Here is a 55,598-nt window from a genome sequence, read left to right as displayed (position 1 = left end):
GGGACCGCACGATCGCCGCCGCGTACTCGCCCCGGCCCCTGCCGCACGCGCCGGTCTCGACCCCGCTGACCTGGGACGAGCTGGCCGACGCCGACCCGCGCGACTTCACGGTGCGGACCGTCCCGGCGCTCCTGGCCAGCCGGAAATGCCCCTGGACGGACATCGACCGCACCGCGGGCGACGTCGGCGGGGCACTGGCGCTGTGGGAGCGGGACCTCGAGCGCGGGCTCGGCGAGCTGAACTTCCCGCCCGACTACCCCAAGATGCCCGGCGAACCGCCGCGCGTGCCGCCCAGCAAGCGCAAGGCCGACCGCTTGGACGCCGACTACCTGGCGCCCAAGGCGGAGCGGGACGCCGAGTGGGGCACCGCCATCGCACCTCCGTACGGGCCGATGCTCGCCAAGCCGGTCAAGAAGCTGCCGGAAGGGGACTTCCTCTACGAGCCCAAATGGGATGGCTTCCGCGCAATCGTCTGGCGCTCGGGCGACAGGGTCGAGATCGGCTCGCGCAATGCCCTGCCCATGACCCGCTACTTCCCGGAGCTCGTCGCCGCCTTCGTGGAGAACCTCCCCGACCACTCGGTCATCGACGGCGAGATCATCCTGGTGGACCCCGAGTCCGGGGACCGCCTGAACTTCGACGCGCTGCAGCAGCGGATCCATCCGGCGGCGTCACGCATCGCCAAACTCAGCGCCGCCATGCCGGCCAGCTTCGTCGCGTTCGACCTGCTGGCGCTGGGGCAGGCCAACTACGTCGAGCGCCCGTTCGCGGAGCGGCGGGCGGCGCTCGAGGAGGCCATGGAGGGCGCGGAGCCGCCGGTCTACCTCACCGACGCGACCCGGGACCCGGCCCTAGCGCTGGAGTGGTTCACCGCCTTCGAGGGGGCAGGCCTGGACGGCATCGTGGCCAAGCCGCTCGGTGAGCCCTACGCCGAGGACAAGCGGATCATGTCTAAGCTGAAGCACGAGCGGACGGCGGACTGCGTCGTCGCCGGATACCGGCTGTACAAGGACGAGACCGACGCCGTCGGCTCCCTGCTCCTGGGACTGCACGACGACAAGGGCCAGCTCCACTCGGTGGGGGTCGTCGGGGCATTCCCGATGGCTCGCCGGCGTGAGCTGTTCACCGAGCTGCAGCCCCTCGTCACGACCTTCGACGACCATCCGTGGGCGTGGGCCCAGCCCGCGAAGGAGGCACCGGACAACCGGGACCAGTCGACCCCGCGCACCCCGACCGCCGCGGCCCACTCGCGCTGGAACGCGAACAAGGACCTGTCCTTCATCCCGCTGCGGCCGGAACGCGTCGCCGAGGTGCGCTACGACCACACCGAGGGGGACCGCTTCCGGCACACCGCCCAGTGGGTGCGGTGGCGGGAGGACCGGGCTCCCTCGTCCTGCACCTACGACCAGCTGGAGGAACCGGTCAGCTACGACCTGTCCTCGGTGCTGAGCGGGGACCGGTAGGCCTGCCGCGGCGGCAGCCGGCGCGCAGGCGAGTCAGCCGTTGGGCCGGTTCGGGAGGTACTGGATCGCCCAGCGGTTGCCGTCCGGGTCCTCGAAGTTCACGAAGTGGCCCCAGTCGAGGACCTGGACGTCGCTGACCTCGACCCCGCGGGCGGCCAGCTCGTCGTGCGCCGCGGTGATGTCCGCGACCACGATCTGCAGGGCCGCGGTGCCGGGCGGCTTCTCGGACAGGCCCTCGCCGAACGCGATCGAGCACGCGGACCCCGGCGGGGTGATCTGCACGAAGCGCAGGTCCTCGCTGACCCGCTGGTCGTAGTCGAGGTGGAAGCCGACCTTGTTGACGTAGAAGTCGATGGATCGGTCGACGTCGCTCACGGGGATGAAGGCCAGTTCGATTTTCCAGTCCATGCGCCCACGCTAGACGCGGGCGGACGGCCTCGGAAGGGACCGGCGGACGGCTGCGGACGGGGACGGTCCGCAGCGATCTGGAAACATCTCAGAAAAAATTCTCGGGAGCGAGTGACCTTTCCACGGCACCGGTCGGTTCAAGGGGTGTAGGGCGCGTGCTTGGCGTCCTGTCCACTGACTTCGATCCTTAGGAGCCGATCCATGTCGATCCTCACCGTCATCACCTCTGGCCTCACGTCGGGCAAGATCGCCGCCAGCGCCGCCGCGCTCGGTGTCCTCACGGTCGGCGGCGTGGGAACCGCCGCGTACACCGGCGCCCTTCCGGCCGAGGCCCAGGGCGTGGCCCACCAGATCCTCGGCGCCCCGGCGCCCCAGACCGCCGTGGACGCGGCGAAGGGCGATGCCACCGCCGCGGGCCAGAAGGTCCAGGACGTCGCGGCCAAGGGTGCCGCCCAGGCCAAGGACGCCGCCACTAAGGCGGCTTCCCAGGCCCAGGGCGCGGCCGCCGACGCCCAGAAGACTGCCGGCAGCGCCGGCTCCTCCGCCGAGGGCAGCTCCACCGGTGCCGCGGACCTCGACCTCGTCGGCCTGTGCCACGCGGACGCCAACGGCTCGCTCAACGCCTCCTCGGCCGGCTTCAAGAGCCTCGAGGTCGCGGCCAAGGGCCAGGCCAACATCGCCGCCTACTGCCAGGGCCTCGACGCCCAGGCCGCCGCCGGCTCCGTGAAGCAGGCCGTCGGCAGCGCCGCATCCGCCGCCAAGGGTGCGGTCCCCGGCACGCCCGCCCTCCCGAGCGTCCCCGCTGTCCCGGCCCAGGGCTCGCTGCCCAGCGTCCCGGCCGCCCCGAGCGTCCCTGCCGTGCCCTCCGACCTCGGCAGCACCCTCCACCAGTAACCTGCGGTAGGGTGTTTGACCGTGCCGGAGCCGCCCCTGCGGCGGCTCCGGCACGAACCGGCACAGTGCCCGTCCCCCACGGGCGCCATGCGCCGTGGCCGATGGACAGGATGGAGTGGTTGCACACGAGCGAGGACCCCGGAGTCGTGATCGCCGCGGACGATCAGGACAGCCCGGAAGCACTCTTCACCGCCGCCTACCGCGAGTACTCCGGCCCCGTCAGGGGCTACCTGCGCGCGCGGGGCATTGACGACCCCGACGCCGTGACGCACGACGTCTTCCTGGCCCTCTACACACGGCTGACCCAGGGCGGCACCGATGAGGGGCCCGGCTTCATCGGCGGCCTCGCGGGAACGAAGGCCCTGGCCTTCACCATCGCCCACGGGCGCGCCGTCGACCATCACCGGCGCAGGGCGAGGACCCCCTACCTGGTGCCCCACGAGGCAGAGACAGATCCCCGCCGCGCGGCCACCACCCCCGAGGATGCCGTCGTCGCCGACAGCGGCGCGCTCGCCCTCCTCAGCAGGCTCTCCGAGGACTACCGCGAAGTCCTCCTCCTGCGCATCGTCGCCGACCTCTCGATCGAGGAGACCGCCGCGGTCATGGGCCGGACCACGGGCGCCGTCAAGCAGCTCCAGCGCCGGGCCCTGAACGAACTCCGCACGCACGTGCCGACCACAGAACTGAGCAGGCCATGACTTCCGCCTTTGACCCGGACGACCTCGACGTCGTCGACGAGCTCCTCGAGGGACTGGACTCCGAGGACGCCGAGTCCCTCCGTCCGGTCCTCGCCGAGCTCCGCGGGCTCGCAGAGTCCGAACCTGTGCTCCCCAACCGCCGGCTCAGCAGCCTCCTCGCCGCCGGCGCCGCCGCGGCCGCCCCGGCCGCCGTCACCGCCCTCCAGCCCGCCGCCCCCGAACAGCTCCCGGCCGCCGTCACCGCCCTCCAGCCTGCCGCCCCCGAGCAGCTCCCGGAGACCGAGCACGAGCCCGCGCCGGCCACGGTGGTGGACCTCGAGGCGGCCCGCAGCACCCGCTCGCGGTCCCGCCGGCGGCGCGGCCGCCCGGCCACGACAGCGCTCATCATCGCGATCACCGCCGGTGCGGCCTCCGCCGGCGCGGCCGCCGTGGCCCAGGACGGCTTCCACCTCTGGCCGGGCAGCGGCACCAGTGCTGTGGACACCGCGCCCAGCCAGGCACCGTCCCCGGATGGGACCGGCCAGGCGCCGCTGCCGGCCCGGGTGGCGCCCGCCGTACCGGGACCGACGAGCACGTCGGCGCCCGAGGGCACCCAGGGCCCGGCAGGCGTCTCCCCCAAGTCGACCCGGCCGGCGTCGCCCGTCACACCGTCCGTTCCCGCTCCGGCGGCGAGCGTCCCCGGGGTGCCGCTCCCGCAGCTGCCGCTCAGCCCGCCCTCGCTGGCTCCCAGCGCGGTGCCCACCATGCCGCACCTGCCGCCTGCGCCCACGTCGCCGTCGCTGCTCTCCGGCCTGCTGCCGAAGCTGCCGTAGGACGGCAGGCCCTTCGGCGCGGGGGCCCGCTACTTGGCCAGGCCGTAGAGGCGGTCGCCCGCGTCCCCGAGCCCGGGAACGATGTAGGCCTTCTCGTTGAGCCGCTCGTCGATCGAGGCGAGGACGATCTTCACGTTCGCATCCCCTAGGCCCTTCTCGAGGCGCTCGAGCCCCTCGGGCGCGGCCAGCAGGCAGATGCAGGTGACATCGCTGGCCCCGCGGCGGAAGAGGAACTTCACGGCCTCGCTCAGGGTCCCCCCGGTGGCGAGCATGGGATCGAGCACGAAGACCTGGCGGCCCGTGAGGTCCTCCGGCAGCCGCTCCGCGTAGGTGACGATGTCGAGCGTCTCCTCGTCCCGGGCCATCCCGAGGAAGCCGACCTCCGCCGTCGGCACGAGCTTGACCATGCCCTCGAGCATGCCCAGGCCTGCCCGCAGGATCGGCACGACCAGCGGGGTGGGCTTGGTGAAGGCCGTCCCCACGGTGGTGGTGACTGGGGTCTCGATCGTCACGGGCTCGGTGCGCACCTCACGGGTGGCTTCGTAGGCCAGGAGGGTCACGAGCTCCTCAGCCAGCTGCCGGAACACCGGGCTGGAGGTGTTCTTGTCCCGCAGCACGGTCAGCTTGTGCGCGACGAGGGGGTGGTCGACGACGAGAGTTCGCATGGCAGAGAACCTACCAGCCCCGCCTGCCGGGCTCACCCCGTCCTGCCCTCGCCTTCTCGTCAGAGCGAGGACGACGGCGGCACCCGCCCGCCGCCGTCGGGCGCGGCCTCGCCGGTGGCGTGCTCCGCCCGTGAGCGGCGCACGAGGTGGAAGACCTGGTGGGCGATGATCACCACCGTCAGCCACGCGCATCCCAGGAACCAGGCGGCCACGACGTCGGTGAGCCAGTGGTGGCCGAGGAAGACCCGGGAGAGGCCGATCCCGAGGGCGTAGACCGCGCCGAGGCAGATCACCGCGGTCCGGGTCCACGCGCTGCGGACCCGGAGGCAGACGAGGTAGACCACGATCCCGGCGATGACCGTCGCGTTGAGGGTGTGCCCGCTCGGGAAGGACGCGGAGTACTCGTACGGGGGGACCGCGAGCTCGTGCGGCGGCCGGGCCCGTCCGGTGAGCTGCTTGCCGAAGACGGTCGCGGACAGCGAGCCGAGGGCCGCCGCCGGCACGAGGACGAGGGGCCGCCAGTGGCGCATCCACACGGCCAGGAGCACCATCGCCACGGCCGCCACGATCGGCGCGATCACCCCGCCCCCGATGTCGGTGACGACGGTGACCGCCGCGTCGAGGGTCGGGGTCCGGGCGGAGACCGCCCAATCGAGCACCGGCTGGTCCAGCGCCGCGAGCTCGTCCCGCTTCACCACCGACTCGTACACCTCGCCGCCGGCCCAGGAGAACCCGAGGGTCAGTGCAGCCCCCACGGCGAGCACCATCCACATCGTGGCGTTGGGGCCGAGCCGGCGGCCGATCTCGGCAGCCCAGCGGCCCAGCGTGCCTCCCTCGTCCACGCGCGCCTCCTCTCCCCCGGCGTTCCGGCCGGGTGCGACGGGGTGCGGCCGGCTGAGGCCGGGCCGCGCCGTCTGCGCCCGAACCTATCATTGGAGCCATGCCCGCCCCCGGACCGCACACGCAGGACCGCGCCCACGTCTCGTGGATGCGGCGCGCCCTCGAGGAGGCGCGGGCCGCCGAGACGACCGGGGACGTGCCGATCGGGGCCGTCGTCGTGGGGCCCGACGGCGCGGTGGTCGCGGCCGGGCGCAACGAACGCGAGGCACTGGGCGATCCGACGGCGCACGCGGAGATCCAGGCGATCCGCGCGGCGGCGGCTGCGCTCGCGCACCAGGGCGACGGCGACGGCTGGCGGCTGGCCGACTGCACGCTCGTGGTCACCCTCGAGCCCTGCGCGATGTGCGCGGGCGCGATCGTCCTGGCGAGGATCCCACGCGTGGTCTTCGGCGCCTGGGACGAGAAGGCCGGCGCGGCCGGAAGCGTGTTCGACATCCTCCGCGAGCGGCGCCTCAACCACTGGGTCGAGGTCTACCCGGGTGTGCTCGACGAGGAGTGCGGGGCGCTCCTGCGCGGGTTCTTCGCCCAGCACCGCTGAGGCCATGGGTGGAATGATGGCCATGACCTCGGCCGGCGACCTCACATTTCCGGCCTCCCCGGCGTCTTCATGGTGATGGACACGAAACAGCCCTTCGAAAAGCTCGTCGAGCTCCACGGAGCCTCGGTGCTGCGGGTGTGCCGCGCGGTCGTCGGCCCGCTGGATGCCGAGGACGTCTGGCAGGAGACCTTCCTGTCGGCCCTCCGCGCCTACACCGACCTCCCGCCCGATGCCAACGTCGAGGCCTGGCTCGTGACCATCGCCCACCGCCGCTCCCTCGACGCCGTCCGGGCAGCGGGGCGCCGCGCCGTCCCGATCGAGTCGGTGCCGGAGGGACGCTCGCCCCTCGGGAACCCCGCCCCGCCGGACAGCGGCGTGTGGGGCCAGGTTGCACGCCTGCCCGACAAGCAGCGGCGCGTCATCGCCTACCGTTACCTCGGCGACCTGCCCTTCGGGGAGATCGCCGCGATCGTCGGCGGCACTCCCGCCGCTGCCCGCCGCTCCGCCGCGGACGGGCTCAGGAAGCTGCGCGCCCTCGTCTCGGCAGACCTGCTGCCGGAAGGAGACCCCTCATGAACCGCCCCCACACCGACCCGACCTCGACAGGCGCAGATCCTGCCGAACTGGCCGCCCTCGGCACCGTGGACCTTGCCGTCGCACCCCACCTGACGGCCATCGAGCCCGGCACCCTCGAGCGGCTGCGCGGAACACTGGCGGCCGAGGCCGGCCGGGAGGGACTGCTCGACGTTGCCTACCGGGTGGTCGACTCGCCGCTGGGCCAGCTCCTCGTCGCCGCGACCGAACGCGGTCTGGTCCGGGTGGCCTTCGAACGCGAGGGCCTCGACGCCGTCCTGCAGACACTCGCCGACCGGCTCAGCCCGCGCATCCTCGAGGCCCCCGGCCGCCTGGGCTCCGCCGCCCGGGAGATCGAGGAGTACTTCGCCGGACGGCGCACGCGCTTCGACCTGCCCCTGGACCTGAGCCTCTCCGCCGGGTTCCGCCGCACCGTCCTCGCCCACCTCGGCGAGATCCCCTTCGGCGCCACTGAGAGCTACACCGAGGTCGCCCGGGCCGTGGGGAACCCGAAGGCCGTCCGCGCCGTCGGCACTGCGTGCGCGACCAATCCCCTACCGCTCGTGATCCCGTGCCACCGGGTGCTGCGCTCCGACGGGAGCCTCGGCGGCTACATCGGCGGCCTGGAGGCGAAGACGGCACTGCTCTCCCTGGAGGCGGCCGCGTGAGCGGCACGCTCTTCGGCGACGACCTGCTCGAGCGGCCCCGCCACGAGCTCGCACCGGGCGCCGTGCATGTGCCCGGGTGGCTCACCCTCGAGCAGCAGGCATGGATCACCGGGCAGTTCCGCCAGTGGTCCGCGGGACCGGTACCACCTCGGGCCGCGGCCGTGCGGGGACACGAGATGTCCGTGAAGACCGTGTGCCTGGGCTGGCACTGGCAGCCCTACCGTTATTCCCGCGAGGCCACCGACGTCAACGGGGCCCGCGTGCTGCCGCTGCCCGACTGGCTCGCGCGCGTGGGCCGGCTCGCCGTCGCCGAGGCCTATGGCCCCGGCGAGGCGGCCCGCCAGTACGCCCCCGACACGGCCCTGGTGAACTACTACGACGACGCCGCCCGGATGGGCATGCACCAGGACAAGGATGAGGTCTCCCGCGAGCCGGTCGTGTCCTTGTCCGTCGGCGACAGCTGCCTCTTCCGCTTCGGCAACTCCGAGTCGCGGGGCCGGCCGTACGAGGACCTCGTGCTGGCCTCCGGCGACCTCTTCGTGTTCGGCGGTCCGGCGCGGCTCGCCTTCCACGGCGTCATGAAGACCTACCCGGGCACCGCGCCCTCCGGGTGCGGCCTCGAGGCCGGGCGCATCAACATCACCCTCCGCGTGACCGGACTGGACTGAAGGAGCACCCCCGTGGCCGAGGCAGCACTGATCACCGGCGAGGACGGCCTGTCCCGGCCTGTATGGGCCAGCGCGGATGCGCTCATGCGCGAGTACTACGACACCGAGTGGGGCATGCCCGTCCGCGACGAGCAGGGCGTCCACGAGCGGATCTGCCTCGAGGGCTTCCAGGCGGGCCTCTCGTGGGCCACGATCCTGCGTAAGCGGCCCGCGTTCCGCGCGGCCTTTGCCGGCTTCGACCCCGAGGCGGTCGCGCGGTTCACGCCGGAGGACGTCGAGCGGCTCATGCTCGACGGGGGAATCGTCCGCAACCGGGCCAAGATCAAGGCCGCCGTCACCAACGCCGCGGCCACGCTCGCGCTGCGCGAGGAGGGCGGCCTGGCGGAGTTCGTGTGGTCGTTCCAGCCCGCCGAGACTCCAGCGCCCGCCTCCTTCGCCGAGATCCCGTCCACGTCGCCGGAATCCATCGCGCTCTCGAAGGCGCTGCGCAAGAAGGGCTTCGCGTTCGTGGGCCCGACCACGATGTTCGCGCTCATGGAGGCCATCGGCATCATCGACACCCACCTCGTGGGCAGCCATCGCCGCGGCAGCTCGGGCGTGTGGGCGTAGCCCCGGTGGTCGCGCACAGCGCGGGGTCGACAGTGCCTGAGCACGGCGGAATGGCGTCGGAGCCCCGCCATCCAGAGGCCGCCGCTGCTCCCCTCCGGCTGGAGGCCCCGGGCGGCCTCGCTCCCGCCGCGATGCTCGCGGGCCTCGCCGCCCACACCGTGCCTGGCGCCGAGCGCACCGACCTCGCCGCGGGCACCCACGAGCGGCTCGTCCACACCGCGGGCGGACCCGTCGCCGTCTCGGTGCGGCTCGATGCCGACGGCGTGGACCTCGCCGTCCGCGCGGCCCACGAGGTCGTCACGCCCGTGGTCCCGGCGGTCCGGGCGTGGCTGGACCTCGCGACCGATCTGGGGCCCGTCCGCGCGGCCCTGCGGGCAGACCCGCTCCTCCGGCCCCTCGTGGACGCCCGGCCCGCGCTGAGGGTCACCGGAACGACGGACGCCTTCCAGACGGCCGTGACGACCGTGCTGGGCCAGCAGGTCTCGCTCGCGGCGGGCCGCACGTTCGCGGGCCGGCTCGTCGCCGCCTACGGCGAACCCGGCCCCCACCTGCTGGCCCAGTTCCCCACCGCCGCTGCCCTCGCCGGGGTCCGCGCCGAGGACCTCCAGTCCGCCGTCGGCCTGACGTCCTCCCGCGCCCGCACGGTCCGCGCCCTCGCACAGGCCTTCGCGGACCGGAGCCACTCCCCCGGGGACACCGGCCTGCGGCTCACGCGTGAGGAGCTCCTCGCGGTCCCCGGCGTGGGCCCCTGGACCGCAGACTACCTCGAGGTCCGCACCGGCAAACCGGATGCCTTTGCCCCCGGCGACCTCGTGCTGCGCCGCGCCCTCGGCGGCATCAGCGCGGCCGAGGCGGCCCGCCGCGCCGAGGCGTGGCGGCCGTTCCGGGCCTATGCACTCGTGCACCTGTGGACCGCCACGGCCTACACGCGCTGAGCACCCGGCGGCCGAGGCAGGGCACAGCGGAGGCCGGGGCCGGGCCCGGCGCATCGCCCCAGTTTGGACTCGGCGGCCCGACTCGGTAGAGTAGATGCCTGCTGGTGGTGTGTCCGAGCGGCCGAAGGTGCATCACTCGAAATGATGTTTGGGGCAACCCAACGGGGGTTCAAATCCCTCCACCACCGCCCAGCACGAAGGCCTCGCCTTCCCCGGAATCCCGGGGATCGCGAGGCCTTTGTCATTCCCTGCGCCGACCGAGCCCGGCTGGGGGCGGGCAGATCGCCGGCTGCACCTGCTCGTTCCACTGCCCACAGCGTAGGATGCCGCCCACAGCGTTGAAACGAGAGGGACCCCATGGCCGCGACATGGCTCGACGAGGCCAACGCCCACGTCCGCTCCGACCTCATCCCCGTCAGGATCGCGGACTTCCCGCCCCGGAGCGGGTGAGGGCACGAGAGGTGTCCTTCGTCGAGCTGTCCCTCATCTGCATCGTCGCGCTCCTCGGTCCGGCACTCGCGGCCAGGAAGTCCTGGCACCTGCCGCTCGTGCTCGGCGAGCTCATCGCCGGCGTCGTGGTCGGCAAGTCGCTGCTCGGCTGGGTCGACTCCGGCAACGAGACGCTGGCCTTCCTCGCCGACCTCGGCTTCGCCCTGATGATGTTCGTCGCGGGAACCCATGTGCCGGTGCGGGACCGGACCATCCGGGAGGCCGTCGGCAAGGGTGCCCTCCGGACGGTCGTGACATCGGCCGTCGCCGCCGCGCTCGGCATCGGGATCGCCCTCCTGATCGGCTCGGCCCATGCTCCCCTGTATGTGGTCCTCATGGCCTCGTCCTCCGCAGCCCTCGTGCTGCCGATCGTCGACTCGCTCAAACTCACCGGCCGCAGCGTCCTCGAGCTCACGGCCCAGGTCGCGCTCGCCGACGTTGCAGCGATCGTGGCGCTGCCGCTCGCCATCGACCCGGCCAACGCCAGGCCCAAGGCGATCGGGGCGTTGGCAGTGGCCGTCTGCGCCGTCGTGCTCTGGTGGGCACTGCGGCACTTCGAAAGGGACGGCTCGCGGCAGCGGCTCCACAGCTTCTCCGAGGAGCGCAAGTTCGCCCTGGAGCTGCGCATCCAGCTCTCGATCCTGTTCGCGCTGGCAGGGCTGGCCGTGTTCACGCACGTGTCGGTCATGCTCTCGGGCTTCGCCTTCGGCCTCGCGGTCTCCGCCGTGGGCGAGCCTCGGAGGCTGGCACGTCAGCTGTTCGCCCTCAACGACGGCTTCCTGGGCCCCGTGTTCTTCGTGTGGCTCGGCGCCTCGATCGACCTGCGCCAGCTCGGCGGCCACCCGCAGATGATCGTGCTCGGCCTGCTGCTCGGCGTCGGCGCGGTGGTCGCCCATGCCGTGGGCCGCATGACCGGCCTCCCCCTGCCGTTCGCGATCGGCTCGGCTGCCCAGCTCGGGGTCCCGGTCGCCGCCGCGACGATCGGACGCAGCCTCGGAGTCCTCGCCCCTGGCGAGGACTCCGCGCTCCTCCTCGGCGCCCTCCTCACCATCGGGAGCACGACGGCGGCAGCCTCCTGGGCCGCCCAGCGCGCCGCGGGGGCGCCCCCGGCGCCGGGGCCGGCTGCCCCCGCCGACGGGGGCGCCCGACCGGCCCAGTAGGACCGCGCCCACCCCGGGGACGCGGCTCTGGACACCGTCCACGTCCGAGCCCACACTGGCCGCATGCGAGCCAAGATCAGCACTCCGCACCGGCCGCACCACCACGAAACGGCCCAGGCCGCGACGGTCCAGGACGCCGCCCGGGCCGGCGCCGGCACGCCAGAAGCCGGCCGCTCCGCCGGGGCGGCTCCCGCCCCGCCGCGGCCGCCCCTCACAGGGCCGGTCACCGGCGAAGAGCTCGAGCTGGCCCGCCGCAACCACTCGGCTCCGCTCGAGGCCCTCCGCTGGCACCTGACCCCGCCCGGCCTGCACTACACCGTGGTCCACTTCGACATCCCAGACCTGCACCCTGAGGACTGGCGCCTGAGGATCCACGGGTCACTCGGACATCCCCTCAACCTCACCCTCAGCGAGATCCGGCGGCGCCCCCGCCGCACGGCGGCAGTCACCCTCGAGTGCGCCGGCAACGGACGCGGCCGCCTCGAGCCCCGCCCCCAGAGCATCCCGTGGGACACGGGCGCCGTGGGCACTGCGGAGTGGACCGGGACTCCGCTCGCCCCGCTCCTGGCCGAGGCCGGCATCGGTGCCGAGGCCGTCGACGTCGTCTTCACCGGCGCCGACCGCGGCGTCCAGGGCGGCCTCGAGCAGGACTACGCCCGCTCGCTGCGGGTGGACGAGGCGATGGCCCCCGAGGTGCTCCTCGCCTACGAGATGGGCGGCCAGCCCCTCCCGCCCCAGCACGGATACCCGCTGCGGCTCCTCGTGCCGGGGTGGTACGGGATGGCGAGCGTGAAGTGGCTCGCCTCGATCGAGGTGCTCGACAGGCCCGCGCACGTGTTCCAGAACGAGAGCACCTACCGCTACTCGCGGGACGCGGACGATCCGGGCGAGCCGGTGGGCCGCATGAGGGTCCGCTCGCTGATGGTCCCGCCCGGCATGCCCGACTTCTTCACGCGGCGCCGGACCCTCGGAGCCGGGCCTACCACGCTCCGTGGCAGGGCCTGGTCGGGCGACGGGCCGGTGGTGAGGGTCGAGGTCGCGATCGACGGGGCCTGGGCGGAGGCACAGGTGGAGCCTCCGGGCGCAGCGCACGCGTGGCAGGAGTTCACGCTGCCCTGGATCGCTGCTCCGGGCACCCACACGCTCGCCAGCCGCGCCACTGACGCCGGCGGCCACGTCCAGCCCCTCGAGCAGGCCTGGACGTTCCAGGGAATGGGCAACAACGCCGTCCAGGAGACCACGGTCGACGTGCGCGCCTGAGGCAGCCCCGTCCCGCCCCCGCCCCCGGGGCCACGGGGGCCACAGAACGCCGTGGCCGGACTGTGGCCGTGTCGTGCCTTGACGCCAGTGTGACGGGAGTGAATTGTGGGAATATGAACCGCGTCCAGCGCAGCCTTGCTCTCTTCTCACCGCTCGCCCTCGCAGCGGTGCTGGCCGGGTGCGGCACGGGGGGCGCCCAGCCGGCCGCGTCGCCCTCGTCCGCCTCGCCCAGCCCCGCGTCCTCGAGCGCGAGCCCCTCCCCCAGCGGAACCCCGACGGGATCCGACAGCGCGACGCCGGGCACGGGCAGCGCGGCCGCTTCCACCCCCGCTGCCGGCGGAGTGGCCCGATGCGTCGCGAACCAGCTCCAGGGCAGCCTGCAGCCTGGCGCGGGCGGTGCCGCCGGGACCGTGTACCAGAAGATCGCCCTCAAGAACGTCTCCCAGTCGCCCTGCCTCCTCGAGGGCTTTGCCGGCGTCTCACTGACCGACGGACCCACCGGCGCCCCCATCGGTGCACCGGCCGACCGGGACACCACAGTGCCCGTCGTGCCGATCGTGCTCCAGCCCGGCCAGAGCGGCGCGGCGGACTTCGGACTGCACCAGGCGAGGAACTACACGGGGTGCACGGCGGTGACCGCCGCGGGCTACCGGGTGTACCCGCCGGAGGACTACGGGTCGCTGTTCATTCCCGCCCAGGTCACGGCTTGCTCGAATGGCGACATCCATCTGCTGACGCTGCGCGCCTTCCAGCCTTCCTGATTTCCGCGCGGGGATAATCTGCGCATCCGGGGCCGGGGAATTTCCTAGGACAATTGTTCAGGGAATTCGCCGGCCTCGGCTTTTCCCCGCGCAGCCCAGGTGCCCCGCAAGAGGGACGGCCGGAGGCTCAGAGCACTCCGGCCGTCCGCGCCGGCACCCGTGGACTGCTCAACGCGGCGACGCCGCGGAGCCGGGCTGCCGGCGGACCCCCTGGGGAGCCCGGCACCGGGCCGGGCCCTCGCTCAGAGGGGGCCCTTGCGCCGCCGCGGCAGGAACTGCTCCGTGGCGGCCTTCGCCTTCTTGTCGGCCCGCTTTTCCTTGATGGACCGCCCCTGCTTGAGGTTCTTCGAACTTCGTGGCGACTTTCCCGACATTTCAGCTCCCTGATATGTGGATTCGAAAACTGGAATACCTGTGCCAACGACCATACCGGAGAAATAAATAAAAGCCAGCCGTGCATGGCGGCCCCAGCAGCAGGGCCGCGCGGCCCAGGAATGTCGGGGGCATGGAGGATGATGGTCGGGTGAGACAGGGTGTTCAGGAGGGCCCGGCCGTGGCAGCCGGAGACGTGGCGGTGCTGGACCGCTTCGGCGCTGCCACCCGCGAGTGGTTCCTGGGCGCCTTCCGCCGCCCGACGCCCGCCCAGGCCGGTGCCTGGGAGGCCATCTCCTCGGGACGGCACGCGCTCGTCGTGGCACCCACCGGCTCCGGCAAGACGCTCGCGGCCTTCCTCTTCTCGCTCGACCGCCTCCTGGCGCACGGCGGCGCCGCCCCGCCCGGGCCGTCCGGGGCGCCTGCCGTCCCGTCCCGGCCCGAGGAGGCGGCACTTCCCGGTCTGGGCGCCGCGGATCTGGAGCCGGCCCCCACGCCCGGAGCGGCGACCGCGCGCGGCGGGGGCCGGCGTCGTGCGCCGAAGAACCACACGAAGGTTCTCTACATCTCGCCGCTGAAGGCCCTGGGCGTCGACGTCGAACGGAACCTGCGCGCGCCGCTGATCGGCATCTCCCAGACGGCCCGGCGCCTCGGCGTCGAGGTGCCCGAGGTGAGCGTGGGCGTGCGCAGCGGGGACACCTCGGCCTCGGACCGGCGCGCCCTGCTCTCGAATCCGCCGGACATCCTCATCACCACCCCCGAATCGCTGTACCTGATGCTGACCTCGCAGGCCCGCGAGACGCTCTCCGAGGTCGAGACCGTGATCGTGGACGAGGTGCACGCGGTCGCCGGGACCAAGCGCGGCGCGCACCTTGCGGTGACCCTCGAGCGCCTCGACGCGATCCTGCCCAGGCCGGCGCAGCGCATCGGGCTCTCGGCGACCGTCGAGCCCAAGGAGCTCGTGGCCCAGTTCCTCGCCGGCCGTGCCCCGTGCGAGGTCGTGGCGCCCCCGGCCGCGAAGACCTGGGAGCTCACGGTCACCGTCCCGGTCGAGGACATGAGCGACCTGCAGGGCGCGGCCGCAGCGCACGATGCGGGGCCCGCCTCGGGCCTGCAGCCGCAGGCCTCGATCTGGCCGCACGTCGAGGAGAAGATCGTCGACCTGATCCTCGCCAACCGGTCCACGATCGTGTTCTCCAACTCGCGCCGACTCGCCGAGCGGCTCACGGGCCGCCTGAACGAGATCTACTCCGAGCGGATGCAGCCGAGCGTGTGGGACGAGCCCCTCGCGGACGGCCCCGGGACGGGACAGGAGCGAGGGCCCACCACCGCGGGGCAGGCCGCCGAGGCTGTCGCCGCGACGCTGTCCCGCCGCACCCCCGCGGAGATGATGGCTCAGGCGGGCCAGAGCGCCGGCGCGGAGCCGGTGCTGGCCCGTGCCCACCACGGGTCGGTCTCGAAGGAGCAGCGCGCCCAGATCGAGGACGACCTCAAGACCGGGCGCCTGCGCTGCGTGGTGGCCACGAGCAGCCTCGAGCTCGGCATCGACATGGGGCTCGTGGACCTCGTCATCCAGGTCGAGTCCCCGCCCTCGGTCGCCTCCGGCCTCCAGCGCGTGGGCCGCGCCGGCCACCAGGTCGGCGAGGTCTCCCAGGGCGTCCTGTTCCCCAAGCACCGCGCGGACCTCGTGCACACCGCCATCACGGTCGAGCGCATGCTCGCGGGCCAGATCGAGGCCCTGCGCGTCCCGGCCAATCCGCTCGACATCCTCGCCCAGCAGACGGTGGCCGCCACGGCCCTCGGGCCCGTCGACGTCGAGGAGTGGTTCGATGTGGTCCGCCGCTCCGCCCCCTTCGCCACCCTCCCGCGCTCCGCCTTCGACGCGACACTGGACCTCCTCTCCGGCAAGTACCCCTCCGACGAGTTCGCCGAACTCCGCCCGCGCATCGTCTGGGACCGCACGGAGGGGACCATCGAGGGCCGTCCCGGCGCCCAGCGGCTCGCGGTCACCTCCGGCGGCACCATCCCGGACCGCGGCCTTTTCGGCGTGTTCATCGTCGGCAGCGAAGAGGAGGGCACCACGGCGTCGCAGGCCGCGCGCGGCGGCCGCCGCGTCGGCGAGCTCGACGAGGAGATGGTCTACGAGTCCCGGGTGGGGGACGTGTTCGCGCTCGGGGCCACGAGCTGGAAGATCGAGGACATCACCCACGATCGGGTCCTCGTCTCCCCCGCCTTCGGCCAGCCCGGCAAGCTCCCCTTCTGGAAGGGCGACGGCGCGGGCCGGCCGGTCGAGCTCGGACGCGCCCTCGGCGCCTTCCAGCGCGAGGTCTCGGGTGCCGACCGGGAGCACGCCCTCGCCCGCATCGAAGCCGCGGGGCTCGATGCCTTCGCCGCCGGCAACCTCCTGCAGTACCTCGACGAGCAGAAGCAGGCCACCAACCTGGTCCCGAACGACCGCGCCCTCGTCGTCGAGCGGTTCCAGGACGAGCTCGGCGACTGGCGCGTGGTGCTGCACTCCCCCTTCGGAATGCCCGTCCACGCACCGTGGGCCCTCGCCGTGGGGCGCCGGCTGAGCGAGCGGTACGGCCTCGACGGCTCCGCCATGGCGGCCGACGACGGCATTGTGCTGCGGGTGCCCATGATGGAGGACGAGCCCCCCGGCGCCGAGTTGTTCGTGTTCGACCCCGACGAGCTCGACGGGATCGTCACGGAGGAGGTCGGCGGGTCAGCCCTGTTCGCCGCGCGCTTCCGCGAGTGCGCCGCCCGCGCCCTCCTCCTGCCCCGGCCCAACCCCGGCAAGCGCCAGCCCCTGTGGCAGCAGCGCCAGCGCGCCTCGCAGCTGCTCGACGTGGCCAAGAAGTACCCCCAGTTCCCGATCATCCTCGAGGCCGTGCGCGAGTGCCTCCAGGACGTCTACGACCTCCCTGCTCTCCGCGACGTGGCCTCGGCGGTGGAACGGCGCGAGCTCCAGCTCGTCGAGACCACCACCCAGCAGCCCTCGCCGTTCGCGCGGTCCCTGCTGTTCGGCTACGTCGCCCAGTTCCTGTACGAGGGCGACTCGCCGCTGGCTGAGCGGCGCGCGGCCGCACTCTCCCTCGACTCGACGCTCCTCAACGAACTCCTCGGGCGCGCCGAGCTCAGCGAGCTGCTCGACCCCAAGGTGATCGAGCAGACCGAGCGCGAACTCCAGCGGCTGGCCGAGGACCGGAAGCTCAAGGGCCTCGAGGGCGCGGCCGACCTGCTCCGGCTGCTGGGGCCGCTGTCGGTCGACGAGGTGGCCGCCCGAACGGTGGTCGAGCGGAGCGCAGCGGAGTCGAAACCCCATCTGGAGGCCGTCGCGGCGGACCTGGAGGAACTGGTGTCGGCGCGCCGGGCCCTGGTGGTAACCGTCGGGGGCGCGGAGCGGTACGCCGCCGTCGAGGACGCCTCCCGGCTGCGGGACGCGCTCGGGGTGCCCCTGCCGGTGGGCATCCCGCTCGCGTTCATCGAGCCGGTCGCCGACCCGCTCGGCGACCTGGTGGGCCGGTACGCACGAACGCACGCGCCGTTCACCGCGCCAGAGGCGGCGGCCAGGCTCGGGCTCGGCGTCGCCGTCGTGCACACCACCCTCAAGCGGCTCGCCGCGGACGGCCGCGTCATCGAGGGCTCCTTCCGCCCCCGCGCCGGCGACTCCGCGGCGTCCCCGGCCGAGGAATGGTGCGATGCCGAGGTCCTGAGGAGGGTCCGCCGGCGCTCGCTCGCCGCGCTGCGGGCCGACGTCGAGCCGGTGGAGCAGGCCGCGTTCGCCCGCTTCCTCGCCGCCTGGCAGCACATCGGCGACGCCAAGGACAGCCGAGGCAGGCCGCGCCCGCGCGGCAGCCTCAAGGGGCTCGACGGCGTGCTCACGGCCGTGGACCAGCTCGCAGGCGTGCCAGTGCCTGCGAGCGCGTGGGAGTCACTCGTGCTGCCCTCGCGCGTCTCCGACTACACGCCGGCGCTGCTGGACGAGCTCATGGCCAGCGGGGAGGTCCTCTGGACGGGGGCCGGGCCTATCCCCGGCAACGACGGCTGGATCAGCCTGCACCTGGCGGAGTCTGCCGCGCTCACCCTGGCCCCGGACCCCGAGTTCGCGCCCGACGCCGCGCAGCAGCGCATCCTCGACCTCCTTGCCGGCGGCGGGGGGTACTTCTTCCGCCAGGTGGCGGACGCCGCCCGCGACCCGGGAGGCGAGGGCGACCAGGCGGGTCCGGTCCCGCCCGACGACGCCGTGCTCCAGTTGATCTGGGGCCTCGTGTGGGCAGGACGCCTCACGGGAGACACGTTCGCGCCCGTGCGGGCCATGCTCGACGCCGGCCATACCGCCCACCGCCAGCCCTCCAGGACGCCGCGCGTGCGCTCACTCGGCCACGCGGGCCTGCGCGGCGGCCGGATCGGCACCTCGCTCCGGGGCGTCAGCCGCCTCGGCGCCGCCGGGGCCCGCGGTTTCGACGCGCCCTCGGCCACGGCTCCTCCCATGGCCGCCGGGCGCTGGTCCGCCGTGCACTCGGTCCAGCTCGAGACGACGATCAAGACCCACGCGCTCGCGCAGCTGCTCATGGACCGCTACGGCGTCCTCACACGCGGATCCGTTATGGCCGAGAACGTCCCCGGCGGCTTCGGGCTGCTCTACAAGGTCCTCTCGCGCCTCGAGGAGTCCGGGGTGTGCCGCCGCGGCTACTTCGTGGACCGGCTCGGCGCCGCCCAGTTCGCCGTCCCCGCCACGGTGGACCGGCTGCGGCAGTTCACACGCGACGACGTCTCCGAGGACCCGGGCGCCGCCCCGCCGCTCGACGCGCTCGCCCTCGCCGCGACGGACCCGGCGAACCCCTACGGAGCCGCCCTCGCCTGGCCGGAGGTCCCCGGGGCCGCCACCGGCCACCGGCCCGGCCGCAAGGCCGGCGCGCTCGTCGTGACAGTCGACGGCGCGCTCGCCCTGTACGTCGAGCGCGGCGGCAAGACGCTGCTGGCCTTCACCGAGGACGACGCCGTGCTGGTGCCCGCCGCGGAGGCGCTCGTCGGCGTCGTGCGCGGCGGGGCGGTGGACAAGCTGGCCATGGAGAAGGTCAACGGCCACGACCTCCTCGACACGCCGCTCGCGGGCGCCCTCACCGCCGCCGGGGCCTACTCGACCCCTCGCGGCGTGAGGATCAGAGCGTGAGGACCAGAGCGTGAGGATCCAGCCCGATGCCCGAGGGTGACAACGTCTACCAGGCCGCGCGCAGGATGGACGCGGCCCTCGCCGGCAAGCGCCTCGCCGCGAGCGACTTCCGCGTGCCCGCCTTCGCGACCCTGGACCTGTCCGGCTGGACCGTCCTCGGGGTCGTCTCCCGCGGCAAGCACCTCCTCCACCGCCTCGCCCCGCCCGGGCCCGGTGGCGCCGCCGCGGCCGCCCCCGAGGGCCGCCTCAGCATCCACTCCCACCTCTCGATGGAGGGCAGCTGGCAGGTCTATGCCCCCGGCGAGCGGTGGCGCAAGCCCGCGCACACGGCGCGCGCGGCCCTCACCGCCGAGGACGGCACGAGCGCCGTGGGCTTCTCCCTCGGCATGCTCGAGGTCATCGCGACCGCGCAGGAGGGCGATGCCGTCGGCCACCTCGGCCCCGACCTGCTCGGCCCGGACTGGGACGCTGAACGCGCCGAGGCGAACCTGCGCGCCCAGCCCGACCGCGCCATCGGCCTCGCGCTGCTCGACCAGCGCAACCTCGCCGGGGTCGGCAACATCTACCGGTGCGAGCTGTGCTTCCTCTCCCGCGTGCATCCGGACACCCCGGTCGGCGAGGTCCCGGACCTCGCGGGGATGGTCGCGACGGCCAAGCGGCTCCTCGAGGCGAACAAGGCGCGGTCCCGGAACACGGTGGGCGGATTCGGCCCGCGCAACGGCACCTGGGTGTACGGGCGCGCCGGGCAGCCGTGCCTGCGCTGCAGGACCCGGATCCGGCACAGCACGCTCGCCGAGCCGGTGCCGGGCACGGGGACGCGGCTCGGGGACACCCGCGAGCGCGACATCTACTACTGCCCCAGCTGCCAGCCGCCTCGGCAGGACCAGCCCGGCCGGGGGCGCGGCTAGCGGCGGCCCGGGGCGACCCCGTGGCCCGGCGGACGCCGGAACTTGGGCCTGCCCGTGTGCACGAGGAACGGCGCCGCGCGCCGGTGCACGCGGGCGCCGCCGTGGTGCAGCCCGAGGGCGACGCGGGCGGCCATGCGGGCCTGCGCGCGGGCGGGGGCCTCGCGGGCCAGGCGGGCGTCGGCGGCGCGGTAGTAGAAGTGCTTGGCGACCTCGACGAGGACCAGGTACAGGAGCACCATCCCCACGAGCGCGAGGAAGAAGTCCGGGGGAAGGGGGTGGAACCCGACGAGCGCCCCGGCGGCCGTGTACGGCAGCACCGCGCCGACCACCACGACGGCGAGCACGCTCACCGTCAGCGCGACGGACGCCCGGGAGCGCAGGAACGGGATGCGGCGCGTGCGGATCGCGAACACGATGAGGGTCTGGGTCGCGAGCGACTCCACGAACCAGCCGGCCCGGAATTCCTCGGGCGCGGCGTTGAAGACCCACAGCATGAGCCCGAACGTCGCGAAGTCGAACAGCGAGGAGATGGGCCCGAACACGACCATGAACCGCCGGATCGCCCCGATGTCCCAGTGGGCGGGCTTGCGCAGCTGCTCGCGGTCCACCCTGTCGGTGGGTATGGCGAGCTGGCTCGAGTCGTAGAGCAGGTTGTTGAGCAGGATCTGGCCCGGGAGCATGGGCAGGAAGGTCAGGAACGCGCTCGCGGCGGCGGCCGAGAACATGTTGCCGAAGTTGCTGCTCGTGCCCATGAGCAGGTACTTGATCGTGTTGGCGAAGATCCGCCGGCCCCCGGTGACGCCGTCGGCCAGGACGCCGAGGTCCTTCTCGAGGAGCACGACGTCGGCCGCGTCCTTCGCGACGTCCGTCGCCGAGTCGACGGAGATCCCCACGTCGGCCCTGTTGAGCGCGAGCGCGTCGTTGACGCCGTCGCCGAGGAACCCGACGGAGTGGGTGCGCCGCAGGACCGTGACGATCCTGGCCTTCTGCTCGGGCGAGACCCGGGCGAACACGCGGGTTCCGGGCGCGGCCGCCGCGAGGGCGTCGTCGTCCATCGCCTCGACCTCGGTGCCCGTCAGCACCGAGCCCGGGCTCATCTTGAGCACCGAGGTGACGTGCTCGGCGACGAGAGCGTTGTCGCCGGTGGCGATCTTGACGTCCACGCCCAGGCCTTCGAGCCGCGCGAGCGACTCGCGCGCGTCCGCCTTGGGCCGGTCGATGAAGCTGAGGTACCCGGCGAGCGCGAGCTGACCGGCGTCGTCGTGCGCCGCCGGACCCGCCCCGGAGGCGGGGCCGCTCGCGACGGCGACCACCCGCGCCCCGCGCCGGAACAGCGTCTCGAGCGCGGCGCGGTCAGCGTCGCTGACGCCCGCACAGGCCTCGAGGACGGCCTCGGGGGCCCCCTTGAGGATGCGCACGGGCCCCTCGCCGCCCGCGGCCGGGGCGACCACGGTCTCCATGGTCCGGCTCTCGTGGTCGAAGGGCCGCATCGAGAGCCGGCGGCGGTCCGCGAGGGCGGCGGGAAGGCCCTCGAAGGCCTCCCACAGCGCGGCGTCCACGGGGTTCTGCCCCGCCCCGGAGGCGCCGGGCACCGAGGGATCGGCCTCGCAGCACAGCATGGCGAGCTCGGCGAGCCGCCGCTCGGCCTGGCCGGGGGCCGCGTCGGGTCCGGCCGGGTCGCCCGCTCCCCGCGGGGCCGCGGGGACCGCTTCCTCGAAGCCGATCCGGCCCTCGGTGAGGGTCCCCGTCTTGTCGGTGATGAGGACGTCGAGGTTCCCCAGGTCCTCGATCGCGAGGAGCCGCTTGACGAGTACGCCGCGCTTGGCCAGCAGGCGGGAGCCGGCGGCGAGGGAGGTGCTCACGACGGCGGGCAGCAGCTGCGGCGTGATGCCCACGGCGATCGCGAGGGAGAACAGGACCGAGTCCAGGAACGGCCGCTGCAGGAGCAGGTTGATCACGAGGATGCCCGCGGTCAGCGCGACGCCGACCCACAGGAGCATGAGGGAGAACTCCTTGAGGCCCCTCTGGAAGCTCGTCTCGGGCAGGCCCTGGGCGAGGCCGGCGGCGATCCGGCCGAACTCCGTGCCGCGCCCGGTCGCCGTCACCACCGCGCGCGCCGAGCCGGCGTGGACCACCGTCCCCATGAGGACGCAGTCGGTCAGGTCCGCGAGGTCGGAGCCCTGGGGCACGGCCTCGGGGGACTTCTCGACAGCGGCCGACTCGCCGGTGAGCACGCCCTCGTCGGCCTCGAGCCCCACGGCCTCGAGGACGCGGGCATCCGCCGGGACGATGCCGCCGAGGCTGACCCTGATGACGTCCCCCGGGACGAGCTCGCGCACCGGCACGGTCCGCTCGGTCCCGCCGCGCACGGCGACCACCGTGTGCGAGATCCGGCTGTGGAGGTCCGCGGCGGTCTTCTCTGCCCGGAACTCGTTGACGAACCCGAGCAGCGCGCTGCCGAGCAGGATGGCGACGATGATGCTCGCGTTGAGGCGGTCGCCGGTCGCGAAGGACATCGCGGCGGCCGCGACGAGCAGCGCCTGCAGCGGGCTCGCGAACTGGCGCACCAGCACGTGGAACCAGCTCACCCGGCGCGCCTCGAGCACGTTGGCGCCCTGCGCGAGCCGGCGGGCGGCCTCGGCCTCGTCGAGCCCGCGGGCGGACGTGCCGAGGGCCGCGAGCACCCCCTCGATGGGCATGGCCGCGGCCTCGGCGGCGGACAGCTGGACCCGCTCGGAGACGGTCTCGACGCTCACGGGGCCATGCTACGCCGGGCGTAGCGGCCCAGGGCGCCGCGCGGGATCAGGGCTGCCGGATCAGGCGTACAGCGCCCCGAGGTACTCGCCCCACGCCTCGGCGTGCTCCTGGGCACGGGCCGACCGTGCGGCGTCGTCCGCCGTGTCCAGCGAGAAGTCGTGGACCGTCAGGCCCAGCCGCTGGCCGAAGGCCTCCCGGCCGAACACGCGCACCATCGCGTCCTCGGTCCGCAGGCCGAGGAAGGGTCCGGTGGCGTAGTCCACGGTGGCCTCGACGGGCCCGAGGCCCGGGAGGCCGAGGTCCTTCTTCTCCCCCGCCATCACGTCGGTCAGGGCGAGCGCGGCGGCGAACCGCTCGAGGGCGTCGGGCGCCGTGGCGCCGTCCGGGCCCTGGACGTCCACGAAGGAGACGGCGCGGCCGTCGAAGTGCTCGAGGTACTCGCCGAGGGTGTGGAGGTAGAAGAGGGTGTGCTGGGCGGCGCCGTCGTACTGCTGCTCCCAGTTGTCCGTGAGGATGCCGGAGTGCACGTAGTGCAGGTTCGTCCCCTCGGGCCCGGGGGTGAGGACGTGCTCGAGCTGGTTGTACCAGCCGTCGGGGCCCTCCATGCGGGAGACGAGGTGACGGGGATAGTCCTCGACCGTGCGGACCGCCGGCCACTGGTCGGTGGGGAACATCCACGCGGCGGTGCCGTCGGTGACGGCCTCCCAGATCCGCTCGGGGGCTGCGTGGAGGACTACGTCCTGGACGATCTCGAAGGGGTGCTGCTCGGTCATGGCTGGACCTCCTGGTCTGGTGCGGAGCCGGTGGCGGCGTCCGGCTTGAGGGCGGGGTGGAGCACGACGACGAGCCGGTGCCGCCGCCCGCCGGTCGCCGAGGGATCGTGGTACTTGGCGGCGAGCCTGGCCACCTCGGCGCCCAGCTCGGTCGCGAACGCCGCCCGCGAGGCCGCGGACGCGAAGGTGATCTCGCCGTCGGCCGCAAAGGTGGCCAGCTGCCGTCCCGCCGCGACCGCGCCGGCGAGCAGGCGCCCCACCTCCCTGACGGTGCGCGCGGCGAGGGCGAGGAGCCAGTAGGCGCTGAAGCGGTCCCGGAGGCGCTCGGGATCGGGCTCGACGACCGCGAGCGCAGCCGGGGAGATGATGTAGGACGCCGCGGTGGCCTGCAGGACGCGCTCCATGACGTTGCCCTTGCGCCGCTCCTCCAGGAGCGCGACGAGCCCGTGGTCCTCGAGGGCGCGGAGGTGGTAGTTGACCTTCTGGCGGGGCAGCCCCACCTTCGCGGCCAACGCCGCCGCGGACGACGGCGCGGCCAGCTCCCGCAGGAGCCGGGCCCTGAGCGGGTCCAGGCTCGCGGCGGCCGCGGCGGGGTCCTCGATGACCATGACGTCCTGCATGCCTCTATAGTCCAACCGACAATATTTTTTGTCAAGGACGGAAAGGATGTCGAGCACTTCCTCCGTAAGGCCCTAGCAACGCCGCCGCCCCGCGGACAGAATGGACGCGACAGCCGCCTGCCACATTTCAGGGAAGGACCGCCGCCGTGCCGCACGAAACGCCCACCCCGGACTCGGGGGACGAGCGCCTGCGCGTCTTCATCCTCGACGACCACGAGCTCGTGCGCCGGGGGCTCCAGGAGCTCCTCGAGGGCGAGGGATTCGAGGTGGTCGGGACGTCCGGAACCGCCGCCGAGGCCACGCGCCGCATCCCTGCGCTCAAGCCGGACGTCTCGGTGCTGGATGTGCGGCTGCCGGACGGGACCGGGATCGAGGTGTGCCGCGACGTCCACTCGGTGGACCCGTCCCTGGCGTGCGTCATGCTCACGAGCTACGACGACGACCAGTCCCTCCGCGGTGCGATCCTCGCCGGCGCGAGCGGCTACGTCCTCAAGGAGATCCGCGGGACCGACCTCGTGACCGCGCTGCGCCGCGCGGCCCACGGCGCCTCCCTCTTCGACCCGGCGGTGAAGGCCAAGGCCCTCGAGGGGCTCAAGCCCCAGGAAGAGGAGCTCGATCCCCGCCTGGAGCTCCTCAGCCCGCAGGAGCGCCGGGTCCTGGCGCTCATCGGCGAGGGCATGACCAACCGGGAGATCGGCGAGAAGCTGTTCCTGGCGGAGAAGACCGTCAAGAACTACGTCTCCTCCCTCCTGGCCAAGCTCGGCTTCGAGCGGCGGACCCAGGCCGCGCTGTTCGTGGCCCGCAACGCGCCCCACTTCTACTGAGCCCGGATTCCCACTAAGCCTGGTCCACAGGTTCCTCAGCCGATGACGGTGATGGGGACGGCCCAGCGCAGCCGCGTGCCGCCGTCCTCCGCCGGACCGAGCTCGAAGCGGCCCCCGAGGGCCTCGGCGCGCTCGGCCACGTTCCTCAGCCCGCTGCGCCTCGTCGTCTCCCCGAGCCCATGCCCGTCGTCGGCCACGACGAGCTCGAACTCGCCGTCGGCCACCGTCGCCGTGACAAACAGCGAGTCCGCCTGGGCGTGCCGGACCACGTTGGAGACCCCCTCGGTCAGCACGGCGAGCGCCTGGTCGGCGACCGCCGGCGGGACCGCGGTGTCAATCGGCCCGAGCAGCTCCACGCGCGGCGTGGTGGGCAGTTCCCCTGTCACCTCCTGGACCACTCGGACGAGGCGGGCACTCAGGCTGTCCCCCGACTTGGCCTCGTTGAGCGAGTAGATCGTGTTGCGCAGCGCGGCGATCGTCTCGTCCAGCTCGCCGGTGATCGAGTCGATCTTCTCGGCCGCCCGGCCTCCGTCCGCACCGGGGGTGACGAACCGCCGCAGCCCCTGCAGGCTCAGGCCTGCGGCGAAGAGCCGCTGGATCACCACGTCGTGGAGGTCGCGGGCGATCCGGTCGCGGTCGGTGAAGACGAGCAGCTCCTCGCGCTGCCGGTGCTGCCGCGCCACCTGCAGCGCGAGTGAGGCGTAGGAGCAGAACACGGGCGCCATCTCGACGTCGACCGGACCGAACGCCGGTTCGCCGTCCATGCGCCCGATCAGGGCGGCGCCGGCATCCTGCCCCGGCTGCCCGCAGGGCACCACGAGGGCGTACCGCACCGGCGTGCCGGGGCCGAAGGCCTCCGGGCCCGCGAGCTCGAGCGTCTCACCGGTCATCGAGACCTTGGCCGCGAGCGCGATCGCCGCGGCCCGCGCGGTCTCGTCGAAGCACTCCTTGCGGGGGCCCGCGACGGCCCGCCACTCGTGCCCCATCCCGGTGGCCCGCGCGCGGGCAATGGCCACCACCTGCGCCCCGGCGATGGCCACCGTCTGCTCGGCGATGAAGCTGCTGCCCCCGGCGAGGTCCTCGAGGCCGAACAGCCTCCCCGCCACGTCCATGCTCGCCTCGCGCCAGCGCTGCCGCCGGCCGATGTCCGTGAAGAGCCTGGCGTTCTCGATCGCGACCCCGGCCGCGGCGGCGAGGGCCACCACGAGGTCCTCATCCTCGGCGTTGAAGTCCTCGCCGTCGGCCTTCTCGGTCAGGTAGAGGTTGCCGAACACCTCGTCGCGGACACGGATCGGGACGCCGAGGAAGGTCCTCATCGGCGGGTGCTCGGGCGGGAACCCGTAGGAGTCGGCGTGGGTGCCGAGGTCGTGGAGCCGGAGCGGGTGCGGTTCGTGGATCAGGAGCCCGAGGACGCCGTGCCCGGTGGGCCGCGGCCCGATCCGCTGCACGGTTTCCTCGTCCATCCCGGCCGTGAGGAAGTGGCTCAGCGCGGTCCCCTCCGGACCGAGGACGCCGAGGGCCGCGTACTTGGCCCCGACGAGCTCGCGCGCTGACGTGACCACGCGGTCCAGGACGGCCTCGAGGGTGAGGTCCTCGGCGATGGAGACGACCGCCGCCAGCAGGCCGCGCATCCGCTCCTGGGTCGCGAGCAGCTCGTGGGCCCGTGAGACGAACTGTTGGAGCAGGTCCTCGATCCGGCTCGCCGCGCTCCCGGGCAAGATCGATGCATCATCCATGGAAAGCTTCCACCGCCCCTCCCCGCCATCAGTATGCACACGGGGGCGCCCCACCACCACCCTCGCGGCCGCGCATCCTCGGGGGCCACGGGACCAAAGACTCTCGCGCCCGCAGGAGGCCCGCCAGCACAATCTCTCAGGAGCGGCATCGCCCGTCCCGCACCGCGACCGATGACCAGGAGAGCCCATGTCACACGCCCGTCAGGCCCTCGTCGTGCATCCGGCCGCGCCGGACATGACCGAGGCGCAGCGAACGGCCCTCAGCGAGTGCATCGACGCGGCGCTCGCCTGCACCCAGGCCTGCACGACCGGTGCCGACAGCTGCCTCGAGGAGCCCGGGGTCGCCCATCTGACGCGCGTTATCCGGGCCCAGCTGAACTGCGCGGCGATCTGCTCCGCGTCCGCGCAGATCCTCTCCCGCTTCGGCTCGGACTTCGGGCCCACGCCCGCGTCCGTCCTGCGTGCTCTCGACGACGTGAGCGCACTGTGCGAGGACGTGTGCCGCGTGTATGCGGGCGCCTATCCGCACTGCCGGGTCACCGCTGACTCCTGCACCCGCGTCCGCGCAGCCGCCGCCGCCATGCTCGCGCTGGACTGAGCCGCATGAGCGCCCCCGCCCGCCCGGGCACCGAGCTCGTGGTGGGGTTCGACGACGTCGGCATCGTCGACGTCCCGCGGGTGGGCGGGAAGAACGCCTCGCTCGGCGAGCTCACCCGGCACCTGGCCTCCGTGGGCGTGGCCGTTCCCGAGGGCTTCGCCACCACCGCGGACGCCTACCGCCTCTACCTCGACGACGCCGGCATCCGTCCCACGATGGCCTCGCTGCTGACCGCATTCCGCGCGGGGCAGTCTGGCCTCAAGGCGACCGGCGCGGCCGTCCGGGAACTCGTCCTCGCTGCGCCGCTCCCCGAGGCGCTCAGGACGGCGGTCGCCGCCGCCTACCGCGCCCTCGCCGGCCGCGTGGGCCAGGAGCGGCCCGCCGTGGCAGTGCGCAGCAGTGCGACCGCGGAGGACCTGCCCGAGGCCAGCTTCGCGGGCCAGCAGGAGACCTTCCTCAACGTCTCCGGAGAGGACGAGCTGCTCGCCGCCTGCCGGCGGTGCTACGCCTCGCTGTTCACGGACCGCGCGATCACGTACCGCGAGCTGCACGGGATTGACCACCTGGACGTGGCGCTCTCGATCGGGGTGCAGCGCATGGTCCGTTCCGACCTCGCCGGCTCGGGCGTGATGTTCTCCCTCGACACCGAGTCCGGGTTCCCGCGCGTAGTGGAGATCAGCGCCGCGTGGGGGCTGGGCGAGACGGTGGTGCAGGGCACCGTGAACCCGGACTCGTACGAGGTGTTCTCCCCGCTCCTGGCCGATCCGGGCCTGCGGCCGATCATCGGGCGGACCGCGGGCGCCAAGGAGCACAAGCTCGTCTTCGCCCGCGGCGGCACGGGGACGGTCCTGCTCGAGACCTCGGCCGCGGAGCGCGCCGCGTTCGTGCTCGACGACGCCGAGGTCCTCACGCTCGCGCGCTGGGCCACCGCCGTGGCGGAGCACTACGGCCGGCCGATGGACATGGAGTGGGCCAAGGACGGCCAGACGGGTGAGCTCTTCATGGTCCAGGCCAGGCCGGAGACGGTGCAGGCCAAGCGCAGCGCAGGCGCGCTGACGGTCCACCGGCTCGAGGGGACGGGGCCGGTGCTGGCCCGGGGGGCCGCAATCGGGGAGGCCATCGCCGCGGGCGAGGCGTGCGTCATCGCCGACCCCTCCCAGATCGCCAGCTTCCGCGACGGCGCCGTGCTCGTGACGACCATGACCGACCCCGACTGGGTGCCCGTGATGAAGCGGGCCTCCGGCATCGTCACCGACCACGGCGGGCCCACGAGCCACGCGGTGATCGTGAGCCGGGAGCTGGGGGTCCCGGCCGTGGTGGGCACGGTCAGCGGCACCTCGGCCATCGCCGACGCCGCGCCGGTCACCGTCTCGTGCGCCCAGGGCGCCGAGGGGCTCGTGCTGGGCGGCAGGATCCCGTTCACGGTGGAGGAGGCCGACGTCGGCGCCCTCCCCGCGACCCGCACGCACGTCATGGTGAACCTCGCCGACCCGTCCGCCGCGTTCCGCTGGTGGCGGCTCCCCGCGGCGGGCGTGGGGCTTGCACGGATGGAGTTCATCATCTCGGGCCTCATCCGCGTCCACCCGATGGCGCTCGTGCACCCCGAGAAGGTGGCCGATGCCGCGGACCAGGAGGAGATCGCGGCGCTCAGCCGCGGGTACCGGGACCCGACCGAGTACTTCGTGGACCGTCTCGCCACCGCCATCGCGAAGATCGCGGCGCCGTTCCATCCCGGCCCGGCGATCGTGCGGCTGAGCGACTTCAAGACGAACGAGTACGCGAACCTGCTCGGCGGGGCCGCCTTCGAGGAGGCCGAGGAGAACCCGATGCTCGGCTTCCGCGGCGCCTCCCGCTACCACGACGAGCGCTACCGGGAGGGGTTCGCGCTCGAGTGCCGCGCCCTGAAGAAGGCGCGCGAGGAGCTCGGGTTCGCCAACGTCGTGGTCATGGTCCCGTTCTGCCGGACCCCGGCGGAGGCCGACGCCGTCCTCGCCGCCATGGCGGAGCATGGGCTGGCGAGGGGCGAGAACGGCCTCAAGGTCTACATGATGTGCGAGATCCCCTCCAACGTGGTCCTCGCCGAGAAGTTCGCGGCCCGCTTCGACGGCTTCTCGATCGGCTCCAACGACCTCACGCAGCTCGTCCTCGGCGTGGACCGGGACTCGGCGCGCCTGGCCGCGCAGTTCGACGAGCGGGACGAGGCGGTCACGACGATGATCTCCGAGGCCATCCGCAAGGCGCACGCCGCGGGCATCCCGATTGGGATCTGCGGTCAGGGGCCCAGCAACCACCCGGACTTCGCCGAGTTCCTCGTGGGCGAGGGGATCGATTCGATCTCCCTCAATCCGGACAGCGTGCTGCGCACCGTGCCGATCATCGCCGAGGCCGAGGCCCGCCTCCTGCGGCACGAGTAGGCGCCGCCATCACACTCCGGACGGTGGAGCCAGGGTCATGGGGGCCTTGGCTCCGCCGCCTGGTCAGCGCAGGGACATGACCCCTCAGCGCAGGGACATGACCCCTCAACACAGGGAGGTGGCCCCGCATCACACAGGGTGTCCTGTACGGTGCGGGGCCACCTCTTCCGGACGGCAGTCCCAGCTGCTTGAGGCCGCTGCCCGGACGCCAGGCCTCAGCCGCGCGTGACCTGGACCTTGGATGACGGCGGCGCGGGCGGCGTCGTGGGAACCGGCACCCGGACCTCGAGCACGCCGTCTTTGTAGGAAGCCGTGACCGACTCGGCCGTCGCGCCCTCCGGCAGCGGCAGCGTCCGGGAGAACGAGCCGTAGCGGAACTCGCTGCGGTAGGAGCCCTTCGACTTCTCCTCGGACTTCTCCTCGCGGTGCGCGCTGATGTGGAGGGCCCCGTTGGAGACGCTCACGTCGACGTCCTTCTCGGGGTCGATGCCGGGGAGCTCGGCCCGGACCACCAGCGAATCGCCGTCGCGCACCTCCTCGACCTTGATGCCCGCGCCCTGGCCCGCGTCGCCCTCGAAGAGCCTCTCGATGAGCTCGAAGGGCGTGCGACGCGAGTCGAACCATCGGGTCAGTTCAGTCATCTCTGCTCACCTTCCTCCCTCGGCGGGGCTCCTGGCGGTCCCACCGGAACCAGCCTGCCGCGCGCCCGTCCGGGGAGGAAGGGCCTATGGTCCCCCCTGGGCTAGCCAGTGTTGCGCAGGCCCGCGGCGACTCCGTTGATGGTGATGAGCAGTGCCCGCTGCAGCTTCTCCGCGGTTCCCGGCCCCTCGACGTCGTGCTCCCCCTCCGCGCCGGAGCGGAGCCGGCGCAGCAGCTCGACCTGCAGGTAGCTGATCGGGTCGAGGTACTGGTCCCGGATCTCGAGCGTCCGCTTGAGCGTCGGGGAGGCATCGAGCAGCTCCGACTCCCCGGTGAGCCGGCGCACCTCGGCCACCGTCAGCTCGAACTCGGCGCGGATCGCGTCGAAGAACCGGTGCAGCCCGGGCGGGACGAGGGTCGAGACGTAGTGCGAGGCGATCTCGAGGTCGGTCTTGGCCAGGGTCATCTCGACGTTGGAGATGACCGAGGCGAAGATGGGCCAGCGCGCGTACATCTCGCGCAGCTCGCGGTCCTTGCCCGCCTCCCGGGCCGCCCGCAGCCCCGACCCGACCCCGAACCAGCCGGGGACGATCTGCCGCGACTGGGTCCAGCCGAAGACCCAGGTGATCGCCCGCATCCCCTCCAGCCCGGGGAGCCCGTCCGACGCCGGCTCCGCCTCGGGCCGCCGCGCCGGGCGGGACCCGATGTTGAGCCGACCGATGAGCTCCACCGGCGTCGACGCGAGGAAGTAGGCCGGCAGGTCCGGGTCGTCGATGAGGGTCCGGTACCGGGCGAACGCCGCGTCCGAGACGAGGTCCATGAGGGCGCTGAAGCGCTCGCGGTCGCGCAGGGCGGTGTGGGGGTCCCGGTGCAGCGCCGTGGCCCGCATGACGGCGGCGAGCGAGAGCTCGAGGTTCTCGCGTGCCAGGCCGGGCAGCGAGTACTTGTCCGAGATGACCTCGCCCTGCTCGGTGAACTTGATCTCGCCCTCGAGGACACCGTTCGGCTGGGCCATGATGGCCTCGTACGTGGGGCCGCCTCCGCGGCCCACCGAGCCGCCGCGGCCGTGGAACAGCCGCAGCCGCACCCCGTGGCGGGCGGCGACGTCGCGCAGGTTCCGCTGGGCCTTGTGGATCTCCCACTGGCTCGTGAACACGCCGGATTCCATGTTGGAGTCCGAGTACCCCAGCATGACCTCCTGCACGTCCCCGCGCAGCCGCACGAGCTCGCGGTACGCCGGCTCGGACAGCAGCCCGTCAACGATCTCCGCCGCATGCCGCAGCTCCTCGAGCGACTCGAGCAGCGGCGCGAACCCGATGTGCGAGTACGGCTCGTCCCCGAAGAGCCGGACGAGCCCGGCCTCGCGGGCCAGCAGCGCGGCGGCCAGGACGTCGTCGGGCCCGCGGGTCACGGACACGATGTACGTCTCGATGACGTCGGGGCCGAGGAGCCGCCGGGCCTGGCGGATCACCCGCATCGTCTCGTAGATCCTGCCCGCGTGCCCGGGGAGGACCACCGGGTGGCCGGAGAGGGGACGCCGCGAGCCGAGTTCGCGGGCCAGCACGCGCTGGCGCTCGGCGCGCGGCAGCTCGAGGAACGGCCTCGGCAGCTCGCCGAGCGGGTCGAGCAGGAGCCCCACGGCCTCGTGGTGGTAGTCGGCGTGCTCGCGGATGTCCAGCGTCGCGAGGTGCAGCCCGAACGAGGCGAGGACGCGGCGGGCGGTGCCCAGCACGCCGTCGGCCGCCAGCGGCGAGTGCGAGCGGAGGGACCGCTCGACGACATCGAGGTCCGCCGCGAGCTGGGCGGCGTTGATGTAGTCGCGGCCGGGCTCGTGGGCCGCGCCGGAGGCCACGCGGCGGCCGGTGTTGAGCAGCTTGGCCTTGATGCAGGTCAGCTTGAGCCGATACGGCTCGTGGGCGTTGAGCTCCAGGACGCGCGGGTCGAGTGCCGGGAGCCGGTCCAGGTCGTGGCGGATCGACTCCTCGAGCTCGGGCACCACCGGCGTGAGGTCGGTCGAGTTCGACAGGGAGCTGATGAGCTCGTCCATGACCCCCACGGCGATCCGCACCGCGGTCTGGTTCTGCAGCCCCAGGATCTCGCGCGTCACCTCCGGGGTGACGTTCGGGTTGCCGTCCCGGTCCCCGCCGATCCAGGAGCCGAACCGCAGGGGTGCGCGCCCCGGCGGGAGCGTGACCCCGTGTTCGGCGAGGAGGTCGGCGAGCTGGTCGAGGACCTCCGGCAGTGCCCCGGTGAGGATCTCGCCCAGGTAGTAGACCGCATTGCGGGCCTCGTCGAGCGGGGCCGGACTCACGAGGCGGACCTCGTCGGTCTGCCACATCTGGTCGATGATCTCCGCCAGGCGCCGGTCCTGCCGCCGCCTGAGCGCCGAGCCCTCGGCGGCGGGCACCTCGAGGATGCGGTCGATCGCCCGGAGCTTGTCCAGGACGGAGCGGCGCGTGGCCTCGGTGGGGTGGGCAGTGAAGACCGGGCGGACGTCAAGGGAGTCCACCGCCTGCTGGAGGGCCTCCGGGCCGGCCTGCTCGGCGATGTCCCGGACGGCGGCGGCCAGCCACCCGGCGTCGTCCGGCCTCTCCCCCAGCTCCCGCACCCGGTGCAGCTGCTCGGCGGCGTTGGCCAGGTGGAAGTAGAACGCGAAGGCCCGCACGAGCTCGGTCGCCTGCTCGAGCGGCAGGGAGGCGAGCAGCTCGCGGACCTGCGCGGCGACGTCGGCCGCGTTCCACGGGCCGAGCGCCCCCGCCCCGCCGCGCGCGGCCTCCTTCGACTCCTTGGTCAGCAGCCGCACCTCCTCGACCAGGCGCAGGAGCCCCTGGCCGTGCTGGCGCACGAGGGACTCGCCGAGCAGGGTCGAGACGCGCCGGACGTCGGCGCGCAGCTCCGCGGCGGGGGCGGCGTCCTCCGGCGGCGTGGCGGCGGGATCTGGGGCGTCGAAAGACGCGGGCATGGCACTCCAGAGGCTAGGTTTCCAGCGCGAGGATACCCTTGATAGGTGATGAAATCCCCCTTGCCCGTGCGCGACGGCGTCAACGCGACCCGCCTGCGGCTGCCGGCCGAGGGACCGTGGGACACCGCGCTGGACTACATGCTGCACCGCTGGGGGCACATCGACCCGGAGGGGATCCTGGCCAGGTTCGACGGCGGCGAGATCGTCGGGATGGACGGCTCCCCCCTGGACCGGGCCACGCCGCTCGAGGAGCACACGTTCATCTGGTACTACCGCACGCTGCCGCCGGAGGAGCGGCTGCCGGTGGAGATCACCGTGCTGCACCGCGACGAGCACGTCCTGGTCGCGGACAAGCCGCACTTCCTCCCCACCACCCCGGGCGGCGCCTACATCCAGGAGTCGGCGCTCGTGCGGCTGCGCAACGCCCTGGACCTGCCCGACCTCATCCCCATGCACCGTCTGGACCGCATGACGGCCGGGGTGCTGCTGTTCTCTGTGAACCCGGACACCCGAGGGAAGTACCAGGTCCTCTTCGAGCGGCGGGCCGTGCGGAAGGAGTACGAGTGCGTCTCCGCGCTCGCCCCCGCCGGGGCCGCGGCCCACGACGCCGAGTGGGCGGCCGAGCGGTTCGCGGCACCCGTCGTCGTCCGCAACCGCATGGAGAAGCGGCGCGACTACCTCCTCGCCTCGGTGGTGGAGGGCGAGCCGAACGCCGAGACCCGCGTGAGCCTGGAGCGCGTGGGCGGGCCGGCGGATGCGCCGCGCGCGCTGTTCCGGCTCGAGCCGCACACCGGCAAGACCCACCAGCTGCGCGTCCACATGGCCGGGCTCGGGGCCGGGATCCTGCACGATCCGTTCTACCCGGTGCTGCTGGACCAGGCCCCGGACGACTACACGCGCCCCCTCCAGCTCCTCGCGCGGGGGATCCGATTCCGGGACCCGCTGACCAACCGGGAGACGGAGTTCCGCAGCCGGCTCTCCCTGCAGGAGTCCCCCGCCTGATCCCGCCGCCTGGTCCGCCGCCTGGCCCGTGGAGGCGCACACTGGTGGCATGCAGATCGACATCGTCGAAGGGGACATCACCACGCGTCGGGTCGACGCGATCGTGAACGCCGCGAACTCCTCGCTGCTCGGCGGAGGGGGCGTGGACGGCGCGATCCACCGGGCCGCGGGCCCGGAGCTCCTCGAGGCCTGCCGCGACCTCCGCCAGACCCGCCTCCCCGGCGGCCTGCCGGTGGGCGAGGCCGTGGCGACCCCGGCGTTCCGGCTGCCGGCGTCCTGGGTGATCCACACCGTGGGGCCGAACTGGAACGCGGGCCAGCGGGACCGGGCCCTGCTCGCCTCGTGCTTCGCCGAGAGCCTGGCGGTGGCCCGGAGCCTCGGCGCGGCGTCCGTCGCGTTCCCCGCGATCTCGGCGGGGATCTACGGGTGGGACCGGGACGTGGTGGCGGCGACGGCGATCGAGACCGTCCGGGCCGCGGACCCCGGGACGGTGGAGCGCGTCGAATTCGTGCTGTTCGGGGCGACGACCGCCGCCGCCTTCGCCGCCGCGCTGCACCGGGCGGGCTGAGCCGGCCGCTGGGGACCTGCGGCGCGCGAAACTGCACCATTCACGGTCGGATCCGCCCGAAACGGGCCCGATGGGGCGGTGAGTGACGCAGTTCCTGCCCGGCTACACCGGGATCCAGGCCCCGCGCCGGCGCCGGAGCACCTGCAGCCTGCCCGTGGTCGCCACATCCTCCACCGCGTCCTGCAGGACCAGCGCGGCCCGGCGGGCGGCGGCGACCTCGGCGTCGTCGTTCTCGGCCTCGACGAGGAACCGCAGCGTGATCTGGGGGACGCCCCGGACCACGTCGATCTGGTGGGCCTCGACGTGGTGGAGCGAGCCGAGGGCCTCACGGGCGGCATCCATGACCCGCTCCGGCGGCTGGCCTGGGCGCAGGCCCGTGATCTGGAGGACGGCGCGGTAGCTGGGCATGGGGCCACCGTACCGAAGCCGCGAGGGTGAGCGCGGGCCCGCGCTTCCTCCTGGCCTCCGCCCTCACGGCCATCGCGCGCCGCCGCGCGGCGGGGAGCGCCGGCGTAGCGGTCAGCCGAACAGGTCGGCGGCCTTCATGAGCGTGGTCGCGACCCCGTAGAGGAGCGGCAGGCCCACGAGGATCCAGCCGAGGGCAAGGCGTGCGGTCTTCATGTCAGCTCTCCTTCGCTGCGCCCGCGGCGGCGGGCTCGGGCTCGTGGAATGTCGTGTCGACGGGCTTGATGAGCAGGTTCGCCACGAACCCGACCACGAGCAGGCCCACCATGATCAGCAGCGCAGGCTGGTAGGCCGCCGCGGTGAGCTTGCCGGGTGTGCCCTGCGCATCGAGGACCCCGTTGACGACCAGCGGGCCCACCACGCCGGCCGCGGACCACGCTGTGAGGAGCCGGCCGTGGATGGCGCCCACCTCGAGGGTCCCGAAGAGGTCCCGCAGGTATGCGGGCGCCGTGGAGAAGCCGCCGCCGTAGAACGAGATGATGACGAACGCGAAGAGCACGAACAGGGCCGTGGAGGTGTGCCCGGCGAAGGCCAGCAGGACGTACAGGACCGCCCCGACGCCGAGGTAGCCCATGTACATGCGCTTGCGGCCGATCTTGTCCGAGGTCGCCGACCAGACGAAGCGGCCGGCCATGTTGCCGATCGAGAGCAGCCCCACGAACCCGCCGGCCACCGACGCCGCCACGAGGGACTTGCCGCCGGGCTGCCGGAAGAAGTCCTGGATCATCGGCGCGGCCTGCTCGAGGATCCCGATCCCGGCCGTGACGTTGCAGAACAGCGCGACCCACAGGAGCCAGAACTGCGGGGTCCTGATGGCCTTCGCGGCCCGGACCTGGCCCGTGGTGATGAGGGCGTGGGAGCGGACCGAGGCGGGGTCGAAGCCGGCCGGCGACCACCCGGGCGGCGGGACCTTGATGGTGAAGGCGCCGAAGAGCATGTAGGCGAAGTAGACCACCGCGAGGGTGAGGAAGAGCTTGCCCACGGCGTCGCCGCTCGCCACGGCGCCGGGCGCCGCGGACGCCGGGTCGTAGGCGTTCAGGAGCGCGGTTGAGAGCGGGCTGGCGATGAGCGCGCCGCCGCCGAACCCCATGATCGCCAGGCCCGTCGCGAGGCCCGGGCGGTCCGGGAACCACTTGATGAGGGTGGACACGGGCGAGATGTAGCCGATCCCGAGCCCGACCCCGCCGATCACCCCGTACCCGAGGTACACGAGCCACAGCTGGCGGGTGAAGATCCCGGCGGCCCCCACGAGGAAGCCGCCGGCCCAGAACACGGCTGCCACGACCATGGCCTTGCGGGGCCCGTTGCGGTCCACCCAGGTGCCCATGACCGCCGCCGAGAGGCCGAGCATCACGATCGCGACCGAGAAGATCACGCCGATCTCGGTCAGGCCCACCCCGAAGTGCTTCACGAGCGCTGTCTTGTACACGCTCGTGGCGTACGCCTGGCCGATGCACAGGTGCACCGCGAGCGCCGCGGGAGGGATGAGCCAGCGGTTGAATCCTGGTCGGGCAACGCTATGCTCGCGGTCGAGCCACGCCATCGGGTCCTCCTGTCCGCGGCCGGGCCGAGCCCCGACCGTTCCCCGCACACGCTATGCCCCCGCGAGTGGCTTTCGTCACTTTTGCGCCGAACGGTACTTCCGGTGCGCTGAACGGCTACCCACGCCGCGGCATTGGGCCTCGATATCCTTGAACGGTGACCCTGACCGATTCCCTGCTCGGCTTCGCCGCGATCGCCGCCCTCATCACCGTCATCCCCGGGACGGACACGGCGCTCGTGCTGCGCTACACGCTCAGCCAAGGCCGCCGGCACGCGTACACCGCCGCCCTGGGCATGATCACGGGCGCGTTCGTGTGGGGCGCGGCCGCGGCCACCGGCGTCTCGGCGCTGCTCGCGGTCTCAGAGGTGGCGTACGACGTGCTGCGGATCGCCGGGGCGGCGTACATGGTCTGGCTCGGCATCGGCCTGTGGCGCGCCTCGCTCACCCGGCGCGACGGCGACCTGCCGCCGGGCGCACTGCCGCACCACAGCCTCGAGCCCCTGCGGAAGGCGTGGGCGAAGGGGCTCGTCTCCAACCTGCTCAACCCCAAGTACGGCATGTTCTGCGTCGCCGTCATCCCCCAGTTCCTCGTCCCCGGGGTCCCGCCGGTGGCGATGGGCCTGCTGCTCTCGGTCGTGGCGAACGCCGAGGCGCTCGTGTGGTTCCTCGCGATCGTCGCGGCGGCGCAGTTCTTCGGGCGCTGGCTCAACGGGGCCACGTTCCGGAAGTGGATCGACCGGGTGACCGGGACGGTGCTGGGCGCGTTCGGGGTCGTGGCGGTCCTGGAGCTGCGCCGCGCCTGAGCGGGAATACGCGGCCTCGCCGTGGCATTGTCGAGGGCATGACTGACTCCCCCGCCGACGCCCAGCTGGCCCGCTGGCAGCGCTTCCGCGACAGCCGCAACCGCGCCCTCGCCGCGGAGCACGGCTGGCTCACGCTCACCTCGTTCCAATGGCTCGAGCCGACGCCGTCCCCCGTCGAGGTGGTGCCCGGGCTGTGGTCCGCCGCCACGGAGGGCGGGCGCACGACGGCGGTGCTCACCGCCCGCGCCGACGAGGGCCTGGTCTTCGCGGACTCGGGCGACCCTGTGGACGGGACGTACACCGCGGAGCTCGCGGACGAGGAGTCGCTGGACTGGGTGGTGTACGGGACGGTCCTGGTCGAGCTGGCCGTGCGCGGGAACAGGTACGCGATCCGCACCCGCGACTCCGCGTCCCCGACCCTGACTGGCTTCACCGGGGTGCCCGTCTTCGACTACGCGCCCGAGTGGGTCGTCGACGCGCGCTGGGAGCCGTATCCCGAGCCGCGCGACGTGCCGATCTCCACGGCGAACCCGCTCGTGGACGGAGTGCACCGCTCCGCCGGCGAGGTGGTGTTCCGCCGTCACGGCCACGAGTACCGGCTCCAGGCCGAACAGGGCAGGCTCGGCGAGCTGACCATCACGTTCCACGACGAGACCAACGGCCGGACCACCGACGACTGGCGCAAGGTCGAGACGCCCCGGCCCCGCCCCGACGGGTCCGTGGTGCTCGACTTCAACCGGGCGATCAACTATCCGAGCGCGTTCACCGCCTACGGCACCTGCCCCATGCCGGTGCGCGGGAACTCGCTCGACCTTGCCGTCGAGGCCGGGGAGAAGACGCCCGACCCCGCCTGAGCCACGGGGCGCGCGGAGGTCAGGCGATGGCCGAGACTCCTGTGATGTCCCGGCCCGCGATGAGGGCGTTGACCTCATAGGTGCCCTCGTAGGTGAAGATGGCCTCCGCGTCGGCGAAGACCTTGGCCATCGCGTAGTCGGCCAGGATGCCGTTGCCGCCCAGGATGCCGCGCCCGAGCGCCACGGTCTCGCGCATCCGGGCGGTCGCCCACGCCTTGGCGAGTGCCACCCGGGCCATGGTGGCCCGGCCCTCGGTCTGGAGCGCGGAGAGCTCGGCGAGCATCGCCATCGACGCGGTCGCGTTGCCGAGCATCGTCACGAGCTGGCCCTGGACCATCTGGAACCTGGCGAGCGGGCGCCCGAACTGCTCCCGCTCGAGCGCGTAGGCGCGGGCCACATCGAACGCCGCGAGCTGCTGCCCCACGGCCTGCCAGGCGACGAGCAGGCGCGAGCCGAGGAGCATGGTGCGGGCGTCGTCGAACGAGGAGACCCGCGCGAAGCGGTCGGCCTCGGGCACCCGCACGCCCTCGAAGACGAGGTCGGCGTTCTGCACGGTCCGCAGGGCGGTCTTGTGCTCGATCCGGGCGCGGGTCAGCCCCGGGGCGGTGCCGGGCACGATGAAGGCCCGCAGGGCCCCCTCCGAGGCGCCCCCGGCCTCGCGGGCCCAGACGAGGAGGTGGTCGGCGAAGGTGCCGTTGCCGATCCAGCGCTTCGCTCCGTCGAGCACCCACGAGTCCCCGTCGCGGCGGGCCGAGAGCGTCAGGCCGCCGGCGACGTCGGACCCGTGCCCCGGCTCGGTCAGCGCGAACGCCCCGGTGGTGCGCAGCGAGACGGCGTCGTCGAGGTAGCGGGCGCGCTGCTCCGCCGTCCCGAACTCGTACAGGCCCTCGACGAAGAGGTCGTGGTGGACCATGAAGAAGGTCGCCATCGAGGTATCGGCCCGGGTCAGCTCGGCGATGACCAGCCCCGTGAACAGCCGCGAGTGGCCGTGGCGGTGCGGGGTGGAGAGCCCCAGTGCGGCGAGCCGGGGCAGGACGTGGTGCGGGAACTCCTCGCGCTCCCACCAGCCCACGGCGTGCGGGGCGATCTCGGCGGCGAGGAACTCGCGCAGCTCGGCGAGCTTGGCCCGCTCGCGGGGCTCGAGGCGCCGCTCGAGGTCGTAGTAGTCCGCGGCGGGCAGTTCCGCGGCACGCGGGCCGCCGGAGGCGACGGCGGTCACTTGGGGGCCATCCGGATGGCCCCGTCGAGGCGGATCGTCTCCCCGTTGAGCATCGCGTTGTCCACGATGTGCGCCACGAGGTTGGCGTACTCGGCGGGCCGGCCGAGGCGGGCCGGGTGCGGGACCTGGGCGCCGAGCGAGTCCTGCGCCTCGCGGGACAGCCCGGCCATCATGGGCGTCTCGAAGATGCCCGGCGCGATGGTGACGACCCGGATGAGCGAGCGGGCGAGCTCCCGGGCGATCGGGAGGGTCATCGCGTGGACTCCGCCCTTGGATGCGGAGTAGGCGGGCTGGCCGATCTGCCCGTCGAACGCGGCGACGGACGCCGTGTTGACGATGACGCCGCGCTCCGGTCCGCCGAGGTCGGTGGAGACGGGCTCGGTCGCGGCCATCGCCTCGGCCGCGAGCCGGATCACGTTGAAGGTGCCGAGGAGGTTCACGCGGATCACCCGCTCGAACTGCTCCAGCGGCAGCACGCCCTCGCGGCCGAGGACCTTCCCGGGCGTCGCCACGCCCGCGCAGTTGACCACGACGCGCAGCGGGGCGAGCTCGCCCGCGCGCACGACGGCGGCCCGCACCTGGGCCTCGTCCGTCACGTCGGCGGGGGCGAAGGCGGCCCGGTCCCCGAGGTCATCGGCGAGGGCCTCGCCGGCGCTGCCGGGCAGGTCGACGAGCAGCACCGCCGCCCCGTCTGCGTGCAGCCGCCGGGCCGTCGCGGCGCCCAGCCCGGACGCCCCTCCCGTGATGAGCGCTGCCGTCCCCTGAAGCTCCATGGCGCCTCCCAGTTAATGGTCACTAACCGGAAGCATCGTAGCGCACGGCTGTGAGACCGGTCACGGCCCAGCCGCGCCGCTAGGGTGGGCGCATGGACCCGACCATCTGGGCCGAACGCGCCCACGCCGCTGCGGACAGCGTCAACTCCGGCTTCGGCCACCGCCTCCTGGGCGCGGTCCCCGGAACCTGGATCGCCTCGGTGGCCCGGCCCGCCCAGCGGGTCCGGACCCCGTGGGCCCCGTGGCACTACTGGTGGCAGGCCCACTATCTCGACTGCCTCGTGGACGCGGCGCAGCGCCGGCTGGCGGCGGCCACCGGGCCCGCGTCGGCACCGCGGGAGCTCGCCCTCGCGCGGGACCTCCTGGCCGGCATCCGCGTCCGCAACGGCTTCCGGTACCGGAACTGGTTCTACGACGACATGGCCTGGCTCGCGCTGGCCTCGGACCGGCTCGGCCGCCTGCAGGGCCTGCCGGGAGCGTCCGGCGCCGGCCTCCCCGCCGCACGGGCCGCCGTGCGGGAGCTCGGCCGGGAGCTCGTCTCGGCGGAGACCGACGACCTCGGCGGCGGGCTCTTCTGGAACACGCGCCGGCGGTACAAGAACACCGCCTCCACGGGCCCCGGCGCCCTGTTCTTCGCCCGCACGGGCGACCCGGCCCGCGCCCAGCGTCTCGTCGACTGGCTCAACGAGAGGCTCCTCGACCCCGAGCAGGGCCTGTACCTCGACGGCCTCAATCTGGCCCCGGGCGGGGCGGGCGAGCTCGTCCGGGACGTCTGGACCTACAACCAGGGCCCGATCCTCGGCGCACTGCTCGCGCTGGGCGGCGCTGACAACCTCGCCCGGGCGGCGGCCCTGACGCACGCCGTGGCGGAGCGCCTCACTGTCGAGACGGCGCACGACGGCGGCCACCGCCGCGCGCTGCGGGCGGACGGCGGCGGGGACGGCGGCCTGTTCATGGGCATCCTCGCGCGCCACCTCGCCGACGCGGCCGGCGACCCGCGGCTTCCGCTCGCGGCGCGGAGCACCGCGCGGGGGCTGGTCACGGCCACCGCCGAGGCGCTGTGGGCGGGGGCCGAGCTGCGCACGGAGCCCGGCCGCGGCCGCCGGGACGCGGCCTGGTGGACCTTCCCGCAGAGGCCGGGCGAGGCGGCGTCGGACGCGTATCCGCCCGGACGCCGGGTCGAGCTGTCCACCCAGCTGCAGGCGTGGATGGTCTCCGAGGCCGCGCATCGGCTCACTCAGGGGGATTAGCGAAGGTCAAGGTTGCGTAATTGACGTGAGATGCGTCACATTATGGGAAGAATGGGCGGCGTCTTAGGTGTGGCTAACCTACAGTCGATCGTGACGTCACCCGACGACGCCAGCCGGCGGCGCCGTCGCCCACCATCCCTGTGACCCCACGAAAGGGAAGCTTTCGATGAAGCTCCGACCCCGCGCCCTCGCTGGCATCGCCCTGGTCGCCGCCACCTCGCTCGGCCTCGCCGCCTGCGGATCCTCGGCACCCGGCACCGCCTCCGGCGACAAGGGCACCATCACGGTCTACAACGCCCAGCACGAGTCCCTCACGAAGGAGTGGATCGACGAGTTCACGGCGGAGACCGGGATCAAGGTCAACTACCGCCAGGGCGACGACACCGAGATGTCGAACCAGATCATCCAGGAGGGCCCTGCCTCCCCGGCGGACGTCTTCCTCACCGAGAATTCCCCCGCGATGACCCAGGTGGAGAACGCCGGCCTCTTCGCCGACATCGACCCGGCCACCGCTGCCCAGGTGCCCGCCGAGTACCGCCCGTCCACCAACAAGTGGGTCGGCATCGCCGCGCGCTCCACCGTGTTCGCCTACAACAAGTCGAAGGTGTCCCAGGACAAGCTGCCCAAGTCCCTCATGGACCTCGAGGGCCCCCAGTGGAAGGGCCGCTGGGCGGCCTCGCCCTCCGGCGCCGACTTCCAGGCGATCGTCTCCGCGATGCTGCAGCTCAAGGGCGAGGACGCCACCAAGGCGTGGCTCCAGGCGCTCAAGGACGGCGCCAAGTCCTACAAGGGCAACTCGACCGCCATGAAGGCCGTCAACAGCGGCGAGGTGGATGGCGCGGTCATCTACCACTACTACTGGTTCGGCGATCAGGCCAAGACGGGCGAGAACTCCAACAACGTGGGCCTCGAGTACTTCAAGAACCAGGACCCGGGCGCCTTCGTCTCCGTCTCGGGCGGCGGCGTGCTCAAGTCCTCGAAGAACCAGGCCGCCGCGCAGGAGTTCCTGAAGTTCATCACCGGCAAGAAGGGCCAGGAGGTCCTGCAGAAGGGCTCCTCCTACGAGTACGCCGTGGGCTCCGGCGTCCCGTCCAATGCCAAGCTCGTTCCCCTCGAGCAGCTCCAAGCGCCCAAGATCGATCCGGCCAAGCTCAACTCGCAGAAGGTCAACGAGCTCATGACCGCCACAGGACTCCTCTAGACCGTGGAATCCGCCCCAGCCGCCGTCCTCGCCGTCACCGGACTCCCAGTGCCGAGCGAGGCGACCCCGGAGGCGGGCGAGGGCAAGCGCCCCCGCCCGCCCTTCGGCGTCGTCCTCGCCGCCTGCCTCGTCGCCGCCGCGTCGCTGATCCCGCTCGGGTTCGTGGCGTTCATGACCGTCAGCACCGGCTGGGACACCGCGGCGGCGCTCATCTTCCGCGAGCGCACCCTCGAGCTGCTCGGCAACACGCTCCTGCTCGCGCTCATCACGGTGCCCCTGTGCATCGTGCTGGGGGTGGGCGGGGCGTGGCTCGTGGAGCGGACCGCGCTGCGGGCGCACCGGGTCTGGGCGGTGGTCCTGGCGGCGCCGCTGGCCATCCCGGCGTTCGTGAACTCGTACGCCTGGGTGTCCGCGGTGCCGCGGCTCGAAGGGGTGTTCTCCGGGGTCCTCATCGCCACGCTCTCGTACTACCCGCTCGTGTACATCCCCGTGGCCGCCACGCTCTCCCGGATGGACCCGGCGATCGAGCAGTCCGCGGCATCGCTGGGGCTGGGCGCGTGGCGGACGTTCTTCCGCGTGGTGCTGCCCCAGCTGCGGATCGCGGTGTCCGGAGGGGCGCTGCTCGTGGCGCTGCACCTGCTGGCCGAGTACGGCGCCTTCGCGATGATCCGCTTCGACACGTTCACGACCGCGATCATGGAGCAGTACCGCTCGACCTTCAACGGCGCCGCGGGCAACATGCTCGCCTCCGTCCTGGTCACGGTCTGCCTCGTGTTCCTCGTGGCCGAGGCGCGGGTGCGCGGCAACGCCCGGTACGCGCGCATCGGCTCCGGCGCCCAGGCCACCCCGACCCGCCTCGGGCTCGGGACGTGGCAGCTTCCTGCACAGCTGGCGCTCCTGGCGGTCGCCGTCCTCGCCGTGGGGGTGCCGCTGTGGATGACCGTGACCTGGGCCGCCCAAGGCGGGGCGGGCATCTGGCAGACGGCGGACCTGGCCGGGGCGCTCGGCGCGAGCCTGTGGCTGGGGCTGCTCGGCGCCATCGTGACCACCGTGGTGGCCTTCCCCCTCGCGTTCCTCGCCGTGCGGTTCCCGGGATGGCTCTCCCGCGGGCTCGAGCTGTCCAACTACGTGACGAGCTCGATGCCCGGGATCGTCCTCGCGCTCGCGTTCGTGACGGTCGCGCTGCGCGTCATCCCGGGCGTGTACCAGACCACGGGCCTGCTCGTGGCCGCCTACGTGCTGCTCTTCCTCCCCCGCGCGCTCGTGAACCTGCGCGCCGGCCTCGCCCAGGCCCCCAAGGAGCTCGAGGAGGCCGCCCAGGCCCTCGGGAAGCCCCCGCTGCTCGCGTTCGCGCGCGTCACGCTGCGGCTCGTGGCCCCGGCCGCCGCGGGCGGCGCCGCGCTCGTGTTCCTCGCCGTGGTCAACGAGCTCACGGCCACCCTGCTCCTCTCCCCGCTGGGCACCAGGACGCTCGCCACCGAGTTCTGGGCCCTGACGAGCGAGATCGACTATGTCAGGGCGGCCCCGTACGCGCTCGTGATGATCGCGCTCTCCGCGCCGATGACGTACCTGTTGTTCCAGCAGTCCAAGAAAGCAGCCGGACAGTGACCGAACAGACCCCCACGCCCGCAGCGGCGGCCCGCTTCCCCAGCCCGCGGGTGGCCCCGCAGATCGCCCAGACCGCGGACCACCACCTCGACATCGAGGAGGTGACCAAGGACTTCGGGCGCCAGCAGGTGCTCAAGGGCATCAACCTCTCCGTGGCCCGGGGCGGGACCACGGCCATCGTGGGCCCGAGCGGCTCCGGCAAGACCACCCTCCTGCGGCTCATCGCCGGGTTCGAGGCGCCCGACACCGGCCGGATCCTCATGGACGGCAAGGAGGTCGCCGGAAGCACGTGGGTGCCGGCCCACCGGCGCAACATCGGCTACGTCGCCCAGGACGGGGCCCTGTTCCCGCACCTGTCCGTCGGGCAGAACGTCGCGTTCGGGCTGGACCGGGAGAAGTTCCGCGGCCGCAGGGCGGTCCAGGAGCGGGTCGAGGAGCTGCTGGAGATGGTGGCCCTCGACCCCGCGTACGCCAAGCGCCGCCCCCACCAGCTCTCCGGCGGCCAGCAGCAGCGGATCGCCCTCGCCCGGGCCATGGCGTGCGAGCCCGAGGTCATGCTCCTGGACGAGCCGTTCTCCGCGCTCGACGCAGGCCTCCGGGTCGCCACCCGCCGGGCGATCGGCAAGGTCCTGCACCACGCCGGCGTCACCACGATCCTCGTCACCCACGACCAGGCCGAGGCCCTCTCCTTCGCCGACCAGGTCGCCGTGATGCGCGGCGGCCGGCTCGCCCAGATCGGCAACCCGTTCGTGGTCTACACCCGGCCCGCGGACCGCGCCACGGCCGAGTTCCTCGGCGACGCCGTGATCCTCGACGCCTGGCTCGAGGGCTCGCTGGCCATGTGCTCCCTCGGCGCGATCCCCGTCCGCCGGCCGCCCGCGCAGGGCCGCGTGCAGATCATGCTGCGCCCCGAGCAGATCCGCATCGCCGCGGACTCGCGCATCCACGGCACCGTGCTCGACTGGGACTACTTCGGCCCCGAATCCTCCGTGCGCATCAAGCTGCCCGAGCGCCCGGCGGACCCGCGCATCCCTGGCGGCGGAGAGGTCATCACCATCCGCCACTGGAACGCCGCCATGGCCCGGGCCGGGATGGACCTCGCGCTCAAGGTCATCGGCGAGGGCGTGGCCTTCCCCCTCGACTGACCCGCCGCCCTCGACTGACCGCCCCCTGACCCTGCTCCTCCCCCGCACCCTCACCGTTTCGGGTACGCATCTCGCCGCCTTCCTCCGGTTTCGGGTACGCATCTCGCCGCCCTTTCGGCCTTCCGGGTACGACGGCGGCCGCCCGCCTCCCGCGGGCGGCCCACCCGAGGCGAGCAGGCGGCGTCGTGCGCCGGGCTACGCTGAAGGCATGGCCGACGACGTCACCGCCCCCGCGACCCGCTGGGTCCGCAGCTCCGCCCTCACCCGGTACCGGCTCGCCCCCAATCCCGGGCCGATGAGCCTCGACGGGACGAACTCGTACGTGATCGCGGCGCCGGACTCCGACTCGGCAGTGGTCGTGGACCCGGGCCCCCTCGACCCCGAACATCTGGCCGAGCTGGCCGGCGCCGGGCGGGTCGAGCTCGTAGTCCTCACGCACCACCACCCGGACCACACCGAGGCGGCCGGGGAGTTCCACCGCATGACCGGTGCCCCCGTGCGGGCCAAGGACGCCGCACTGTGCCGCGGCGCGGAACCGCTCGAGGACGGCGAGCGCCTCGAGGCCGCCGGGGTGCGGATCGAGGTCCTCGCCACCCCGGGCCACACAGCGGACTCGATCTGCCTGGCGCTCCCCGACGACGGCGAGCACGGCGCGGTGCTCACGGGCGACACGATCCTGGGCCGCGGCACCACGGTGATCATGTTCCCCGACGGGCGGCTCGGCGACTACCTCGCGACCCTGCGCCGGCTCGAGGCCCTGGGCCCCGCCACGGTGCTGCCCGCCCACGGTCCGGTGCTCCCCGACCTGGCCGGCATCGCGCGCGCCTACCTCGCCCACCGTGAGGAACGCCTCGACCAGGTGCGCGCCGCGCTCGCAGAGCTGGGCGGGGACGCCACGGTGGCGCAGGTGACCGACGCCGTGTACGCGGACGTCGACGCGAGCGTGCGCCGGGCCGCCGAGAACTCGGTGGCCGCCCAGCTGGACTACCTGCGCGGATAGACGGCCGGGACCGGCCGCTCAGAACAGGCTGAACTCCGAGAACTCGCCGGTGGCCGGGCCGATGCTGGCCCGGACCTCGTCCACGCGGCCGGGCGCCTCGTCGGAGCGCAGCCAGTCCAGCATCGCCTGGACGCCGTCGCGCGCACCCTCGGCGACCACCTCGACGGTCCCGTCCGGGAGGTTGCCGGCCGAGCCCACGAGGCCCAGCCGCTCGGCCTGCCCGAGGGTCCGGAAGCGGAATCCCACCCCCTGCACCATGCCGGAGACCGTGGCGCTGAGCCGGGCCTCGGGCGGCTCAGGCGTCCCCGCGGTGCCGGAGGTGCTGTGCGGGCCGCGGCGCCGGAAGATCGACATGCCTCAAGTGTCCGCCGCCGCCCGGGAGGCCGCCACCGCGGCGCGCCCCCGGTCTCCTTCCGGCGTCCTCAGGGCGTCCACCCACAGCACCGCCGCGAGCACGACCGCCCCGATCGAGAAGGACGCGGCGACGTCCGTGAGCCAGTGGCGGCCCAGGTAGAGGTCGCTCGCAGCCACGGCGAGGACGAGGATGCCCGCGCCCAGGGCTGCGAGGGGCAGCCCGCGGGTGCTCGCGCGGCGCGAGTACACCAGATAGAGGCCCACGAACAGCAGGGTGGCGGCGCCGGCCGTGTGCGCCGACGGGAACGCCGGCCCCTCGTTGCCTCCGACGGCCTCGAACCACGCCGGTGGGCGGGACCTGCCCACCCAGTACCGGGCCCCCATGACGAGGAGGAAGTCGGCGAGCGAGGCGCCCGCCAGGAGGGCGGGGCGCCACAGTTCGCGGCGCCACACCGCCCAGACGACGGCGACCACGGCCGACGCCGCCAGCACGGCCGCCGGTCCGGTCGCGGCGCTGAGCGCGTGCGCGGCCGCGGTGGCGGGGCCGCTGCGGTGGGCCGCGAGCCCGTCCAGCACCGGCCAGTCGAAGTCCGCGAGGCTCCAGCTCCCCGCCACGGACTCGAGCAGCCAGCCGAACGCGATGAGGCCCGCCGCCGCCAGCGCGGCGGCCAGGGCGCGCCGGGCGGAAGCGGTGACCTTGAGCATCCCCCCAGTCTCGCGCCGACGCGTGGGAGATGACCGGGAAGAAGCTCGGCCCCGGCTGGGAGTCGGCGCGCGGCGTCCCGCCCGCTCCCGCCCGGCGGCGTCCCGCGCTGTCCCGCCCGGCGGCCCGGCGGTAGCGTGGCTCGCATGAGCGCTCCCCTCCAGCCCTCCCTGCACCGCCAGCACATTGCCGTGGCCGCCCCGACCCAGCTGTGGCTCAGCGCCGAGGGCCGCCTTGCCCCGGACCCGGCCGGCCTTACGGGCATCTTCCACGCGGACACCCGATTCCTGGACCACGCGGCCGTCACCGTCAACGGCGCCGAGCCGCAGCCGGTGGGCGTCTCCGCGGCCGGCGCCCGCGTCACGGTGGACGGCCTCGCCCGGAACATCGCCGGGCCCACCCTCGACCCCGCCGTCCGGGTGGTCCAGACGTGGACCGTGGAGCCCGGGACCGTGCGGCACACGATCGAGCTCAGCACGTCCCTGCCCGAGCTCGCCTGCACGCTCGCAGTCCACCTCGGCGCGGACTTCGCCCCGATGGCCGCGGTGCGGGTGGGGCACCCCGGGGATCCGGTGGAACCCGCGCACGACGCCGGGCGGCTGGCCTGGGAGCGCGGCGGCCGGCGCGCCGTGGCCACCCCCGACACCGAGGGGGCGAGCGTGTCCACCTCGATCGACCGCGACTCCGACGACACGGACGGGTTCCCCTCGGGCCACCCCGCCCTCGTCTGGTCCGCGGTGCTGGGCCGCGGCAAGCCGTTCCGCGTGTCGTGGAGCGTCGCGCTCGAGGACGCGGACGCCGTCGTGCGTGCGGCGCCGGGCGGCGCGGAGGAGGACGGGGCGGAGAGCCGGCCCGGCGCCGTCGGCCGCCTGCTGGCCACCTCCCTGCAGCAGCTCGCAGGCCTCCGGCTCGCGACGACCCGGCTGCCCGACGCGCCCTTCGTCGCCGCCGGTGCACCCTGGTACTTCACCCTGTTCGGGCGGGACTCGCTGTGGTCGGCCCGGCTCCTGCTCCCCCGCGACACCGCCCTCGCGGCCGGGACCCTGCGCGCGCTCGCGGCATACCAGGGCTCCGAGCACGTCCCGGAGTCCGCGGAGGAACCGGGCAAGATCCCGCACGAGATCCGGGCCGGCGAGCTCGTGGTGGACCATGGGCCCGGCGGGGACCAGCTCCGGCTGCCCCCGGTCTACTACGGCACCGTGGACGCGACCGCCCTGTGGCTGTGCCTGGCCGGAGAACTGTCCCGGACCGGGCGCGCCCCGGACACCGTGCGCGCGCTGCTGCCGGCCGCGCGGCGCGCAGCCGACTGGCTCCTCGCCTCCGCCACCGGGCCGGGCGGGTTCCTCGCGTACCGCGACGAGACCGGGCACGGGCTGAGCAACCAGGGCTGGAAGGACTCGGCGGACGCGATGCAGTTCCGCGACGGCCGCCGCGCGGAGGGGCCGATCGCCCTGGCCGAGGTGCAGGGGTACGCGCACCAGGCCGCGCTCGAGGCCGCCGCCCTCTTCGAGGAGCTGCGAGGGCCGGGCGGCGGCGAGGGGCTGCGCGCCCAGGCGGCGGAGCTGCGGGAGTTCGCGGCGGGAATCCGTGCGCGGTTCCGGGAGTCGTTCTGGGTGGAGGACGGCGCCCGGAGGTTCCCGGCGATGGCGCTCGACGGCGGCGGCACCCCCCTCGATGTGGCCGGGTCCAACATGGGCCACCTGCTCGGCACGGGGCTGCTGGACGCCGACGAGGCGCGCCTCGTGGTGGACCGGCTCCTCGGGGACGAACTGTTCAGCGGCTACGGCATCCGGACCCTTTCGACGGCCGCGGCGGGATACTGGCCGCTGAGCTACCACTGCGGGTCGGTCTGGAGCCACGACACCGCCATCGCGGTGCGCGGAATGCTCGCCGAGGGCTTCCGGGCCGAGGCGGCGACGGTGGCGCGGGGGCTCGTCCGGGCCGCGGAGTCGCTCGGCGGGTCGCTGCCCGAGCTGTTCTCGGGCGTCGGGTCCGCCGAATCGGCGCGCGCCCTCGCCTACCCGGCGGCGTGCCGGCCCCAGGCGTGGAGCGCGGCCTCGGCCGCGGTGGTCGCGCGGGCGCTGGGGGCCTGAACCGGAGGCCGTGGGCCCTGCGCCGGCCGCGTCAGGGCACAGTATCCCTCGGTCAGGGCCGCCTCTTCTGCGGGTAGACGGTCTCCTGCCGGGCGAGCATGTCCACGAACTCGGCGATCTTCCGGGCCCGCGTCTCGGGCCGCTTCACCGAGGTAGTGCGGTAGATCAGCGCGAAGCGGTTGGTCGAGGTGAGGACGTCGAACATCGCCTGGGCCTCGGGGACGGCTGCGATGGCCGCGGCCAGGTCCGCGGGGACCTCGGCCGAGGCCGCGCCGCTGTAGGCCGCCTCCCACCGGCCGTCGGCCTTCGCCGCGTCAACGGCTGCCCGGCCGGCCGGCGTCATGCGGCCCTCGGCCTCGAGCCGGCCCACGCGCTCCACGTTGCTCTGCGACCATCGGCTCCTGGGCGAGCGCGGTGTGAACCGGATGGCCGAGCTCTGCGCGTCCCGCGCCCGGAGCTGGCCGTCGATCCAGCCGAAGCACAGCGCCTCGAGCACTGCCGGCTCGTAGGCGAGCCCGGTCACGGTCCCGCCCTTCTTGTGCAGCACGAGCCATACGCCAGGGCTCTCGCGGTGGTTCTCGGCGAGCCATGACCGCCATGCGGTGGCATCGGGGACAACGAGTTCGGGGAGCTCGGGGGCCATGCGGCCTACCCTTCCCGGGAGCGGGCGCGGGCGCAAGGCGCTCGTACCCGGAACGCCGGAATCGAGACGAGATGCGTACCCGAAACGCAGGAAGGGCCGCGAGATGCGTACCCGAAACGAGAGGGGGCGGGGTGGCGGGAGGTGGGAGGATGGTGGGCACCTGCCGCGAAGGGAGTCTCCATGCTGCGTGTCCTCGCCACCCGCTACACGTCCGCGCTGCCGGAGCTGCGCCGGCTCCTGCTCGACCTCGGCCTCGTGCCCGGGGAGGAGGGCGAGGGCTGGGCGGTGCTCGACTCGCACAGCGGCCGGGTGCGCCTCCGCTCCGCCGAGCCCGGCTCGCCGCAGGACGGCACCACCGTGTTCGGGGTCGAGGTCCGGGACCCGCAGGAGTTCGCCCGCCGCACCGCGGACGACGGCGGACAGGCGGCCCTCGAGGATTCCGCCGGCGGCCCCCGGGTGCGGATCACGGGGCCGGACGGCTTCGGGTTCACGGCCGAGCCCACCTCCCACGCCGGACGCCCCGTCGACGCCGATCCGGACATGACCGTGCGGCTCGAGTGGAACACCCCCGACCTCGACGGCGCCGCCGCGACTCTCGCCGCCATCGGAGCCCGGCCGCGGCCGGATCCGCAGCTCGGCCCCGCCACCGCCCGCGAGTTCACCGCCAAGAACGGCGGAGTCATCGCCGCGGTCAGGGCCGACGCCGCCTCGGCCGGCGGGCTCGTCCTCGAATACTCCGGGCGGCGCAGCGAGCTCATGCCCCGCCTCGCGCTGGCCGGCTGGGCCGCCGAGGAGGTCACCGCCGAGGAGGCCGAGGAGGGGAGCCGGCCGGGCGGCGTCGCGCGCGTGCGGATCCCGACCCCGGACGGACGCGGCGTCACGATCCTGGCGGCGGGCCCCGCCACGGGAGCCGAGATGCGGTAGAACAGTAGGCATGGCAGTTCGCACCCCCGACCCGTATCCCGGCTGGCTCTCCCCGGAGGACCTCTACGAGGCGCGGAACCGTCTGCCGATGCTGTACGTCGAGGCAGTGCCCGTGCGCCTGGACCCCCTCGGGTACGTCAACGAGGTGGGGCTGCTGCTGCAGGCCGACGACGAGGGCAATATGATGCGCAGCCTCGTCTCGGGCCGCGTCCTGTACAAGGAGACGATCCGCGCGGCGCTGCTGCGCCACCTCGAGAAGGACCTGGGCACCCTCGCGTTCCCGCAGCTGCCCGTCAGCCCTGTTCCGTTCACCGTGGTGGAGTACTTCCCCTCGCCGTCGCAGACGGGCTTCACCGACGAGCGCCAGCACGCCGTCGCGCTGGCCTACGTGATCCCTGTGACCGGCGAGTGCCAGCCGCGGCAGGACGCCCTCGAGCTGACGTGGATGTCCCCCGCCGAGGTGCTCAGCGGCCCGGTCCAGCTGGAGTTCGTGGGCGGCCGCGGGGAGCTCGTGCGGCAGGCCCTCGCGTTCGCCGGGATCGCCCCGTAGCCCTCCGGTTCCGTCCGGCCCCCGCGCGCCTGTGGGCGGTCGTTACCAATCCTTTATAGGGTGGGAGCGGACCGAAAGCCACCACGGAGGACCCAGATGCACCACAGCTCGGGACCGCACGAGCGGCCCGGAACCCCCGAGTTCCACGAGATCGACGCCCACGAGCTCAAGCACGGCCAACGGCTGCTCCTGCCCGACGGTGAGGGCAGCGCCGAGGTCCTCGAAGTGGACACCGTGCTGGACGACTACGGCCATCCCGCGCTCTACTTCGCGGTGCTCGACAACGACCTGAACCTGCGGGTCGCCCACGGCACCCGCGTCCGCGTGGCCCGGGGCAAGGGCGGCCGCCCCGCTGACCTGCTGTTCGCCGGGGCAGGGCGCGACTCCGCCGGGTCCGCCGGCGCCGGGGACTCTGCCGCCCCGGCAGCCTCGGCAGCGCCGGACGCCGGCGGCACGGGGGCCTACCGCACCGACTCCGCCCCCGCGCGTACCGAGACCGAGGTCCTCGTCTCCACCGAGCCGCACGCCACCGAGCCGCCGGCCGCCGGGGCCTCCCCCGCGGCCGTGCCCCAGGCCCCCCTGCGCGGGCCGTCCGAGATCACCCTCGAGACGGGCGACGTGGTGGTCGTGCCGGGCGCCGCTCCGGCCGCCGCGTCCAGCCTCCGCCCGGACCTCCTGGCCCGCATCCCCGCTCTGGACGAGAAGCCGGAGGAGCTCATGCGCGCCATCGACGCCGCCCACCCCGGCCGGCACGCGGTCAACGAGCTCGCCGGGCGCCTCGCGAAGGGCATCAACGTCAAGTCCGGCGCGTGCCTGGCCGACCTGCGCGAGCTCGCCTTCGAGCTCTACGTGGGCCAGGACGACACCGGGAACGCCCTCAAGGTCGCCGACCTGCTCGCCGTGCTCCCCTACGACGGCAACCCGGCGCGCTGGGCCTCGATCGAGTCCGCGCTGGGGCTGGCCGCCCACCTCGCCCGGAAGGAGGGCGACGAGGAGCGGGCCGAGGCCTACGGCGAGCTGCTCCGCACCCCCGACACCGCCGAGACCGACCCCTTCCGCGCCCGCATGGCCGAACGGGTGCGCCAGCGCGCCCTCAATGCGCCGAACCTCTACGACAAGGAGGTCACCCGCGCGGCGGCCTCCAAGGACCACGCCGAGGAGCGCGCGTGGCGGATGCTCCGCCTGGGCAGCCTCCTCCACCTGCGGGCCCACGGCGGCTCGACCGTGTTCACGCAGGAGGAGCTGGACCGGCGCATCGACGTGGAGCTCGGCGCCGTCCGCCCGTAGGGACGCCCCTGGGGGCGCCCCGGCAGGCGCCTACGCGAACGGACCCGTGGGGCCTGCGGTGGCCTCGATCTGCTTGACCTTCGGATCGGTCTCGTCCGCGCCGAAGTCGGACGGCCGCGTCTCGTCCGCCCCCTGGGGCACCCTGAAGAGCCGCAGGAGCAGCGTCAGCACCACCGAGACGACGAGGTTGAGCACGAACGCGGAGATCGCGATGTACACGGTGAAGTTCGTCCCGGGGAACGCCGCCGTCGAACCGCCGAAGTGCGCGTGCGTGACGGGGTTGACCACGCTGTACGCCGACACGGTGCCGAAGATGATGCCCACGGCCCAGCCGATGAGCAGCGCCCACCGGTCGAACCACCGCGTGTACAGGCCACCGACGACCGCGGGGAAGGTCTGGAGGATCCAGATGCCGCCGAGGAGCTGCATGTTGATGGCCGCGGACTGGTCCATGCCGATGACGAAGATGAGCGCCCCGACCTTGACCACGAGGGAGACGATCTTGGAGACATTGGCCTCCGTCTTGGGATCGGCGTCCGGCTTGAAGAAGTCCCGGTAGATGTTGCGGGTGAAGAGGTTCGCGGCGGCGATGGACATGATCGCCGCCGGCACGAGCGCCCCGATCGCGATGGCCGCGAGTGCAATCCCGGCGAACCACGAGGGGAAGTGGTCCAGGAACAGCTGCGGCACCACGAGCTGCGGGTTGGTGGAGCCGTCGAGGTCCACGGGCTTGGTTCCGGCCTTGATGGCCACGAAGCCCAGCAGTGCGAGGAACCCGAGCATGAGCGAGTACAGCGGCAGGATCGCTGCGTTGCGGCGGATCGTGTTGCGAGCCTTCGACGCGAGCACGCCGGTGACCGAGTGCGGGTACATGAACAGCGCCATCGCCGAGCCGAGCGCGAGCGTCCAGTACGCCGAGTAGCTCGAGCCGGTGGGGATGAACACGCCCGCGGGCTTGCCCGTCGCCTGGCTGACGGTGCCGAGCTTCGTCTGCGCGGCGCCGAAGATCGCGTCCCAGCCGCCGAACTTGATCGGCAGGTAGATCACGGCCACGATCACGGCCAGGTAGATCAGCAGGTCCTTCACCACGGCGATCATGGCCGGCGCGCGCAGCCCGGACGTGTACGTGTAGGCGGCGAGCACCACGAACGCGATGATGAGCGGGAGGTCGGTCAGGAACGCGTTCTGCGCGCTGCCGAGCCCGAGGACCGTGAGCACGGCCTTGATGCCCACGAGCTGGAGGGCGATGTACGGCATGGTGGCCACGATGCCGGTGACCGCGACGGCGAGGGACAGCCAGCGGCTCCCGTAGCGCCCGCCCACGAAGTCCGCGCTCGTGACGTACCCGTGCCGGTGGGACACCGACCACATCCGGCTCATGATGATGAAGATGATCGGGTACAGCACGATCGTGTACGGCACCGCGAAGAAGCCGCTCACCGACCCGGTGGCCCACATGGCGGCGGGGACGGCCACGAAGGTGTAGGCCGTGTAGAGGTCGCCGCCGAGCAGGAACCAGGTGATCCAGGTGCCGAACCCGCGGCCGCCGAGGCCCCACTCGTCGAGGCTGTGCAGCCCCGTCTCCTCCTTGGAGCGGCGCCAGCGCGCCGCCATGAACCCCATGACTGCCACGATGACGAAGAGCAGGATCACGATGATCAGGGCGGTCCAGTCGATGGGACGGTTCATCTCGGCTCACCTCCTTCGCTGTCTGCCTCGTCGGACGACGCCGCGTGGCGGCCGCCGCTGCCCCGCCCGCCGGTGTCGGGGCCGGCTGTGCCGCCGGGGCTGCCTGTCCCGCCCGGACTGCCTGGGCTGCCCGGGCTGCCCGTCCCGGCCGGGCCGGCCGGGGAGGCGGTGGCGCCCGTGCGGGCCGCCCCGCGGCGCCGGCGGTCCTCGGCGGTCACAAGCCAGTAGGCGATCCCACTGAGCGCCGCGGAGATGGGCACCCACAGCAGCTGGTACCAGTAGAAGAAGGGCATGCCGCCCAGCCGCGGCTGGTCGAAGGAGTACATCTGCGGCATGAGCGGCAGCACGATCGCGGCGGCCAGGAGGATCCCCGCCACCGCGTACGGCACCGGTCTGGCCGGCGCCCGGGTGGGTGTGTCGCGGGTGGGGGCATTGGACTCGGACAACGTGGCCTCCTTTGGTCGCCTCCGGTGGGCCGTCGCCGATGCGCGGGGTCGCCGGACGTCTTCGCAGGTCCCGGCGTATTTGTACCGCAGGAGGGGCCGCGGAAGGAAGGTTTCGTTGCAGAACTTTCTGCTCCGGGAGGCCTGGCCCTATCCGAGTGCGGCGAGGCCCGGCTGGAGCTGCTCGAACAGCTCGGCCGG

At 73.4% G+C, this 55,598-nt stretch carries 51 protein-coding genes and 1 tRNA gene (1 of these 52 running past the window's edge); 32 read left to right on the top strand and 20 right to left on the bottom strand.

Annotation, left to right across the window (positions count from 1 at the left end; all coding sequences use genetic code 11):
- Window positions 1–1,463, top strand: the 3' portion of a protein-coding gene (locus J2W20_RS14090; protein WP_307007310.1) for an ATP-dependent DNA ligase. The gene continues 715 nt to the left of window position 1, outside the view; 1,463 of the gene's 2,178 nt are visible here — the last part of the coding sequence; the start codon falls outside the window, past its left edge; its stop codon occupies window positions 1,461–1,463.
- Between the two features lie 33 nt (window positions 1,464–1,496).
- Here J2W20_RS14090 and J2W20_RS14085 read toward each other — a convergent pair whose 3' ends face one another.
- Window positions 1,497–1,871: a VOC family protein gene (locus J2W20_RS14085; protein ID WP_307007309.1), complete on the bottom strand. Its 375-nt coding sequence runs from the start codon at window positions 1,869–1,871 to the stop codon at window positions 1,497–1,499.
- 201 nt (window positions 1,872–2,072) lie between these two features.
- On the opposite strand from J2W20_RS14085, the gene J2W20_RS14080 reads away from it, so the two are divergent.
- The 3 genes from J2W20_RS14080 (at window position 2,073) to J2W20_RS14070 (ending at window position 4,275) form a co-directional block, all read left to right on the top strand.
- Window positions 2,073–2,765, top strand: a complete 693-nt coding sequence (locus J2W20_RS14080; protein WP_307007308.1) for a protein tyrosine phosphatase — start codon at window positions 2,073–2,075, stop codon at window positions 2,763–2,765.
- Between the two features lie 110 nt (window positions 2,766–2,875).
- Window positions 2,876–3,463: an RNA polymerase sigma factor gene (locus J2W20_RS14075; RefSeq protein ID WP_307007307.1), complete on the top strand. Its 588-nt coding sequence runs from the start codon at window positions 2,876–2,878 to the stop codon at window positions 3,461–3,463.
- Window positions 3,460–4,275, top strand: coding sequence for a hypothetical protein (locus tag J2W20_RS14070; RefSeq protein WP_307007306.1), 816 nt, complete (start codon window positions 3,460–3,462; stop codon window positions 4,273–4,275). The genes J2W20_RS14075 and J2W20_RS14070 overlap by 4 nt, the downstream gene beginning before the upstream one ends.
- 29 nt (window positions 4,276–4,304) lie before the next feature.
- Here J2W20_RS14070 and upp read toward each other — a convergent pair whose 3' ends face one another.
- Together upp and J2W20_RS14060 are read right to left on the bottom strand one after the other, a co-directional pair.
- Window positions 4,305–4,940 (bottom strand): uracil phosphoribosyltransferase, encoded by a 636-nt coding sequence (gene upp / locus J2W20_RS14065; RefSeq protein ID WP_307007305.1) that lies wholly within the window; start codon window positions 4,938–4,940, stop codon window positions 4,305–4,307.
- A 59-nt stretch (window positions 4,941–4,999) separates the two neighbouring features.
- On the bottom strand, window positions 5,000–5,782 hold the full coding sequence (locus J2W20_RS14060; protein ID WP_307007304.1) for a phosphatase PAP2 family protein: 783 nt from the start codon (window positions 5,780–5,782) through the stop codon (window positions 5,000–5,002).
- A gap of 98 nt (window positions 5,783–5,880) precedes the next feature.
- Here J2W20_RS14060 and tadA point away from each other — a divergent pair, with 98 nt between their 5' ends.
- The 10 genes from tadA to J2W20_RS14010 all read left to right on the top strand — a co-directional run bounded on the left by tadA (window position 5,881) and on the right by J2W20_RS14010 (window position 13,501).
- Window positions 5,881–6,378: a tRNA adenosine(34) deaminase TadA gene (tadA, locus tag J2W20_RS14055; protein ID WP_307007303.1), complete on the top strand. Its 498-nt coding sequence runs from the start codon at window positions 5,881–5,883 to the stop codon at window positions 6,376–6,378.
- A 75-nt stretch (window positions 6,379–6,453) separates the two neighbouring features.
- Window positions 6,454–6,954, top strand: a complete 501-nt coding sequence (locus J2W20_RS14050; protein ID WP_307007302.1) for an RNA polymerase sigma factor — start codon at window positions 6,454–6,456, stop codon at window positions 6,952–6,954.
- On the top strand, window positions 6,951–7,619 hold the full coding sequence (locus J2W20_RS14045) for a methylated-DNA--[protein]-cysteine S-methyltransferase (protein ID WP_307007301.1): 669 nt from the start codon (window positions 6,951–6,953) through the stop codon (window positions 7,617–7,619). Before J2W20_RS14050 ends, J2W20_RS14045 begins: the two co-directional genes overlap by 4 nt.
- Window positions 7,616–8,287 (top strand): alpha-ketoglutarate-dependent dioxygenase AlkB family protein, encoded by a 672-nt coding sequence (locus J2W20_RS14040; RefSeq protein WP_307007300.1) that lies wholly within the window; start codon window positions 7,616–7,618, stop codon window positions 8,285–8,287. Before J2W20_RS14045 ends, J2W20_RS14040 begins: the two co-directional genes overlap by 4 nt.
- 12 nt (window positions 8,288–8,299) lie before the next feature.
- Window positions 8,300–8,896 carry a DNA-3-methyladenine glycosylase I gene (locus J2W20_RS14035; RefSeq protein ID WP_307007299.1) on the top strand — a complete coding sequence of 199 codons (597 nt, stop codon included), beginning with the start codon at window positions 8,300–8,302 and terminating at the stop codon, window positions 8,894–8,896.
- A gap of 50 nt (window positions 8,897–8,946) precedes the next feature.
- Window positions 8,947–9,831, top strand: a complete 885-nt coding sequence (locus tag J2W20_RS14030; RefSeq protein ID WP_307007298.1) for a DNA-3-methyladenine glycosylase family protein — start codon at window positions 8,947–8,949, stop codon at window positions 9,829–9,831.
- Between the two features lie 103 nt (window positions 9,832–9,934).
- Window positions 9,935–10,019: transfer RNA gene (locus J2W20_RS14025), tRNA-Ser, on the top strand.
- Window positions 10,020–10,292: 273 nt separating this feature from the next.
- Window positions 10,293–11,480: a cation:proton antiporter gene (locus J2W20_RS14020; protein ID WP_307007297.1), complete on the top strand. Its 1,188-nt coding sequence runs from the start codon at window positions 10,293–10,295 to the stop codon at window positions 11,478–11,480.
- Between the two features lie 63 nt (window positions 11,481–11,543).
- Window positions 11,544–12,740, top strand: a complete 1,197-nt coding sequence (locus tag J2W20_RS14015) for a sulfite oxidase (RefSeq protein ID WP_307007296.1) — start codon at window positions 11,544–11,546, stop codon at window positions 12,738–12,740.
- 113 nt (window positions 12,741–12,853) lie between these two features.
- A complete protein-coding gene (locus J2W20_RS14010; RefSeq protein WP_307007295.1) occupies window positions 12,854–13,501 on the top strand; it encodes a DUF4232 domain-containing protein in 648 nt (215 codons plus the stop codon).
- Window positions 13,502–13,743: 242 nt separating this feature from the next.
- Here J2W20_RS14010 and J2W20_RS14005 read toward each other — a convergent pair whose 3' ends face one another.
- The gene (locus tag J2W20_RS14005) at window positions 13,744–13,875 is read right to left on the bottom strand and encodes a hypothetical protein (RefSeq protein WP_307007294.1); all 132 of its coding nucleotides are present in this window, start codon (window positions 13,873–13,875) and stop codon (window positions 13,744–13,746) included.
- A 131-nt stretch (window positions 13,876–14,006) separates the two neighbouring features.
- On the opposite strand from J2W20_RS14005, the gene J2W20_RS14000 reads away from it, so the two are divergent.
- Window positions 14,007–19,049 carry an ATP-dependent helicase gene (locus J2W20_RS14000; protein ID WP_307007293.1) on the top strand — a complete coding sequence of 1,681 codons (5,043 nt, stop codon included), beginning with the start codon at window positions 14,007–14,009 and terminating at the stop codon, window positions 19,047–19,049.
- Window positions 19,050–19,075: 26 nt separating this feature from the next.
- Window positions 19,076–19,957: a DNA-formamidopyrimidine glycosylase family protein gene (locus J2W20_RS13995; protein WP_307007292.1), complete on the top strand. Its 882-nt coding sequence runs from the start codon at window positions 19,076–19,078 to the stop codon at window positions 19,955–19,957.
- Here the strand turns inward: J2W20_RS13995 and mgtA are convergent.
- The 3 genes from mgtA to J2W20_RS13980 are packed head-to-tail and all read right to left on the bottom strand — an operon-like array spanning window position 19,954 to window position 24,107.
- Window positions 19,954–22,713, bottom strand: coding sequence for a magnesium-translocating P-type ATPase (gene mgtA / locus J2W20_RS13990; protein ID WP_307007291.1), 2,760 nt, complete (start codon window positions 22,711–22,713; stop codon window positions 19,954–19,956). The genes J2W20_RS13995 and mgtA overlap by 4 nt on opposite strands.
- A 60-nt stretch (window positions 22,714–22,773) precedes the next feature.
- Complete coding sequence (locus J2W20_RS13985; protein WP_307007290.1) at window positions 22,774–23,487, bottom strand: SRPBCC domain-containing protein; 714 nt, start codon at window positions 23,485–23,487, stop codon at window positions 22,774–22,776.
- Window positions 23,484–24,107 carry a helix-turn-helix domain-containing protein gene (locus J2W20_RS13980; RefSeq protein ID WP_307007289.1) on the bottom strand — a complete coding sequence of 208 codons (624 nt, stop codon included), beginning with the start codon at window positions 24,105–24,107 and terminating at the stop codon, window positions 23,484–23,486. The genes J2W20_RS13985 and J2W20_RS13980 overlap by 4 nt, the downstream gene beginning before the upstream one ends.
- A 146-nt stretch (window positions 24,108–24,253) precedes the next feature.
- Here J2W20_RS13980 and J2W20_RS13975 point away from each other — a divergent pair, with 146 nt between their 5' ends.
- Window positions 24,254–24,931 (top strand): response regulator, encoded by a 678-nt coding sequence (locus J2W20_RS13975; protein ID WP_307007288.1) that lies wholly within the window; start codon window positions 24,254–24,256, stop codon window positions 24,929–24,931.
- 35 nt (window positions 24,932–24,966) lie between these two features.
- Here the strand turns inward: J2W20_RS13975 and J2W20_RS13970 are convergent, their stop codons facing one another.
- On the bottom strand, window positions 24,967–26,667 hold the full coding sequence (locus J2W20_RS13970) for a GAF domain-containing sensor histidine kinase (RefSeq protein ID WP_307007287.1): 1,701 nt from the start codon (window positions 26,665–26,667) through the stop codon (window positions 24,967–24,969).
- A 187-nt stretch (window positions 26,668–26,854) separates the two neighbouring features.
- Between J2W20_RS13970 and J2W20_RS13965 the strand changes: the two genes are divergently transcribed.
- Both J2W20_RS13965 and ppsA read left to right on the top strand, forming a co-directional pair.
- On the top strand, window positions 26,855–27,265 hold the full coding sequence (locus J2W20_RS13965; RefSeq protein ID WP_307007286.1) for a four-helix bundle copper-binding protein: 411 nt from the start codon (window positions 26,855–26,857) through the stop codon (window positions 27,263–27,265).
- Between the two features lie 5 nt (window positions 27,266–27,270).
- Window positions 27,271–29,679, top strand: a complete 2,409-nt coding sequence (gene ppsA, locus J2W20_RS13960) for a phosphoenolpyruvate synthase (protein ID WP_307007285.1) — start codon at window positions 27,271–27,273, stop codon at window positions 29,677–29,679.
- Window positions 29,680–29,894: 215 nt separating this feature from the next.
- Here the strand turns inward: ppsA and J2W20_RS13955 are convergent, their stop codons facing one another.
- On the bottom strand, window positions 29,895–30,320 hold the full coding sequence (locus tag J2W20_RS13955; RefSeq protein WP_307007284.1) for an Hsp20/alpha crystallin family protein: 426 nt from the start codon (window positions 30,318–30,320) through the stop codon (window positions 29,895–29,897).
- Window positions 30,321–30,421: 101 nt separating this feature from the next.
- Window positions 30,422–33,280, bottom strand: a complete 2,859-nt coding sequence (gene ppc, locus J2W20_RS13950) for a phosphoenolpyruvate carboxylase (RefSeq protein WP_307007283.1) — start codon at window positions 33,278–33,280, stop codon at window positions 30,422–30,424.
- A gap of 48 nt (window positions 33,281–33,328) precedes the next feature.
- Here ppc and J2W20_RS13945 point away from each other — a divergent pair, with 48 nt between their 5' ends.
- Both J2W20_RS13945 and J2W20_RS13940 read left to right on the top strand, forming a co-directional pair.
- Entirely contained in the window at window positions 33,329–34,282 is a 954-nt protein-coding gene (locus J2W20_RS13945) for a pseudouridine synthase (protein WP_307007282.1), read from the top strand.
- 49 nt (window positions 34,283–34,331) lie between these two features.
- Entirely contained in the window at window positions 34,332–34,850 is a 519-nt protein-coding gene (locus J2W20_RS13940; protein WP_307007281.1) for an O-acetyl-ADP-ribose deacetylase, read from the top strand.
- Between the two features lie 102 nt (window positions 34,851–34,952).
- Here J2W20_RS13940 and J2W20_RS13935 read toward each other — a convergent pair whose 3' ends face one another.
- From J2W20_RS13935 to J2W20_RS13930, 3 genes are all read right to left on the bottom strand, one after another.
- The gene (locus J2W20_RS13935; RefSeq protein ID WP_307007280.1) at window positions 34,953–35,258 is read right to left on the bottom strand and encodes a hypothetical protein; all 306 of its coding nucleotides are present in this window, start codon (window positions 35,256–35,258) and stop codon (window positions 34,953–34,955) included.
- 111 nt (window positions 35,259–35,369) lie between these two features.
- Window positions 35,370–35,471 carry an MFS transporter small subunit gene (locus J2W20_RS19245; protein WP_442758771.1) on the bottom strand — a complete coding sequence of 34 codons (102 nt, stop codon included), beginning with the start codon at window positions 35,469–35,471 and terminating at the stop codon, window positions 35,370–35,372.
- Between the two features lies 1 nt (window position 35,472).
- On the bottom strand, window positions 35,473–36,858 hold the full coding sequence (locus J2W20_RS13930) for an OFA family MFS transporter (RefSeq protein ID WP_307007279.1): 1,386 nt from the start codon (window positions 36,856–36,858) through the stop codon (window positions 35,473–35,475).
- Window positions 36,859–37,013: 155 nt separating this feature from the next.
- Here J2W20_RS13930 and J2W20_RS13925 point away from each other — a divergent pair, with 155 nt between their 5' ends.
- The gene (locus J2W20_RS13925) at window positions 37,014–37,661 is read left to right on the top strand and encodes a LysE family translocator (protein ID WP_307007278.1); all 648 of its coding nucleotides are present in this window, start codon (window positions 37,014–37,016) and stop codon (window positions 37,659–37,661) included.
- Window positions 37,662–37,699: 38 nt separating this feature from the next.
- The gene (locus J2W20_RS13920; RefSeq protein ID WP_307007277.1) at window positions 37,700–38,515 is read left to right on the top strand and encodes a DUF1684 domain-containing protein; all 816 of its coding nucleotides are present in this window, start codon (window positions 37,700–37,702) and stop codon (window positions 38,513–38,515) included.
- A 19-nt stretch (window positions 38,516–38,534) separates the two neighbouring features.
- On the opposite strand, the gene J2W20_RS13915 is transcribed toward J2W20_RS13920, so the two are convergent.
- Entirely contained in the window at window positions 38,535–39,734 is a 1,200-nt protein-coding gene (locus J2W20_RS13915) for an acyl-CoA dehydrogenase family protein (protein WP_307007276.1), read from the bottom strand.
- Window positions 39,731–40,507: an SDR family NAD(P)-dependent oxidoreductase gene (locus J2W20_RS13910; protein ID WP_307007275.1), complete on the bottom strand. Its 777-nt coding sequence runs from the start codon at window positions 40,505–40,507 to the stop codon at window positions 39,731–39,733. Before J2W20_RS13910 ends, J2W20_RS13915 begins: the two co-directional genes overlap by 4 nt.
- Window positions 40,508–40,599: 92 nt before the next feature.
- Between J2W20_RS13910 and J2W20_RS13905 the strand changes: the two genes are divergently transcribed.
- The 5 genes from J2W20_RS13905 (at window position 40,600) to J2W20_RS13885 (ending at window position 46,711) form a co-directional block, all read left to right on the top strand.
- Complete coding sequence (locus tag J2W20_RS13905) at window positions 40,600–41,757, top strand: glycoside hydrolase family 76 protein (protein ID WP_307007274.1); 1,158 nt, start codon at window positions 40,600–40,602, stop codon at window positions 41,755–41,757.
- 166 nt (window positions 41,758–41,923) lie between these two features.
- Window positions 41,924–42,958 carry an iron ABC transporter substrate-binding protein gene (locus J2W20_RS13900; protein ID WP_307007273.1) on the top strand — a complete coding sequence of 345 codons (1,035 nt, stop codon included), beginning with the start codon at window positions 41,924–41,926 and terminating at the stop codon, window positions 42,956–42,958.
- A gap of 3 nt (window positions 42,959–42,961) precedes the next feature.
- Window positions 42,962–44,566, top strand: coding sequence for an ABC transporter permease (locus J2W20_RS13895; protein WP_373458022.1), 1,605 nt, complete (start codon window positions 42,962–42,964; stop codon window positions 44,564–44,566).
- Window positions 44,563–45,711 carry an ABC transporter ATP-binding protein gene (locus J2W20_RS13890; RefSeq protein WP_307007272.1) on the top strand — a complete coding sequence of 383 codons (1,149 nt, stop codon included), beginning with the start codon at window positions 44,563–44,565 and terminating at the stop codon, window positions 45,709–45,711. The genes J2W20_RS13895 and J2W20_RS13890 overlap by 4 nt, the downstream gene beginning before the upstream one ends.
- A 208-nt stretch (window positions 45,712–45,919) precedes the next feature.
- Window positions 45,920–46,711, top strand: coding sequence for an MBL fold metallo-hydrolase (locus J2W20_RS13885; RefSeq protein ID WP_307007271.1), 792 nt, complete (start codon window positions 45,920–45,922; stop codon window positions 46,709–46,711).
- Window positions 46,712–46,729: 18 nt separating this feature from the next.
- Here J2W20_RS13885 and J2W20_RS13880 read toward each other — a convergent pair whose 3' ends face one another.
- Together J2W20_RS13880 and J2W20_RS13875 are read right to left on the bottom strand one after the other, a co-directional pair.
- Complete coding sequence (locus J2W20_RS13880; RefSeq protein WP_307007270.1) at window positions 46,730–47,065, bottom strand: acylphosphatase; 336 nt, start codon at window positions 47,063–47,065, stop codon at window positions 46,730–46,732.
- Window positions 47,066–47,068: 3 nt separating this feature from the next.
- Window positions 47,069–47,770, bottom strand: coding sequence for a phosphatase PAP2 family protein (locus J2W20_RS13875; RefSeq protein ID WP_307007269.1), 702 nt, complete (start codon window positions 47,768–47,770; stop codon window positions 47,069–47,071).
- A gap of 144 nt (window positions 47,771–47,914) precedes the next feature.
- On the opposite strand from J2W20_RS13875, the gene J2W20_RS13870 reads away from it, so the two are divergent.
- Window positions 47,915–49,861, top strand: a complete 1,947-nt coding sequence (locus tag J2W20_RS13870; protein WP_307007268.1) for a glycogen debranching N-terminal domain-containing protein — start codon at window positions 47,915–47,917, stop codon at window positions 49,859–49,861.
- 52 nt (window positions 49,862–49,913) lie between these two features.
- On the opposite strand, the gene J2W20_RS13865 is transcribed toward J2W20_RS13870, so the two are convergent.
- Window positions 49,914–50,504, bottom strand: a complete 591-nt coding sequence (locus J2W20_RS13865; RefSeq protein WP_307007267.1) for a YdeI/OmpD-associated family protein — start codon at window positions 50,502–50,504, stop codon at window positions 49,914–49,916.
- 180 nt (window positions 50,505–50,684) lie between these two features.
- Here J2W20_RS13865 and J2W20_RS13860 point away from each other — a divergent pair, with 180 nt between their 5' ends.
- From J2W20_RS13860 to J2W20_RS13850, 3 genes are all read left to right on the top strand, one after another.
- Window positions 50,685–51,428, top strand: coding sequence for a VOC family protein (locus tag J2W20_RS13860; protein WP_307007266.1), 744 nt, complete (start codon window positions 50,685–50,687; stop codon window positions 51,426–51,428).
- 10 nt (window positions 51,429–51,438) lie between these two features.
- Complete coding sequence (locus J2W20_RS13855; RefSeq protein ID WP_307007265.1) at window positions 51,439–51,978, top strand: NUDIX hydrolase family protein; 540 nt, start codon at window positions 51,439–51,441, stop codon at window positions 51,976–51,978.
- 96 nt (window positions 51,979–52,074) lie between these two features.
- Window positions 52,075–53,265: a DUF6707 family protein gene (locus J2W20_RS13850; RefSeq protein WP_307007264.1), complete on the top strand. Its 1,191-nt coding sequence runs from the start codon at window positions 52,075–52,077 to the stop codon at window positions 53,263–53,265.
- Window positions 53,266–53,295: 30 nt separating this feature from the next.
- On the opposite strand, the gene mctP is transcribed toward J2W20_RS13850, so the two are convergent.
- Window positions 53,296–54,954, bottom strand: a complete 1,659-nt coding sequence (gene mctP, locus J2W20_RS13845; protein WP_307007263.1) for a monocarboxylate uptake permease MctP — start codon at window positions 54,952–54,954, stop codon at window positions 53,296–53,298.
- A complete protein-coding gene (locus tag J2W20_RS13840) occupies window positions 54,951–55,400 on the bottom strand; it encodes a DUF3311 domain-containing protein (protein ID WP_307007262.1) in 450 nt (149 codons plus the stop codon). Before J2W20_RS13840 ends, mctP begins: the two co-directional genes overlap by 4 nt.
- Between the last annotated feature and the right edge of the window lie 198 nt (window positions 55,401–55,598).

The organism is Sinomonas atrocyanea, assembly GCF_030812675.1.
GTDB classification, from domain to species: domain Bacteria; phylum Actinomycetota; class Actinomycetes; order Actinomycetales; family Micrococcaceae; genus Sinomonas; species Sinomonas atrocyanea_B.
The sequence above is the reverse complement of the archived record's forward strand: the minus strand, read 5'-3'. Positions and strand labels throughout refer to the sequence as shown.

Bases quoted from the DNA above. Each gene is read 5' to 3' on its own strand.
- J2W20_RS14085 (WP_307007309.1), bottom strand. From the start codon at position 1,871: ATGGACTGGAAAATCGAACTGGCCTTCATCCCCGTGAGCGACGTCGAC.
- J2W20_RS14080 (WP_307007308.1), top strand. From the start codon at position 2,073: ATGTCGATCCTCACCGTCATCACCTCTGGCCTCACGTCGGGCAAGATC.
- J2W20_RS14075 (WP_307007307.1), top strand. From the start codon at position 2,876: ATGGAGTGGTTGCACACGAGCGAGGACCCCGGAGTCGTGATCGCCGCG.
- J2W20_RS14070 (WP_307007306.1), top strand. From the start codon at position 3,460: ATGACTTCCGCCTTTGACCCGGACGACCTCGACGTCGTCGACGAGCTC.
- upp (WP_307007305.1), bottom strand. From the start codon at position 4,940: ATGCGAACTCTCGTCGTCGACCACCCCCTCGTCGCGCACAAGCTGACC.
- tadA (WP_307007303.1), top strand. From the start codon at position 5,881: ATGCCCGCCCCCGGACCGCACACGCAGGACCGCGCCCACGTCTCGTGG.
- J2W20_RS14050 (WP_307007302.1), top strand. From the start codon at position 6,454: ATGGACACGAAACAGCCCTTCGAAAAGCTCGTCGAGCTCCACGGAGCC.
- J2W20_RS14045 (WP_307007301.1), top strand. From the start codon at position 6,951: ATGAACCGCCCCCACACCGACCCGACCTCGACAGGCGCAGATCCTGCC.
- J2W20_RS14030 (WP_307007298.1), top strand. From the start codon at position 8,947: ATGGCGTCGGAGCCCCGCCATCCAGAGGCCGCCGCTGCTCCCCTCCGG.
- J2W20_RS14015 (WP_307007296.1), top strand. From the start codon at position 11,544: ATGCGAGCCAAGATCAGCACTCCGCACCGGCCGCACCACCACGAAACG.
- J2W20_RS14010 (WP_307007295.1), top strand. From the start codon at position 12,854: ATGAACCGCGTCCAGCGCAGCCTTGCTCTCTTCTCACCGCTCGCCCTC.
- J2W20_RS14005 (WP_307007294.1), bottom strand. From the start codon at position 13,875: ATGTCGGGAAAGTCGCCACGAAGTTCGAAGAACCTCAAGCAGGGGCGG.
- J2W20_RS14000 (WP_307007293.1), top strand. From the start codon at position 14,007: ATGGAGGATGATGGTCGGGTGAGACAGGGTGTTCAGGAGGGCCCGGCC.
- J2W20_RS13995 (WP_307007292.1), top strand. From the start codon at position 19,076: ATGCCCGAGGGTGACAACGTCTACCAGGCCGCGCGCAGGATGGACGCG.
- J2W20_RS13985 (WP_307007290.1), bottom strand. From the start codon at position 23,487: ATGACCGAGCAGCACCCCTTCGAGATCGTCCAGGACGTAGTCCTCCAC.
- J2W20_RS13980 (WP_307007289.1), bottom strand. From the start codon at position 24,107: ATGCAGGACGTCATGGTCATCGAGGACCCCGCCGCGGCCGCCGCGAGC.
- J2W20_RS13970 (WP_307007287.1), bottom strand. From the start codon at position 26,667: ATGGATGATGCATCGATCTTGCCCGGGAGCGCGGCGAGCCGGATCGAG.
- J2W20_RS13965 (WP_307007286.1), top strand. From the start codon at position 26,855: ATGTCACACGCCCGTCAGGCCCTCGTCGTGCATCCGGCCGCGCCGGAC.
- ppsA (WP_307007285.1), top strand. From the start codon at position 27,271: ATGAGCGCCCCCGCCCGCCCGGGCACCGAGCTCGTGGTGGGGTTCGAC.
- J2W20_RS13955 (WP_307007284.1), bottom strand. From the start codon at position 30,320: ATGACTGAACTGACCCGATGGTTCGACTCGCGTCGCACGCCCTTCGAG.
- ppc (WP_307007283.1), bottom strand. From the start codon at position 33,280: ATGCCCGCGTCTTTCGACGCCCCAGATCCCGCCGCCACGCCGCCGGAG.
- J2W20_RS13945 (WP_307007282.1), top strand. From the start codon at position 33,329: ATGAAATCCCCCTTGCCCGTGCGCGACGGCGTCAACGCGACCCGCCTG.
- J2W20_RS13940 (WP_307007281.1), top strand. From the start codon at position 34,332: ATGCAGATCGACATCGTCGAAGGGGACATCACCACGCGTCGGGTCGAC.
- J2W20_RS13935 (WP_307007280.1), bottom strand. From the start codon at position 35,258: ATGCCCAGCTACCGCGCCGTCCTCCAGATCACGGGCCTGCGCCCAGGC.
- J2W20_RS19245 (WP_442758771.1), bottom strand. From the start codon at position 35,471: ATGAAGACCGCACGCCTTGCCCTCGGCTGGATCCTCGTGGGCCTGCCG.
- J2W20_RS13930 (WP_307007279.1), bottom strand. From the start codon at position 36,858: ATGGCGTGGCTCGACCGCGAGCATAGCGTTGCCCGACCAGGATTCAAC.
- J2W20_RS13920 (WP_307007277.1), top strand. From the start codon at position 37,700: ATGACTGACTCCCCCGCCGACGCCCAGCTGGCCCGCTGGCAGCGCTTC.
- J2W20_RS13910 (WP_307007275.1), bottom strand. From the start codon at position 40,507: ATGGAGCTTCAGGGGACGGCAGCGCTCATCACGGGAGGGGCGTCCGGG.
- J2W20_RS13905 (WP_307007274.1), top strand. From the start codon at position 40,600: ATGGACCCGACCATCTGGGCCGAACGCGCCCACGCCGCTGCGGACAGC.
- J2W20_RS13900 (WP_307007273.1), top strand. From the start codon at position 41,924: ATGAAGCTCCGACCCCGCGCCCTCGCTGGCATCGCCCTGGTCGCCGCC.
- J2W20_RS13885 (WP_307007271.1), top strand. From the start codon at position 45,920: ATGGCCGACGACGTCACCGCCCCCGCGACCCGCTGGGTCCGCAGCTCC.
- J2W20_RS13880 (WP_307007270.1), bottom strand. From the start codon at position 47,065: ATGTCGATCTTCCGGCGCCGCGGCCCGCACAGCACCTCCGGCACCGCG.
- J2W20_RS13875 (WP_307007269.1), bottom strand. From the start codon at position 47,770: ATGCTCAAGGTCACCGCTTCCGCCCGGCGCGCCCTGGCCGCCGCGCTG.
- J2W20_RS13870 (WP_307007268.1), top strand. From the start codon at position 47,915: ATGAGCGCTCCCCTCCAGCCCTCCCTGCACCGCCAGCACATTGCCGTG.
- J2W20_RS13865 (WP_307007267.1), bottom strand. From the start codon at position 50,504: ATGGCCCCCGAGCTCCCCGAACTCGTTGTCCCCGATGCCACCGCATGG.
- J2W20_RS13860 (WP_307007266.1), top strand. From the start codon at position 50,685: ATGCTGCGTGTCCTCGCCACCCGCTACACGTCCGCGCTGCCGGAGCTG.
- J2W20_RS13855 (WP_307007265.1), top strand. From the start codon at position 51,439: ATGGCAGTTCGCACCCCCGACCCGTATCCCGGCTGGCTCTCCCCGGAG.
- J2W20_RS13850 (WP_307007264.1), top strand. From the start codon at position 52,075: ATGCACCACAGCTCGGGACCGCACGAGCGGCCCGGAACCCCCGAGTTC.
- mctP (WP_307007263.1), bottom strand. From the start codon at position 54,954: ATGAACCGTCCCATCGACTGGACCGCCCTGATCATCGTGATCCTGCTC.